The following is a 57,671-nucleotide window of genomic DNA, read 5'->3' as shown; positions in this document are numbered from 1 at the left end:
GGTTGCGGCTGTGGCGTAGGTGCTCCGTCGTTTGTTGGGCGCGGTTTGGGGTAGGTGGACACGCTGAGTGTGAGCACCCCTGATAGCGGCGTGTAGTGCGGCACGCTGAGCACAAGCGGGTGGAAGAAGTTTTTCTCCGCCTCGGCAGGCAGTACGACATAGACGCCAATGGGCAGGTCGTTAAAGGTTGCGGTGCCGTTGCTGTCGGTTGTTTGCGTGTAGCGGGCTGCGATGTCGGAGCTTGCCAATTGTTGCGCAGCTTCGACGTAGGCGTGGGTGGTTTCGGGTTTGTGAAAGTTCCAGGCGGTGGGGTGGAGCAGGTCAACGTCTGCGATTTGTGCAAGCAGGACTGGTACGCCGGTGGTTGGGGCTGCTTGGTCGTCGAAGCGGTTGTCGTTAATCAAAGTGACTGTGACCTGGCCACGGTGGTGTCCGTCGAACTGTGCGAGGGTTTCTGCGCTTGGTGCCAGATAGGGTGCGGATGCCCACACAGGGGGTGTAATCGCGCACAAAAGGCTCAGGCTAAGCCCTGTGCTGAGAGCAAACCGACGAATTGTGTGAGTGATCATGATGCGCTTTCTTCGGTGATGCGGTGTCGACCTACTTCAGTTGTGTGGGTGCGGCGTCGTGTGCGTAGCAGGTAGTAGGCGAGGATGAGGACAAAGAGCACGATGATGCCAAGCACGACGATCATCCAGGGTTGCCAAATGCTGGCATGGTCGAACACTTCGGCAGCTTCGTGCGTATCGACGTCGACACGATGGGCCTGCACAAGCAAACGGTGAGTGTTAATCCCGTAGGGCGTGCAGGTAATTAAGGTCAGCAGATCCTGGTCGGCGACTGGCTGTAACTGCGAAATCTCATCGGGCAGCACCGTGGTGATTGCGCCAACTTCGTACTTCAATGTTTCCCCCAGAACATCGATATAGATCGCATCACCGATAGCGACGTCGATAAGCTTGTCAAACATCGTCGCCCCCACAAGCCCGGTATGCCCTGTGACGATGCTGTGCGTACCCACGCCACCAACAGGCAACGCCGAACCATACAAGTGACCCACACCCTGCTCCAATGTGTGCGGGGAAGAACCGTGCAAAACAGGCAACTTCACACCAATACTCGGCACAGCGATGACAGCCATCACAGCATCAGGAGTGCCCGAAGGATTCAGCTCACGCACATAATCCTGATACGGATCGTTATCGCGAGCCACACGGCGCAGCCACGGATCCAAAATCGGGGCACCACTAAACTGCGCGTTGTACTCACGCGCACGCTGCAGCCAAAAATTTCGATCGTGATCATCAACCTGCGCATGCGCACGGCGGTACTGATCCACCTGCGCAACCTGCTGAGAATTATGAAGCAAGGTCACGCCCAGCGGATACAGCAACAAACTCACACCAGCCAAAGCTAAAATCAGCACCGCACAAAGGGTGCGCCGACCTTGCCGCTGTGCTGAGGAAGTCGGCGAAAGGGATGTTTCAGTATGTTTTGTCATCAGCTGTGTAAACACTTCACTTATCTGCACACACGGGCCATCAAGGGAGAAACAAAAACGTGAAAAACCTCACCCCCGCCCACAACCACACTAAAAGTGGGCGGGGGGAACCTTACGCACTCGCGCGAGTAAGAGGAAACAGGTGAAAAGGGCACGCAATAATGGTGACGACGAGTACCGACGCCACCGGCTGAGTTAGAAGTTCTTCCGGGAACGAACAATCAGTGCTACGCACAGCAGAAGAAGCACAACGCCTGAACCCAGCAGTGACCACAAGCCCTTACCACCGGTGAGTGGCAGGGTGAAATCAGCATTCGCCTTGGTGTTCAGGGCAGTGAGATTAACCTTGACTACTTCCTGGGTTGCTTCATTCGCAGTCAAGCCAGGCACAGGGATTGGGGCAGGAGCTAAAGCGAAACCAGCAGGTGCTTGCACCTCAACCAAACAGAACTGGGTGCCTTGATGTGCCCATAGGTCGGTGTAGGCCACAGTGGTGTCGGCAGGACCAGTAGTTGCAGCGGTATCAATATTGCCCAAGTGAATACCGTTGATGGTAAAGGTACCTTCCTTGGACGAAGTCCACTCTGTTTTCCCATCAGCCTTAATAGGCAGGGAACCAGCAACTACCTTGTTATCGGCACCGCAACGGTGCAGCTGGAACTGAGCATCTGCCAAAGCAGCATTTGCTTCGTCGTGCTTGGTCACAGTGATCGTGCCAAAAACAGCCTTCGCAGTGGAAGATTCCGAACCATTCTTGGGACCCTCAACCACAGGATTCCACGTGTTGTTGTTTTCTGGAGAAACTTCGACCTTTTGTGGAATAGCAAAAGCCTTGTTATCCAAGGTGCGCGCAGGCAGTTTTTCCACCTTGGCCACGAACGTTGCCTTCACCGATGCATCTGCAGCACCGAGCTTCTTGGCGGCCTCTTCTTTCAAGGAAATACGCAGCGCCCAACGGTTTTCGATCTGGTATGCAGCAACATCGAATTCGGCAGAGTCGAGCTTTGCGTCATTGATGGACACCTCTGTGACAGTGGGCTCAGCGAGTTCTTCAGCCAGTAGGTCGGCGATGACAAAACCGGTGTACGGATCATGTGCTGGGTGCTTAGGTGCAGTCGCGTTGATTTCGAAGCCGATAGTTTCGCCCACAGCCGAACCGGTGAGATTAGCAGCTTGAGCGGGATCAGTGGCTACGGGATCAATGATCTTCTTCTGAGGCTTAGGCACAACCTGATTCTTGGGGTACACGTGCACCGTATCGAGCCAGGTGTGGCGCTGCGTAGGCTCAGTGGTGGGCACGGTGACTAAGAATGGTGCGGCAGGAGATGCAGCCTGGCCGTTGGGCTTCGGGAATGCTTCTTCCACCACTAGGTACAATCCAACAGGAAGCTTGTCAAAGCTTGCCACACCATCAGCGCCACTGACAGCAGTCTTCTGTTCTTCCACAGCATCAGTGCGTGCACCAGGAGTACGCAGCTTTTCTTCAAACAGAGTGTTCAGATCCAGCTTTGCTGCTTCGCGCCAGCCTGCTTGGGTTGTCAGGTCAACGGCCTTGACGCGGTAGGCGTAAAAAGTCACGCCCTCACCTGGAGTGGTGCCTTCAGGAAGTGCCTGACCAAGATCGGCGCCGGTGGCCTGAACGTTATTGGGAAGGCCCACGAGCTTGTGCACCTTCAAGGTGACCTCAGCGGGAATACCGGAGATTGCTGCGTTCGCAGGCGTGTCCACGGCGCTGGCCAGTGGTAGGCCGACCATGAATGAAGAGGATAGGACCGCAGTGGTTGCAAGTAGTGATGCAAAGCGTGTTGAACGAGACATACAACAATCTCCTTAGAAAAAGCTAAGAGTTTGGGCTGTGGGTAGAGGGGTGCCGTTTGGGCGGCAAACACAGCACAAAGTCAGGCTGGAATATTGTAGATATTCAGCGCAAGGAAACTGTGAAAGTCGCGTGAGCGGTAATGAAAATCATTGCGCTAAGCAGAAACTTTGCTGTTTTGCTCGGGTGGTGCGCGATCTTCGGGCTTTAAGAATACTCGGTTGATTGGAGATTCTTCACTCCACTACCCCAACTATGCAAGGCGGTCTAAAGTCGGGATGTCTTACTCGCTTGCGCGAATCAATTCTAAGACTAAGATGTGACCAGTTCTATACTTTTTCTCAGGTTGAATGAAAAAGATGACACTCCACTGCCCATATTCGCAATGCTGTACTTGTTCTCAGTAGGACGTGCAATCAGTGCGAAAACTGTGAAACAATCGAGCCCTTTTGGTCGGTGGTGTAGCTCTCTATTTGCGGGGGTAGGAGATAAGAAGTGGCAGCATTCACATTCGCGCTGATGCTTTGAATGAACTAACGAAAATTAGTGTGCATAAATCCCGCAGGGCAAGGGCTGCTCAAGGTGGTCAAAGCTCTGTGAGGGGGGGGCAAGGCAACTACCATTGGGTGATTGAGGCGAAACTTTTTCCAATCTTAAGAACGCCTCGTGCTAGACTCTTCCTGTTGCGTTTTTCGAGTTAAGAAAATAGTCACAAAAATTCTTCGACGGCACCGATGACCGTCGAAAAGCACGCATAACAAAGAGGAGCACGTGCTCATGAGCAACGCGAAAAAACTCGTTTCTTTCAATGAAGATCCTGAATACGGGATTACCGAAGCAAAAGCAATTATCGACAACGGGGATTTCGGTACCCGCATCATCCGTTTTGAAACCGGTCAACTAGCCCGCCAAGCGGGTGGCTCCGTGACCACGTACTTGGATGAAGAAAACATGTTGCTGTCTACAGTGACAGCATCGAATCAGCCTCGCGAGGGTTTTGACTTTTTCCCACTGACCGTTGATGTTGAAGAGCGCATGTACGCTGCAGGCCGCATCCCCGGTTCCTTCTTCCGTCGTGAGGGTCGCCCTTCTACTGAAGCAATCTTGGCGTGTCGCTTGATCGACCGCCCGCTGCGCCCAACCTTCGTGAAGGGTTTGCGCAACGAAGTGCAGGTTGTTGTGACCGTACTGTCGGTTAACCCTGAAGATATGTATGACGTTGTTGCTATCAACGGTGCGTCTGCGGCAACTCAGCTTTCTGGTCTGCCAGTGTCTGGCCCTGTCGGTGGCGTGCGTATGGCGCTGCTTGCTGATGAGGATCACCCAGAAGGCCAGTGGGTTGCGTTCCCCACTTACGCCCAGCATGAGCAGGCTCTGTTCGAGCTCGTTGTCGCTGGCCGCATTGTGAGCAAGAAGGTCGGCAAGAAGACTGTTGATGATGTTGCCATCATGATGGTTGAAGCTGGCGCTACCGATTCTGTTGTGGCGCAGATTCGTGAGGGTAAGCCTGCCCCTACCGAAGAGGTTGTGGCCCAGGGCTTGGAAGCTGCGAAGCCTTTCATTGAGGTTTTATGCCGCGCCCAGGCTGGTTTGGCTGAGCTTGCTGCGAAGGAAACTCAAGAGTTCCCACTGTTCCCACCGTATTCTGATGAGGTGTTCGCAGCGGTGGAGAAGAAGGCTGCAAAGAAGCTTGCACAGCTGCTGACGGTGAAGTCGAAGCAGGAGCGTGACGACGCCACCAACGAGTACATGGAAGAAGTTGAGGCTGCGCTGCTGCCGAAGTTTGCCCAAGATTCCAGCGACGAGGCAAGCGTTTCCAAGGAGATCCGTGCTGCTTACAACTCTGTCATGAAGAAGGTTGTGCGCCACATGATCTTGACGGAAGAATTCCGTATCGATGGCCGTGGCGTGACCGATATCCGTGACCTTGGCGTTGAAGTTGATCTCATCCCTCGTGCACACGGTTCTTCGCTGTTCGAGCGTGGCGAAACCCAGATCATGGGTGTGACTACTCTCGACATGCTGAAGATGGAGCAGCAGATTGATTCGCTGACCCCGACCACCTCGAAGCGTTATATCCACCACTACAACTTCCCACCATATTCCACTGGTGAGACTGGTCGTGTGGGTTCGCCGAAGCGTCGCGAGATTGGCCACGGTGCGTTGGCTGAGCGCGCATTGGTTCCTGTGATTCCTCCTCGTGAGGAGTTCCCTTACGCTATCCGCCAGGTGTCGGAGGCGTTGGGCTCGAATGGTTCGACCTCCATGGGTTCGGTGTGTGCATCCACCTTGTCGCTGTACAACGCTGGTGTTCCACTGTTGGCTCCAGTCGCAGGTATTGCAATGGGCTTAGTTTCCGATGAGGTTGATGGTGAGACTCGCTATGTTGCGTTGACTGACATTTTGGGCGCTGAGGATGCCTTCGGCGACATGGACTTCAAGGTTGCTGGTACTTCCGAGTTCATTACTGCCTTGCAGCTGGACACTAAGTTGGATGGTATTCCTTCCGAGGTTTTGGCTTCTGCTTTGTCGCAGGCTCGCGATGCTCGTTTGACCATTCTCGATACCATGGCTCAGGTGATTGATTCTCCTGATGAGATGAGCCAGTTCGCTCCTCGTATCACCTCGATCAAGGTTCCTGTGTCGAAGATCGGTGAGGTTATTGGGCCGAAGGGCAAAACCATTAACGAGATCACTGAGGCGACCGGTGCCGATATTTCCATTGAGGAAGATGGCACTGTGTACATTTCGGCTACTGGTGGTAAAGCTGCGGAAGCTGCGATTGAGCGTATTAATGCGATTGCGAATCCTCAGTTGCCAAAGGTTGGCGAGCGCTTCTTGGGCACGGTTGTCAAGACCACTGCCTTCGGCGCGTTCGTATCTTTGGTTCCTGGTCGTGACGGCTTGGTGCACATTTCTAAGCTGGGTAATGGCAAGCGCATTGATAAGGTCGAAGATGTTGTCAATGTTGGTGACAAGATTGAGGTTGAGATTCTCGATATTGATAACCGCGGCAAGATCTCCCTGGGCTTGGTTGCTGAAAACTCCTAGTCGTTAATAAACGGTAGTTTTCCATTCACTCCCGTCCACTTCCTTTTGTGTATTGAAGGAAAGTGGGCGGGAGTTTGTGGGTTGCGGGTGAAAAATTTTTGCTGTTTATGCATTGGTGAAGATGCGTGGAAACTACACTGGGGGAATGATTACGGTGTGTGGCGAAGGCCTTGTCGATTTAGTCCCAATGGTGGATGTTGCTGATGGTGTGGATGCGCGTGTAGCGCCACTTCAACCAGCTTTGGGTGGGGGTCCCTTTAATGTCGCGATTGCAAGTGCGCGCCAAGGGGTGCCGGTGCAGTTTGTTTCACGGCTGTCTTCGGATGGGTTCGGCTCGGCGTTGGTGGATAAACTTAAGCAGGAGGGGGTGGATGTTTCCTTGGTGCAGCGTGGCGATGAGCCGACCACACTAGCGCTTGCGTCACGGGAAACGGATGGGAGTGCGCACTATACCTTTTACGTTGAGGGCACTGCGGATCGTTTCGTGTCACCGCCGGAGGAGCTGGTTACTGATATTGCCTGTTTTGGCACGTTGTCGTTGGCGTTAGAACCGGGTGCTTCGCGCTTGGCGGGGTTGTTGCGCAGGTTGTCTGCGGCGGGTGTGTTTGTGGCACTCGATCCTAATATTCGCCCATTGTGCGCTACTGATTCTCATCGCGCGTTTGTGCGTTCATTGCTTGTCGACGTCGATCTGCTGAAGCTATCAGAAGAAGAGGATGCGTTTCTCGATGACCCGCAGGTGCCGGTGAAGTTGATTACCCGTGGTAGTGAGGGCATTGAGATTGTGCTGGGCAAACAGCGCCTGAGCGTACCAGCCCCGACTGTGCATGTGGCGGATACGATTGGGGCGGGCGATACCGTGATGGGGTGCGTGCTCGCCGAGATTCATCGTTTGTGCGGTGGAAAGAATGTTCGCCAGCAGGTCGCAGGCTTTGATCTTGATCAATGGCGTCGCATTGCGGAGTTTGCGGCTACCGCCGCAGCGATAAATTGCACGCACTTTGGTGCGAATCCACCAACTCGCGAGCAGGTCAACGAGTTTATTGCTTGTTAAAGGTCAATGACTTGTGTGAGGCATTGTTGCAGGTGAGGCACTGCTGCGGTGGCTATCCCTTGAGTCTGCGTTGTAGCAATTTTGTTTGATTGAGGCAATAATTATATTTTCAACGGTGTGTTATGTCCTTGATCTCGAAGGGACACGATTACTTCTCGCACTTTGGTGATCTCTCTTTGAGAGACTACGCGACCGTGCATAGTGTCAACGCCTCACAGAAAGGATAACTCCGCTATGGCCCTATCGACGCGCGTTCGAGTCGAAAATCTGGCTCAGTCAAAATTGCTTATTGCATCGGCGCTGATGAACTCGGCTGGCAGTGGACTGATGATGGCGTTTCTTCTTATTTACTTCGATCGAACGACATCTGTGGGTCTTGCCACTATCGGAGTGGCGATCACCGCAGGCCGAACTATTGCGGCGCTCGTACCAGCAGTAATTGGTAGCGCGCTGAATCGCATCGGGCCTCGCAAGGTCGCTATGCTTGGAGACGTCATCACAGGGTTTGGATACCTCATGTGCCTCTGGGTGTCCGAGAGTGTTTTATTGATTGTCGCCAGCCAACTGTTGGCACAAGCTGGGTCGCACATGTTTTGGACAAGCAGTCGTGGCTTAGTCAGCCTTGCCTCGCAGAATAAAAACATGCAGACTTGGTTCGGGCTGATCGGGGCTATTAGAAATGCGGGCATAGGATTTGGAACGCTGATTAGCTCGTTGGCTTTCTCAACCAAGTCTCCCGAGGTTCTCCATGGCGTGATCGTAGCGTGTGCAGCGCTCTACTTTGGATCTACTGTTGCCCTCCAAAGATGGAAACCTGTTGGTGAATGCAATACTCATGCCAACGATCCAGAAGTGCATCAGAAAACTACTTTGTGGAAAGTCCTCGCGGATGGTCCGTACCTGCGACTGTTGGTTCTTAATCTTGGGTTAGTGCTGGCAGCGATGGTGATTTCGTTAGTCCTTGCAATATATGTTTCTGAACAGCTCGGGCTACCAGCGGTTCTCGCAGGATTTCTTGTGGTTGGTAACACTGTAGTTGTTGCGTTGCTCAGCACGCATGTTGCTGATTGGACGCAAAAATTCTCCCCTCACCTGAACATTACGATTGGCTACATCCTTAATCTCACATCCTTCGCAGTATTTTGGTCTGCTATAGCAGTAGTCAAGGTTCCAATTGCGACAGTGTGCGTAATCACATTAGTCATGATTATTTACACCGCCGCTGAAATGATTTCAACGCCGGCATCGAATGTTTTAAGCGTGACCCTAGCTCCCCAAACCAACAATGGCCAGTACATGGCTGCATTTCAAATGACTTGGTCCGTCGGAATGACACTAGCACCTGCTCTGTTTGGCTGGCTACTGACAACAGGGCCACATGCCACATGGTTAGCGTTGATAATCCTGACCCTAGTTTGCTTTCTGGCATCCACAGTCAAGAAAAAGGAGATGAACAACAGCGAGTAAAAGCTAATGGTCGAAAACTACTCCTATTCAATTCGTGGTCGAGCCTATGGGGCCGGTGGTGAGCTTCTTTGGCAAGCAGTCAAGTGGCGATAATTCCGCTCGATCGTTGCTACCGCTCCGGAAGTTTATGATGTTGTCGACAGAGGTTGATTCTTCACTTGGGGCGCAACGTTGAGGTTTACAACTCAAGGTAAAGCCCGAGCGGGAACGGGCATATTTTTCAGTACCGATTCCAACCAATTTAAGGGACAGCTTTCGTGAGCTGGCTCGCCGTGGCGTGGTCTTTCCGATTTTTACCCGAAGAGCGCATGTATGGCTGCTGTAACTACTTTCTTTTCAATACTGACATCGGGAACGCTTGAAGTGTTGATTTTCCAATGGGATGGTTAGTGAAACACGGATTACCTCAGAACTTGGAGCGGTTGTTAATCACGGATCAACCAATATGGATCGTGTCGGATGGGTGATCTGTGAAGCAACGACTGCTGAAGACGCAATTGTCGCGATGATGGAAAGTACGGTGAAAACTCGGCTATGGAAGGCGTGTCTGGATCATTCTGTTAGTACCTATTGGCGTGAGTGTGATTGATTTTTGTGCTGCTTTCGTGTCCATGGAATTGTGGATGTGGAGTGAGGGGACTTTTAGGTGCCAGAATCTTCGTCTTAGGAATATATCAGTTAGAGATAGAGCGAGTGCTACTTGTAAAACCGCAGGTCAATTTTCACCCGCTTTCCTGAAACTCTAACTATTAATTTTCAATCAATTTCCATCTATTGATAGGTGGGTAATTTTTGTGCTGTTTAAGTCTGCGGGGTGAATCTAGGGGGGTGCGCAAGAGCTGAAACTGTGGTGATCGATCTTTGGACACGCCCGAAGGTGTTCCCGGGGGAGGGGCGTGAAGAATTCCTTGGTGAAAGTGGGGGTGGTCTCCTTGATTGTGTAGTTCTGCTCTACACTGTTCAGATAGCTCGAACTCAATTTTTGTGATGGAGGAAAACATGGGAATTAAAGTAGGCGTCCTCGGTGCGAAAGGCCGCGTGGGGCAGGCAATCGTTGACGGTGTAAACAAAGCAGACGACCTTGAACTATCCGCAGAAGTCGACCGTGGCGATAACCTTGACATCCTCATTAGCAGTGGCACCGAAGTAGTCGTCGACTTCACCACCCCAAGCTCTGTGATGGATAACCTCAAATTCTGCCTCACCAACGGCATCCACTGCGTCGTGGGCACCACCGGCTTTACCCCAGAGCGCCTAGAACACGTGCGTGCGTGGGCGCACGAAGGCAACGCGCACTGCCTGATCGCCCCTAACTTCGCCATCTCCGCGGTGCTGACCATGCAATTCGCACAACAGGCAGCACGTTTCTTCGACACCGCAGAAGTTGTCGAATACCACCACCCCAATAAACTCGACGCCCCCTCAGGCACCGCAATTCACACCGCTGAAGGCATCGCAGCCGCGCGTCGTGAAGCACAAATGCCACCCATGCCAGATGCAACTGAGCAAACACTCGACGGTGCCCGCGGCGCAAACATCGACGGCGTACGCGTTCACGCCGTGCGCATGACAGGCATGGTCGCTCACGAAGAAGTCATCTTCGGCTCCCAAGGGCAATCGCTGACTATCCGCCAAGACTCCTACGATCGCACCTCCTTCGTCCCCGGAGTGCTCGTTGGTGTGCGTGAAATCGCCAAGCACCCAGGTCTGACAGTAGGGCTCGAACACTACTTAGGGCTTTAACACACATGGCAGTCGAATCTTCACTCACAGTCGAACTCGTAGCCTGCAGCCAGTTCACCCCGCCGGCGAGCATACCGTGGGAAACCGATGCGAACAGTATTGAAGCACTCGTTGAATTTGCAGGTCGTGCCTGCTACGAAACGTTCGACAAGCCCAACCCGCGCACAGCTAGTAACGGTGCCTACATCCGCCACATCATGGAAGTAGGGCATCTTGCGCTGCTTGAGCACCCCTGCGCCACCCTCTATATTCGGGGCATTTCGCGGTCGGCAACCCACGAACTTGTGCGGCACCGGCACTTTAGCTTCTCCCAACTTTCGCAAAGATTCGTCCATTCTGGGCAATCCGAGGTCGTTGTGCCCGCGCTTATCAGGGAAGATGAGGAGCTTTACCGGTTGTTCATGAACGCTGTCGATGAAACTCGCTTCGCCTACAACGAACTCGTCGATGCTTTAGAGCAAAAATTTGATGGCGAGCCCAACGCGCTGCTGCGCAAAAAGCAAGCACGCCAAGCCGCACGCGCTATTTTGCCTAACGCAACTGAATCGCGCATTGTGGTCACTGGCAATTTCCGCAGCTGGCGGCACTTTATTGGGATGCGTGCAACCGAACACGCCGATGTTGAAATCCGGCAGCTTGCTGTCGAGTGTTTAAAACTGTTGCGCAGCCAAGCCCCTGTCGTATTCGGGGACTTTGACATCGCAACACTCGCTGATGGCTCGCAAATGGCAACAAGCCCTTACGTCACTGATTTTTAAGAGCAACGCTTATCGACGCCGTCCCCACGCCCGCACATAATCGGCGCTGAGGGGCGGCGTCGATACGCTTAACACGGGGGAAGGGGGAGTGCTGAATCACACACTGGGGGTGCAATAAAGATGGTCAAGAATCAATATTTTAGACAAGACACGTCACAAGATTCGAAGGAACTGGCACAAAGACGGTAACCTTATGAGTCATGAGCACAGGTTTGGCAGCGAAGACAGGGATTGATACCTTCGGTACAATCTCCGTCGCAATGGTCACCCCCTTTAATCAGGCAGGCGAAGTAGACATCGACGCAGGTGTTGCACTCGCCCGCCATCTCGTGAGCAATGGTGTAGATTCACTCGTGCTCGCCGGAACCACTGGCGAAGCACCCACCACCACGCTGTCGGAAAAGATTAACCTGCTCAAAGCCGTTCGCGAAGAATTCGGCTCCGACATCAAGCTCATCGCAGGTGCCGGAACCAACAACACTCGCTCATCGGTAGAACTGGCCGAAGCATCCGCGAACGCGGGTGCCGATGGCCTTCTGGTTGTTACTCCTTACTACTCCAAGCCGAGTCAAGAGGGTATTTACCACCATTTCAAAGCAATTGCTGAAGCAACCGACCTCCCCATTTGTGTCTACGACATTCCAGCCCGCTCCGTCATCGCGATCGAAGCGCCAACGCTGGAAAAAATTGCCCAACTAGACACAGTCAAAGCGGTCAAAGACGCAAAAGGTGACATCGCCCTAGCAACCACGCAAATCCGCGATCTCGGACTCGCATGGTACTCCGGCGACGACCCCCTTAACCTCCCGTGGTTAAGCGTGGGGGCCACCGGATTCATCTCGGTAATCGGACACCTTGCACCCAGCCACTTGCGTGAAATGTATGAAAGTTTTAATAACGGCGATCTCGTGAAAGCACGCGAGATTAACGCTTCACTCGCGCCACTGGTGCGCGCACAAGCCCGACTGGGCGGAGTAACCCTGGCAAAAGCGGGGCTGAGACTCCAAGGAATCGAAGTTGGCGACCCACGTCTACCTATCCTCGCCGCCAGTAAGCATGAACTCGAAGCACTACGCCACGACATGAAAAATGCTGGAGTATTAAATAATGACTGAATCTCGTAGTCGTAACCGTCGAGTTACCCGCAAGGCTGGCTCGCCGGAGACTGCAGAAACCCCTGTATTCCGTGCACCGGAAACCCCGAATGCACCAACACAGGACACCACGCAGATCAGCACCAACGCTGAGAATGCACCAACTGACGCAACAGAGAAAACCTCAAGCCGTGGCCGTGGCCGCAGCTCAAACCGCTCAAGTAGCACAAGTCGAAGCACCTCTACACGCAGCAATGGGAGCCGAAACGGCTCTACGCGTTCGCGTCGCAAGACGGAGGAAACCAGCGCTGATTCCGCTAACCAGGGCGCATCTAACACCTCTCACCGCACTGCGCAAGGTAACGGTGGCAATAACCGTGGCCGTCGTAACGTGGTCAAGTCGATGCAGGGTGCGGATCTGACCGAACGCCTCCCACTGCCGCCCAAGGCACCAAAGAACGGGCTGCGTATCTACGCACTGGGTGGTATTTCTGAAATCGGTCGCAACATGACCGTTTTTGAATACAACGGAAAACTGCTGATCGTTGACTGTGGCGTCTTGTTCCCCTCGTCCGGTGAACCAGGCGTTGACCTCATCCTTCCTGACTTCGGCCCGATCGAAGACAAGCTGGACAAGGTGGAAGCACTCGTCGTGACCCACGGGCACGAAGACCACATTGGCGCCATCCCATGGTTGCTTAAGCTTCGCCCGGACCTGCCCATCTTGGCATCGAAATTCACTTTGGCATTGATCGCCGCGAAGTGCCGCGAGCACCGCCAGCGTCCCAAGTTGATTGAGGTCAATGAATCCTCCAACATCAACCGCGGCCCATTTAATGTGCGCTTCTGGACAGTCAACCACTCCATTCCTGACTGCCTAGGCGTAGCAATCAAGACCGGTGCAGGTCTTGTTGTGATGACCGGTGACGTCAAGCTCGACCAGACCCCACCGTCCGGCAGGCCCACCGATCTGCCAGCATTGTCTCGCTTTGGCGACGAAGGCATCGACCTGTTCTTGTGCGACTCCACCAACGCCACCACCCCTGGTGTGTCTGGTTCGGAATCGGAAATCGCCCCAACTCTGCGCCGCATCGTAGCCGATGCGAAACAGCGCGTGATTTTGGCCTGCTTCGCCTCCAATGTGGACCGCGTCCAAGCCGCTGTTGATGCAGCCGTGGCCGCTGGCCGAAAGGTTGCGTTCAACGGCCGGTCGATGATCCGCAACATGGAAATTGCCGAAAAGCTCGGCTATCTGAAGGCACCTCGCGGCACCATTGTCACCATGGACGATGCTGCAAAGATGGCGCCTCATAAGGTTATGCTGATCACCACCGGTACTCAGGGTGAGCCAATGGCTGCGCTGTCGCGCATGGCGCGTCGCGAACACCGCCAGATCACTGTGCGTGATGGTGACGTCATCATCCTTTCCTCCTCGCTGGTTCCTGGCAATGAGGAAGCTGTGTTTGGTGTGATCAACATGCTTGCTCAGATCGGCGCAACTGTGATCACCGGCCGCGACGCCAAGGTGCACACCTCTGGCCACGGTTACTCCGGCGAACTGCTCTTCCTTTACAATGCTGCCCGCCCAAAGAACGCAATGCCGGTGCACGGCGAATGGCGCCACCTTCGTGCTAACAAGGAACTAGCAATTGCCACCGGTGTTGCCCGCGAAAACTGTGTGCTGGCACAAAACGGTGTTGTTGTGGATCTCATTGATGGTCGTGCCCGCGTCGTCGGCCAGATCCCGATCGGTAACTTGTATGTTGATGGTGTCACCATGGGTGATATCGATCAGGAAGTTCTCGATGATCGCACCGCTTTGGGTGAAGGAGGCCTGATTTCCATCACCGCTGTAATCGATAACCGCACTGGTCGCCTGCTTGAGCGCCCAACGGTTCAGGCGAAGGGCTTCTCTGAGGACGCCGTGGCAATGATGCCTGAGGTAACCGACCTTGTGTCCACCACCATGGATGATCTCGCTGCGGAAGGCGAGAATGATCCATACCGCATGGTTCAGCAGCTGCGCCGCAAGGTGTCTCGTTATGTGGAGCAAACTTGGCGTCGTAAGCCAATGATCATGCCGACCGTTGTTCCAATGACTTCTGATGTTCATTCCCCAGTGGATGAAGAGGAAGTGCGCCGCGCACGTCCAAGTCTGTAACAGCTAGACCTTTTCACACTTTGCCTTGGTGTTGATTCCCGCACAGTAGTGCTGGTGAACACCAAGGCAATTTTATTTCTCAGGTTTCTCTGCTCTCTCAACGTTTAACTCCCACACTGCCGATGGTGCTTAACTATTGGGCGAGCTTACTGTGAAAAATGATGCACATTTCGAAACTTCTTCCTATGCAACGAATGTAGAATGGCGACTTCGCCTTTAATCCTTTGTTGGCCTAGCCCGGATTTTTCATGGGTGTGAAAAGGTGAGCAAAAAGTAAAGAAAGTGCTTCTTGACCTGCTAGAATAGGGATGTTTTGAAGTCAATAATCTAGGTAGAAAGAAACACTTTTTTGGGTGTTGATTACCACATACATTCCACGGGTTGCTAGATTGAGGTTTTCTCACCAGAGTATTTTGCGGGCTAGGTGTAGGACGACTAAAGCAGTTTTTGCGATGGCTGTAATGGTTTTAGGGCATAGTGTTACACGCCGTAGTGCTTTGAGTTGTTTGAGCATGGCGTTTGCTCGTTCTGATGGTGCTCGCAAACCGTTAAGACGACGGTTGTACTCGTATTCGTCATCTGCCAGATTCCTTCCTCTGATCGGTGTGTGTACGTTGTGACCTGCACCAATGTAGCCTTTGTCGGCAAGAACGCAAATATCAACAGTGCTTATTGCATCAAGAACATGCTCACGCGCTGCTGTGATGTCGTGGGTTGATCCAGGAGATACTGAGGATACCCATAGTGGGTACCCACTCTCGTCAGTGAGCACCTGTACATTGCCACCAAATGCCTTATGTTTTCCGGAATACCACAGATCGTGACGGTTTTTCGGGTTCTTTCTCGCTACGCGGTCTGTTCGGATGAGTGTTCCGTCAAGGCAGACGAAAAGATTATTGGCGTCCTTGGCATGGCGTAGTGCGTCGATGAGGGTGGGAGATTTGGCGGAAACAACCCTGAGTGCTTCATGGATGTAGCGGTAGCCTGTGGCTTGTGAAACACGAGCATCACGAGCAATAGTAGCGATACTTGTTGCTTCATAAAGCCAGCGTAGAAGCATAATTGCTTGCTCCCAACACGTTGTGGCACGTTGATGGGGGCGAAGGTCATGTCGACGGCGATGAGCTTGAAGCCAAGCGCTGATGGTACGTGCAGTGGAAATTGGGACGTCAAGTGTGGCAGAATAGCGAAGCACGCGGGAGTTCCTTTCAGTTTGATTTTCCTGTATCAAAAACCATTCTGAGTAAGAACCCCGCGTGCTTTCGTTACGACACACCCACAAAACCCCCAAAACCACAGGTCAGCGTTTCAAACGCATTTCCCCGGTGAGAAAACCTCATTTTCTCATCTTGTGTCTGGTGTGGGGTGTTACCGTTTGCTCACGTAGCCGAATTGGTGGGAATAAGTAACTGCCTTGATTCCGCTTTGCTGCGTTCTGGGCTCACGCACACGTTAGGGGATGTGTGGGTGAATCTGGCTTTAAAGTTGATTGCTGGTGGGGATGATGTCCACGACATTACTTTGCTTTCCTGTAGTTTCAACGGCGTTAGCATCAAAGCGGTTACCGTCTGTTACAGCCACATGGCGGCGGATCACAGAATATGCAGATACCAGCGAGCATGTGCGCGAAGGGTGACAGATCAAATCGAATAATAATTTGTGCATAAATCGATTACGGAAGGAACCCATGATGAGAAAATCTGTAACAGCGATTGCTATCGCTGCCATTGTAATCACATATACTGCTGCCCATGCTGCTCACATCGTGGGCAACACAGAACCAACTGCCGTGTCCGCCGAAGGTGGAGAATAGCGATACGGTGCAAACGCTGGGCGGGCATGGTCAAGTTACTCCCAACCAACACGCTGGGATGCCGCAGTTCTCAACAATCACACCTCGCCATGCGTGGCAACTGGTGAAATCGCAAGAATCACCGGAACACAAAAACGCCTCACGCACGAAACTCTTAGTTACGTGTTCTGCGCCGAACCAGAAAAACAACAATGAGCTACGCATAAAACTCTCATTGGTTCAGGGGAGTGGCTTTGTCGACGTCGATGAGCATGCAGGAATTTTCACAGGTGGTCAAAATTCCTGCACAGCTTTAAGGGTTTTCACCCACCACATGCACAAAGGCAGCATTAAGCTAAGAAACTATGAAACTCGCACAAAAAGAACGTCAACGCCTCGTTGCCCTTATGCACGCCAAAGGGCCGCACGCGCCAACACTGTGCGAAGGATGGACAGTCCACGATCTATTAGTGCACATGGTGATCCGCGAAAACCAATTCACCGATGCCCTCGGCATGTTCATCCCACGGTTCGCACGCCGCCTCGAACGCGCCAGCGAAGACCTCAAAAGCAAAGACTTTTTCGAACTCATCGACCGCTTCGCAGCAGGACCCCACAAATACAGCCCCTTTCGGTACCTCGACAAATACATCAATGTCGCCGAGTACTTTATTCACCACGAAGACGTCCGCCGCGCACACAACGGTGTCGCTGCACAAGAACACTTCACAGCCGACACTAGTGGGGAAGGAGCCAATAATTTTCACGAATCAGCCCCAGTGGCAGATACCCTCCCGCGCAAATTCACGCCGGAAGAAGAAAAAGAACTCCACACCGTACTCAAAGTGCTGGCACCACTACTGGTGGCCAAATCAGAAATCCCCGTCATCCTAGAGCCTTATGGATATCCCCGCATGGTGGCAAAAGACCGACGAGGAGTCGCACCTTCCGGTGATCACGTGATCACCATCCGCGGAAGTGTTGGGGAAATTCTGCTTTTCCTCTACGGAAGAGAATGCGCATTAGTAGAAACTACTGGCGACCGCTCGAAATTGCGACGTTCAAAGATCTAGTATGGAGTCTTGATTTTAAAAAAGAACCTGTTTTAGGTGTTGCAAATGTGAAACCTGTGGTTTGAGCTATTACAGTTGAACCCATGACTGTCACAAGCTCCTCCCCAGGCAAAGGAAGGAATAGTCGTGGTTCCACACGTCCAGCCCCACAAGGTAACAAAGGCCGGAGCAAAAACACAGGAACTCGCACTCACGCACGCAGCACCTCCACCACACCACGTGGAGGTGCTGCTATGAGTGCCTACGGCAATTCCGCCCGCCGCGCATCCGAAACCTCAGAAGAGCGCACCGGATCAGCCTTCGGAGCAGTCGTTGGTGGCGTGTCCTCCATCTTCGGAGCTACCGCCAAAGGGCTCGGCGGACTTACCCGAAAGCTCGCACGCCGCAACGAAAGTGACGTCGAATCCGACTTCGACGCATTCAACGAACCTGAGCACACTAGCCCTCGTCAAGAACAGCGGGAAACAACGCGCGGGCGTCGATACGCAACCAGCGATGAAGAGACCATCACCGAAGCAACCAGGGCACCGCGCGCCCCACGCACACCCAATGGATACAACCGCCAAACCTCCGACAGCATAGGGCTGATGCTCATCGCTCTCGCAGTCGTCCTCGGCGCAAGCGTGTGGCTCGATATCGCAGGACCCATCGGCGACGCGATCTCACACACCACCCACCTGCTCATCGGCGCAGGTGCACTCGTGCTGCCTTTCGCACTCATAGCCATCGCCGTAGCGCTCATGCTCGGCCACCAACTGCCCTCCCGCGGGCGCGGGCGTGTCATCGGCGGAACCGCACTGATCGTGCTCTCCATGCTCGGACTCGTCCACGTTTTTGCCGGAACCCCAGTGACCACCGCCGGGCGCGTAGTTGCCGGCGGCTACCTCGGCGCATACGTGGGCGGTCCCCTCGCACTCGGATTCACCCCCTTCATTGCAGTACCCCTACTTGTGCTGCTGATCGTCTACGGCGCACTACGGGTCACAGGAATCAGCATTCGCGAACTCGTCGATTACATCAAAGATTACCTCGACTCGCGCCGCTACTACGACGAAGAAGAGGGGCACTACCTCGACGAACACGACGACTATGCGCATGTCGACGCCGACATCGACGCACTCGCTGAAGGTCGACCACGACCTCACCGCGCAGTCAGAAACTACGACCCCGCCCCACGCCCACGCCCACGAGCCGAAGCACCGCGGGCAGTGCGTCCGCACGCGCCAGTAGCACCGGTGGGGTCTGCGTCTGAACCAGAAGCAGCGGAACAACCATCGTTGTTCGGCAACCCGCTTAACAACTACCCAGCAGATACACACTCACCAAGCCGGCCACGAGTAACACAACAGGACTACGACACCGACGAATTCCCCGCCATCCAGGGTGAAACCACAGTATCGGTGACCAAGCCACAGCCCGCACCAGCACGCCCAAGCGCAGCAGGAACCAACACCGCTGCCGCAATCGGCGCTGCAGGGGCAGCCGCAGCTGGTGTAGCAGGAGCTGTCGGCGCAAGCAAAGCAGCCGGAATTGCCTCCGCGGCCACAGCGGCAGCAAGCGCGGCACAAGCAGCGCAAGAGCTCGGCACTCATGCTATCGACGCCGTCGCCTCCACCCAACGCACACTCGCCCAAGCACGAGCCAGCCAGCCAGCAGCACCAGCAGCTAACCCAGCTGCTTCAGCACCCACGCCAGCTGTACCCGCAGCGCCGCAAGCAGCACGTGTTGTGCCCACCGCAGCGGAAACAACCTACCAAGTTCCTTCCACCGACCTGCTCACCCCAGGAATGCCACCGAAGGGACACTCCGCAGCAAACGACCGCATGATCGAAGCAATCACCGACGTGTTCGCCGAATTCAAAGTCGATGCCCACGTCGTAGGCTTCAGCCGTGGTCCAACAGTGACCCGCTACGAAGTAGAGCTCGGCCCAGGCGTGAAAGTTTCTAAAATCACCAACCTGCAATCCAACCTCGCCTACGCCGCAGCCACCGACAACGTACGCCTACTCACCCCAATCCCCGGAAAGTCACTCGTGGGAATTGAGGTGCCCAACGCGGACCGCGAAATGGTGCGTCTAGCTGACGTACTCAACGCCCCAAGCATCCACGATGATCACGACCCCATGCTTGTGGGTCTAGGCAAAGACATTGAAGGTGAATTCGTCGCGCACTCAGTGCAAAAAATGCCACACCTTCTTGTCGCAGGCTCCACCGGTTCCGGTAAGTCCGCCTTCGTCAACTCCTTGCTCGTCTCACTTCTCACCCGAGCAACCCCAGAAGAGGTTCGACTCATTCTCGTCGACCCTAAGATGGTGGAACTGACCCCCTACGAGGGTATTCCGCATTTGATCACGCCGATCATCACCCAACCGAAAAAAGCAGCAGCCGCGCTGCAATGGCTGGTTGAAGAAATGGAACAGCGCTACATGGACATGAAACAAGCCCGTGTGCGCCACATCAAAGACTTCAACCGCAAAATCAAAACGGGTGAAATCCACACCCCTGCAGGCTCGCAGCGCGAATACAAGGCATACCCCTACATCGTGTGTATCGTCGACGAGCTCGCCGACCTGATGATGACCGCACCAAAGGAAATCGAAGATTCCATCGTGCGCATCACCCAGAAAGCGCGCGCCGCTGGCATTCACTTGGTGCTTGCAACTCAGCGCCCATCAGTCGACGTTGTCACCGGCCTGATTAAGACCAACGTTCCCTCGCGTCTTGCCTTCGCAACCAGCTCGCTGACGGACTCCCGCGTGATCCTTGACCAAGCCGGTGCTGAAAAACTCATCGGCATGGGCGATGGACTGTTCATCCCACAAGGCGGACGACCCAAGCGCATCCAAGGCGCATTCGTCACCGACGAAGAAGTCCAAGCAGTAGTCGAAGCAGCCAAGGCCCAAGGCGAACCAGACTACACCGACGGAGTGACCGAAGATAAAGCCCAAGATTCCAAAAAGGACATCGACGACGATATCGGCGGCGACCTCGAAGACCTGCTCCAGGCCGTTGAACTGGTGGTTACCTCCCAACTGGGCTCCACCTCCATGCTGCAACGCAAAATGCGCATCGGGTTTGCCAAAGCAGGACGCCTCATGGACCTGATGGAATCCCGCGAAATCGTCGGGCCATCCGAAGGATCCAAAGCCCGCGAGGTGCTTGTTAAACCCGAAGAGCTCGATACCATCACATGGATGCTCAAAGGCGCAGACCCCCGCGATGCTCCGAAAGAAGAGCACGGCGTCGACACGCTCGATGCTGAAGGGTCAACAAACGGCGACACCACCACGGTGCAAGCCACCTACAACCCCAGCGGTAACGCCTTCTAAGATCACAGTACTTTCTCCCCACGTGACAATGCCCCCTCAAAAATGGGCGCTTCCACGTGGGGAGTAGTTTTTCTCGTGACATCTTCTTCCTGTGTGGAGTAGATAACCACGAGTATTTGCCTGTGATTTTCATTTCTAACCTGCGCTTCTGCTGCCATCGCGTGGGAGCGTGATATGGGGGTGTGGTAGCATGTTGAACCGTTGGAGGGGAGTACCCCACAAGCAGCGTGGATCGTCAACACGTGACTTACAGACCGCTGTGTTTTTCCTTCTTCACCGCCACATGTATGTACTTGTATTCGACGTGGCGTAGGGCAAAAGCGCAGCGGATATTCTGTGGTGATCCGGTCCCGCTGGGTGAGCGTTTCGCACAAAACCTCACTGGGGGAGACCTCCGGCTCAATTCGCACACCCAATTTTTTTTTAACGAATGAGACCGGAGGTCTTTTTTGCTATGGAAGTAAATGCGCTGACATGGGGCATCACCATTGCTGTGGTGATCGGCTTCTTCATTTTTGACTTCTTCTCCCACGTGCGCACACCACACGAGCCCACCTTGAAAGAATCTGCATGGTGGTCGCTGTTCTATGTAGCTCTCGCCTCCATCTTTGGTGCCTTCTTGTGGTTTACGTGGGGCGAGCCGGGCAATCCGCACCAGCACGGTGTGGAGTTCTTCACCGGTTACATCACCGAAAAAGCGCTGAGCGTTGATAATCTCTTCGTGTTTGCCCTGATTATGGGGTCGTTTAAGATTCCGCGCAAGTACCAGCAAAAGGTGCTGCTGATCGGTATTGCGTTAGCTTTGGTCTTCCGTTTGGCCTTCATTATGGCCGGTGCGGCGGTCATTAACCTGTGGAGTGACGTATTCTATCTCTTCGGCATCTTCCTGCTCTACACCGCGGTGAAGCTGATCATTGATGAAATTCGTGAGCAGCCCGAAACTGACCCGAACGATATGTGGGTGATTAAGACGCTGCGTCGCGTGATTCCTGTGACTGCTGGTTACGAAAAGGATCACCTGTATGTGCACAAGAAGGGGCAGTTCGCGCTGACTCCCTTGTTCGTGGCGCTTGTTGCTATCGGCATGATTGATATCATGTTTGCCCTCGATTCCATCCCCGCGATCTACGGTATTACTACCGAGCCTTATATCGTGTTTACTACTAATGCTTTTGCGCTGTTGGGCTTGCGTCAGATGTACTTCCTACTTGACGGCCTGCTCGATCGCCTGGTGTACTTGCCGTACGGTTTGGGCGCGGTTTTGGGCTTTATCGGTGTGAAGCTGCTGCTGCACGCCCTGCACGAAAACAAGCTGGCGTTCGTTAACGGTGGTCAGCCGGTGCACGTGTTTGAGATTCCGACGATCTGGTCGCTTATCGTGATCGTGAGCATTTTGGCTGTTGCGGTGATTGCGTCCGTGATTAAGACGAAGCGGGATCAGGCTCAAGGTGCTATCCCGCCGAAGTGGAACCGTGAATATGACGAGCACGATATTGCTCGCGATGAGAAGCGTACTGCGTCGATTCGCACCATTGTCGACAACAAGGATGAGTAGCGTGTCGACGTCGCCATCATGGTGTTGTCTATAAAGAAAAGGCCTCCGCTTAAGGAGGCCTTTTTTATACTGGGGTTAGTCGCCGAAGATGTTGAGCACAGGGTTCCAAGTGTGAAATACGCGCCCATCCAGAGCGCCAGCCGTGTGGAAGGGATCTTGATCCATCAAGGCGATTGCATCGTCAACAGTGGCGGAGTCTGCCAGGCGGATTACAATCAGTGCGCCACCGTCACCGTCGAGGTAGGGGCCGGAGCCTATGAGTGTGCCTTCTTCTTTGAGCGCACCGAGAAACTCACGGTGTTGTGGCCGGATTTCAGTGATAAGTTCACTATCGGGGGCATAGCGGTATTCGATTGCAAAGGTTGTCATAGTTTCAAAATTTTAGCTCACGGTGTATTCATGGGGGGTGAGTTCAATTCGGCTTAAATTTTGCATTCGGCAGGCTGGTAGTGTGGATAGCTATGAACAAACCCAACGTGGATGCGCACCAAACCAAACCATCAAATTTCAATGTGCCTAATGTGCTTACCAGCGCCCGTATCCTCGTCATTCCTTTGTTTGCGTGGTTGATTTTGCGTAGCGAAAGCCATCACGCCGGTTGGATGTGGGCTTCCTTTGGTTGCTTTGTTGCATTGATGATTACCGACAAGCTTGATGGGGATATTGCTAGGGCGCGTAATCTTATTACTGATTTTGGTAAGATTGCTGACCCTATTGCGGATAAAGCGCTGATGGCTACCGGCTTTATCTGCCTGAATATCACTGGTGTTTTACCGGTCTGGGTCACGGTTGTTATTTTGGTGCGCGAGTTGGGCATTACTTTCTGGCGTATGGTTGAGCTGCGAAAAGGGAATGTTGTTCCGGCGTCGAAGGGCGGAAAGCTGAAGACGGTGCTGCAGACCATTGCGGTTGCGTTGTATCTTGTTCCGTTCCCAGAGTTTATGGATATCCCTATTTTCCTCGTGATGCTGGTTGCTGTTGTTGTTACCGTGGTTACTGGTGCGCAATATTTGATTGATAGTGCCAAGCTGAAAGCACAGGCAAGCTCATCTCACTAGGGGTAGGGGTACACGCATCATGGACGCACGAAGTAGGTATTTCGCACAGCGGATCATTAGTGAACTGAGTGCTAGGCAGCAAACGCTGTGTGTTTGTGAGTCGCTGACTGCAGGGATGCTTGGGGCAACGATTGCTGAAGTCCCAGGAAGTAGTGCAGTGTTTCGGGGCGGGTTCATTACCTACTCTACCGATCTTAAGCACACTCTTGCGCATGTTCCGCGTGACTATCTTGCCGCGCATGGTCCTGTTGATCCGGGTACTGCTGTGCATATGGCTGTGGGTACGGCACGGGAGTGTAGTGCTGATTGGGCCCTTGCTCTCACCGGTGTGGCGGGTCCTGATTCGCAAGATGGTCACCCTGTGGGTGAGGTGTGGGTTGGGCTTAGACGCCCTGACCTTTCTGTTGAAGTGCGTGCTGCTGCTGAGCTTGTCGACGATCAGTTCAGTGCCAATGGATTGGTGCTAGGGGATCGACCTTGTATCCGCCAGCTGTCGGTTCTTGCAGCGCTTCGGCTGCTCGAATGCGAATTGGGTATTTGTGATAAATGTGGCGCTGCTGAATAGTATTACGGCGTCATGTTGGTACTTGGTAGTGGTGCATTGCTAGTATTGCACTACCGGCAAAATTGAGTGTGATTCACTCAATGTGTTCGCCTCGAATACAAGTTTTTGTCCTCGGGAACAAATCTTTCGCCTCCTTCGTTAGGTTAAGTGATGATGAAATACACAGCAGTTTTAGACAAGCCGGTCGTTGCAGTTTCAAAAAAGGCGCCGGAACCCTTGTTGCGGGAAGCTCTCGGTTCTGCATTGCGATCATTCCGCGCTGATAAAGGCATTACGCTTCGTGAGCTTGCTGAAGCTTCACGGGTGTCACCTGGGTACCTGTCCGAACTAGAGCGTGGCAGGAAGGAAGTATCGTCTGAACTTCTTGCCAGTGTGTGTCATGCATTAGAAACCACGGTTTCGGATGTCCTCATTGAAGCAGCCGGTTCAATGGCAATGCGTAATGCTGAAAGCGAATTGGCACGAGTATCTTAAAACCTACCTGTAGTGTGCATGTTCGGTGCTGGTGTTTGTGCCGGACAGGGAGTGTATGAAGGTGGTTGAGGGATTGTCGAATTTCGCTGCCGTTGAATGCGGTTTTCCGCTAAAGTAGGCAGGTGGATCATTCCACCGTTTTTCTTTTTATATTTTTCTACTTGATGTTGTGTGAAAGGGGCTCTTTTCAATGGCGAACCCATTTGTGAAGGCTTGGAAATACCTGATGACTCTCTTCGATAGCAAGATTGAAGAGCATGCTGATCCAAAGATTCAAATTCAGCAGGCTATCGAGGAGGCTCAGCGTCAGCATCAGGAACTGTCTCAGCAGGCTGCCGCTGTGATTGGTAACCAACGTCAGCTGGAGATGCAGCTGAACCGTCGCCTCACTGAGATTGAAAAGCTCCAAGCAAACACTCGCCAGGCTTTGCAGTTGGCTGATAAGTCTCGCGCCGAAGGCAACGTTCAGAAGGCAACTGAGTATGAGAATGCTGCCGAGGCATTTGCGGCTCAGCTCGTTACTGCTGAGCAGGCGGTGGAGGATACGAAGCAGCTGCACGATCAGGCTTTACAGCAGGCTGCTGCCGCTAAGAAGGCAGTGGAGCGTAATTCGATGGCTCTTCAGCAGAAGGTTGCTGAGCGCACCAAGTTGCTGAGCCAGCTGGAGCAGGCGAAGATGCAGGAGAAGGTTGCTGAGTCGATTCAGTCGATGAATGCGATTACGAACCGCGATACCCCTAACTTGGATCAGGTTCGTGAGAAGATTGAGCGTCGTTATGCCAATGCCCTCGGTTCTGCTGAGTTGGCTGAAAATTCTGTTCAGGGTCGCATGGCTGAGATTGAGCAGGCGAGCGTGCAGCTGGCTGGCCATTCCCGCCTTGAGCAGATCCGTGCAGAGATGTCCGGTCAGCTAAGTGCTGGTGCTTCGGCTACCCAGCCTGCATTGGAAGCAGATGCTGCTCCAGCATCCGCGTCGGATGATGCTGTGTTGAAGAAGATGCGTGAGCTGCGCGGCGAAAGCTAAAAGCTGCTTTCCAAAAAACCTTTCACACCCCTTGGTGGCCGTTGAATTTTAACGAGTGCCAGGGGGTGTGTTTTTTAATCGCCGACGCCGCGAGCCCACAGGGCATCGGCGATTGCGCGGGCGCGTCTTATTGAGCGGATGAGTACGGGGGTGCCGAAGGCGACGAGGGAAAAACCAGCGCCTCGGGCTTTACGTGCGTCGAGAACTTCATGCACGGTGTTGAGCATAAGGGGAAGAAGCCTCATGGTCAGTGAGATTGCAAGAACGATCGACTCAACGGGAAGACCAAAGCGGGCCATAGGTCTCAGCGCTTTTTCTAAGGCTTCCATCATGGCTTCGACAGTCGTGGTTAAAGTCAGCAGCGCTGCCATCAATAGCGCTGAGAAAATGACCAAGGTGATACGAAGCGCAGGCTCCCACCCGAGTTGCCACCACTGAAAGAGTCCGAGGGTGATCAGGAGGGGAAGTGGGGGAAAGAGTTGACTGAATGTAATGCGCGGTGGGATGGCGGCGATGATGTAGCCTGCTGTAGATAAAGCGACGCACGCGACAGCTTGCTGCCAGGTGGTGACGAAAATGCCGGTGAAGATCACGTAGGTGATGAGGAATCCGAATTTGACAATCGGGGGCAGCCGGTGAATGACTGTGTTTTTCTTGACATAGACACCTAAAGGAACGTTTTTCATCAGTGTGGGTACTTTCCCATCAACGAGGTGTAGCAGGCGATGACTTCATCGGGTTTACCATCGGCGATGATGCGCTTGTCGTCGATGCACAGCACTCGATCGAAACCTTGAAGGAAATCCAAGTCGTGGGTAACAACAATGAGCTGTTGTGAAAGTTCGTCGAAGATGCGACGGATCTTGATGCGATTGCGCATATCCAGCAGGGTGGTTGGCTCATCAGCAATGATAATGCTTGGTTCGAGGACGAGCACTGCGGCAAGTGCAAGCAGCTGTTTTTGGCCGCCAGAGAGTAAGTGAGGGGAGTGATCGGCGTGTGCACCCAGCCCGAAGCGATCGAGTGCGTGCTGCACCCGTTGGTTGCGTTCTACTTTGGGCAGTTTCATGCGACGCAAGGAAAAAGCGATGTCTTCTGCGACTGTAGGCATGACGATTTGGTTTTCTGCATCGGCGAAAACAAAGCCTACTTGTTTACGTACTTCCTTGCCGTTTGTGGTCACATCGAGGCCATTGACTTCAACCGTTCCTGAGGTGGGGTCGCCAAGGCCGTTGATGAGACGAATCAGGGTGGATTTACCACCGCCGTTCGCGCCAATAATTCCAATACGACGCTCATGTAGCTCAAGGTTGATGTTCTCAAGCACTGTGCGTTCGTCGTAAGTGACGGTGACGTCGGTGAAGCGGATTGAACTCAAAAGAAATCACTCCAGTGTGGTGATGGAAAGATGGGCAAACACTTTCCCTAACGGGGGCTGCACACAAGAATGGTAGCTATTAGTTGTGTGCACGTATGGGCAAATGGAGAAACCCTGCCCGATTTACTTTGCCTTCTTGACATAAAAGAAGGCAAAACAATCAAGCAGGGACAGAATACTGACAGGCTTGGTACAAGCGCAGTAGTTTAGCGTGTGCGGTTGCGGAGATCAGGGAAAGCTGCGTGGACTGCCATAGCAATAATGACGACGATTGCAAGTTTGCCAAGGTCGAGCAGAATGAATGGTCCCTGCGCAGTAATAGCGGCCATCAATTCCATCTTTGCGCGGATAATGAGGCCAATGACGCCGAAGAAGTACTGCAAGAATAGACCAGCAATACCGCCGACGATTAAGAAGGCCAGCAGTCTGGATTTTTTGTTCTTAGGTGCTGCATAGGCGATAGCACCGGCGATGAATGCTGCAAAGATATAGCCAACTAGGTAGCCGACGGTAGGGCCAGAGATTGCTGCCAGAGCAGACTTGCCACCGGAAAGAACGGGAAGCCCCAGAAGGCCGATGCCGAGGAACAGGAGTGCAACGTATAAACCGCGCTTAGGGCCAAGCACGAGGCCTGCGAGGATGATGGCGGCGTTTTGCAGAACAATCGGGACACCAGCGGTGCCGACGGGGATTGCTACGAAGGCAAGCGCGATGATCAGTGCGGTGAAGACCGCAACGTAGGCAAGATCCTGGACGCGATTGCGTGATTGAACAGTACTCATAATGAGAACAATACAACTTAACGTTGTTCAAATTAAAACTTTGGAAGTAGTCGGCCAGCACAGTGCCTTGTTGGCGTCAGCTTGCGCTTGTGCGCGGGGGTAGCGTGTGTGCAACCAACAGAACGCTGTGGGGGTTGGTATTCACAGGTTACAATGGCACCCATGCGACTGACAGAGTTTCACCGACTGATTAACGATGAATTTGGCGATTCTCAAGGAGGATGGGTACTCCATTCACACGTGATCGCCGAATTGGGCGGGACGGCTGAAGAGTTGATTGAGCGGGGGATTAGTCCACGAGTGGTGTGGCAGGCGCTGTGTGATGATTTTCGAATACCGGTGGAACGTCGGCTCGGAAAAGACATCTAGTACACGCCAGAATATTGTTTGTGCGCTGGGGTTTTCTGAAATCTGTTCGAAAAACTCGTGAATCGAACAATTGTGCGTGTATAGTATGTGCTGTGTTAGGCTCACCCTTTATTCTCAAGGGTGTCAATCAAGACACCACTTCGCACACTGCGGTGGGAAGTGGGTGAAGAAAGCAGCGGTCGTTTTTAACGTCGTGGTTTTCTTGCGATTTAAAGATATAATCTGCTGGGACATTCAAAGAAGAAGGACATTAATACCATGGCAGCTAAGAAGAGTACGAAAACTTCGGCCGCAGCGGCAGGAAACGATCGCCAAAAGGCGTTGGATGCGGCGCTGGCACTGATTGAAAAAGACTTTGGTAAGGGCGCTGTGATGCGCTTGGGCGATGAGAATCGTCCCCCAATCCAGGTTATTTCTTCTGGTAATACTGCTATCGATGTTGCTTTGGGTATTGGTGGTTTCCCGCGGGGTCGTATCGTTGAGATTTATGGCCCTGAGTCTTCGGGCAAAACTACTGTTGCTTTGCACGCGATTGCGCAGGCACAGCGCAATGGTGGCATCGCGGCGTTTATCGATGCTGAGCACGCATTGGACCCAGAATATGCCCGTAAGTTGGGTGTTGATACTGATGCACTGCTGGTCTCACAGCCGGATCATGGTGAGCAGGCGCTGGAAATCGCCGATATGTTGGTGCGCTCCGGTGCGATCGACATCATTGTGATTGACTCGGTTGCTGCCTTGACTCCTAAGGCTGAAATTGAAGGCGAAATGGGCGATTCGCATGTGGGTTTGCAGGCGCGTTTGATGTCGCAGGCGCTGCGTAAGATGACAGGTGCGCTGTACAACTCTGGTACCACCGCGATCTTTATTAACCAGTTGCGTGAAAAGATCGGTGTGATGTTCGGTTCCCCAGAAACCACCACCGGTGGTAAGGCGTTGAAGTTCTACGCTTCGGTGCGTTGCGATGTTCGCCGTATTCAAACGCTCAAGGACGGCCAGGATGCCATTGGTAACCGCACCAAGCTGAAGGTTGTGAAGAATAAGGTTTCGCCACCGTTCAAAATTGCTGAATTCGACATTATCTATGGTGAGGGAATTTCGCGTGAATCTTCCCTGATTGATATGGGTGTTGATAATGGGATTATCAAGAAGTCTGGTTCCTGGTTTACCTATGAAGGTGATCAGCTGGGTCAGGGTAAAGAAAAGGTTCGCTTGCACTTGAAGAACACTCCTGAGCTGGCTGATGAGATTGAGCAGAAGATCCTTCAGAAGCTGGGCATTGGTGAGTATGCTGGTCAGGCTGATGAGCTTAGCGATGAACCAGTCGATATGGTGCCAAACGTGGACTTCGATGACGACGAGGTGTAGTCCTGTCGAATTCACCACGTAATTCCCAGGCTGAGAAGCTCGCGCGTCTGGAACAGGCGCTTGAGCACTATCAGCAGCACGGCAGTGATCTTTTTAATCACGCCGAAGATGAAGCAAAGCAACACGTTCGACGTCGTGCCCTGCTGCTTTTGGATCAGCGTGCACGATCGCGACATGAATTGCGCCAACGTTTGCTGAGCCTCGATTTTGAGTCCGACATTGTCGAAGCAGTGCTTGATGATTTCGAAGCGGCGAAATTACTCGACGATAGGGCCTTCGCGCAAGAATGGGTGCGGCAACGCCATGAGCGTCGTGGAAAGTCACGTAAGGCTTTAGATATTGAACTGAAAGACAAAGGCATTTCCGCGCATATTCGCGCGGAAGCTTTAGATCAGATTGATAGCAATGACGAGCATAACGTTGCAACCCAGTTGGCCATGAAGAAAGCGCGTGAAATCAAGAAACCTCCCGTCGATTTTCACGAACAACAAAAGTACCTACGGCGAATAGTTGGGGTACTAGCACGGCGTGGTTTTAACGAAGGCCTGAGCTTTTCTATTGCTAAAGAAGCATTAGAAACGCGTGTCAGCGAGTTAGAAACCTAACCGTCAGGCTATTATTCGGCAGGATTTCTGATTTCCTTGTGCCCAGGGGCGTGCCAGTCAACCATCACATTGTCCTTAGTCTCAATGCCTTGTTCAGGCATATGAGGAACCCGGGCAAAGATATTTCGGCGGGCACGCCCTGCGCGTAGTTGGCGTTCGACACGTTCAGCCAACAGTGTCAACGCATAATTGATGGCGATCATGATGATAGCGACCACGATCAGCGACGGGAGATAATTCCTATTCATCGACGACGACTGAATACCTTGGCGCACAACCTCGACAAAACCAATCTGGTAGCCAAGCGCTGAATCCTTCAACGCAATAACAGCCTGTGCAATCAAAGCTGGCAGCATTGCGGCAACAGCCTGCGGAAGCAACACCCGCCACATTGTTTGCCGGTGGCTCAAACCTAAAGCTGCGGCAGCCTCAAACTGTCCGCGAGGAAGATTCTTAATACCCGAGCGCAGAATCTCCGCGATCACCGAACCGTTATACATGGTGAGAGAAAAAACAACGGCAGCGAAAGAAAGCTTGGACGGTGGCACAAGATTATTGACAGCAAACACTTGGTAGCTGAAAACAATCAACAAAAGCACAGGAATCGCGCGGAAAAACTCAACAATAATTCCGCACAGCCACCGAATGAGTGCCGATTGGGCTAGACGGCCAAGCCCCAAAAATACGCCCAGCACAATAGCAAGTAAAACTGAAGCAAATGCCGACTGCAACGTACCCATCAAACCAGGCAACAAATAGGTCGTCCACGTATTGCTGTTGAGAAACGGCAGCCACTTCTCACCAGTGAGCTGGCCTTTCGTGTGCAAAATGTAGCCAATCCAGCCACAGACCACGACCGTGGCGATAACAGTCAACGCCGTGAACACAGCATTGCGCATCCGGCCACGCGGACCCGGCGCGTCATACAAAACCGTTGCACGAGTACTCATTACTTCTTCACCGCCAATCGCTGCGAAAGCTTATCCAAAGCCAATCCCATCGGGAGAGTCAACAACATGAAGCCAACAGCGAAGAAACCGAAAATGATCCACAACTGGCTGGCATGATTCTCAATTACTTCCTTCATCAGCAACGACGCTTCAGCCACACCAATAACCGACGCCACTGTGGTGTTTTTCGTCAATGCGATCAACGTATTGCCCAGTGGCACAATTGCCGCACGCAAGGCCTGCGGGAAAACAATGGTGCGAAAAGTCTGACCAAACGTTAAACCAAGAGAACGTGCAGCCTCGGCCTGGCCAAAGCCCACAGTGTTAATGCCTGAGCGCAAACATTCAGCCACAAACGCTGAGGTATACAAGATGAAACCGAGGGTGGCGAGGCGGAAGTTGTTGTCCACCAAAAACGTATCGGATGCTCTGTTAGCCAACTGCAATCCCAAGGTTTGATACAAACCAAAGGAACAAAACAGGACCACCAAGGTTAAAGGGGTGTTTCGTACCGTATTGATGTAAAAAGTAGCGAGTGTACGCATGATTTTTACCGGCGATACCCGCATCGCCACCAAAACAGTGCCCAGTACGAGCGAACCGCACGCAGAAAAGAACGTAAGTTTAATGGTCAGCCAGAAAGCAGGAAGAATTGCCGGACCGAGTTGCGACCACATTGCATCCATGAAATAGCTCCTGATGAACGAGAAAGACTAAGCGCACCAAGGTGGGGTATATTAACCCCACCTGCGGCTACTAATTCAAGAAGGACAGATCACCAGGGGTAGTAGGAGTTACGCCCGCTGCATTCTTGCCAAGATTTTTCTCAATAATCTTCTCGAACTCCCCTGAAGAGAACATCTCCTTGAGTGCGGCGTTCACAGCTTCAGTGCCCTGAGCATCATCTTTCGCAACACCAATGCCGTAATACTCATTGGTAAAAGGCTTTCCGTCCTTTTCCATCTCCACCACCTTGAATTTGCCCTCATCCTGAGCGGAATAGCCATGAAGGATGGTGGCGTCCGTGGTCAATGCGTCCACATTGCCCTGACGCAGCGCTTCCACGCAGGAAGAGTAGGTGTCATATTCCTGCAGCTGTACACTTGGCAGCGCCTCCTTCACCTTCTGCGCAGGAGTGGAACCAGTAACAGAGCACAAAATTCGGCCCTTGCCAAGATCTTCCAAAGTACTAATGGAACTATCGTCAGCGCGCACCAACAATGCTTGGTGAGTCAGTAGGTAGGGGCCACCGAAGTTCACAGACTCGGCACGAGACTTATTGATCGAGTAGGTGGCAACGATCAAGTCCACCTCGCGATTCTGAATAAGAGTTTCGCGTTGCGCCGACGGAGTTTCGCGCCAAGAAACCTCAGGGTGCGTCCATCCATTGGCATCGGCGATGTGATTAACCACGTAGGTTGCAACATCAACATCCACACCCGCCATGGTGCCATCAGCCTGCTTTAATCCAAGGCCTGGCTGGTCAAATTTCGTGCCCAGCACCACTTTGCCCGATTCAATGGCACCGAGAAGATTAGTGCTGGAGGTGCCAGAATCCCCACCACAGGCTACGAGGGTTGAAGCGCCAACAATAGTGAGTACTGGAACAGTAACGATGCGGGAGATTTTCTTAGTCATGAACTGACTCCTAACTTGAGAGAAATAAGGAAGAAAAAACTGTGCTGATACAGGACTTAGTGCGACAAGATTTTGCTGAGAAAGTCTTTCGCACGGTCTGTGCGAGGCGCGGAGAAGAACGTATCGGGATCTGTATCCTCGACGATGGCTCCGTCAGCCATGAACAACACGCGGTCAGCGGCCTTACGGGCGAAACCCATCTCGTGAGAGACACACACCATGGTCATACCTTCACGGGCAAGATCCGCCATGACGTCGAGCACCTCGTTAACCATTTCGGGGTCGAGAGCGGAGGTAGGCTCGTCGAAAAGCATCACTTTCGGTTTCATCGCTAATGCCCGCGCAATGGCGACACGCTGCTGCTGACCGCCTGAAAGCTGAGCAGGATATTTTTGCGCCTGATCCGCGATGCCGACCCGCTTGAGTAACGACAAAGCGAGCTGTTGTGCGTCAGATTTCGCCATCTTGCGAACCTTTGTGGGGCCAAGCATCACGTTGTCTTGGATCGTCATATGGGGGAACAGATTAAATGACTGGAAAACCATGCCCACATCGCTGCGCAACTGCGCTAATGCCTTGCCTTCTTCGGGCAGGCGCACACCATCAATAAAAATCTCCCCTTCTTCGATGGTTTCTAAGCGATTAATCGTGCGGCATAATGTCGACTTTCCGGACCCTGAGGGCCCCAGAACAATGACCACTTCGCCCTTGGGTATTTCCAAGTTGATCTCTTTTAATGCGTGGAAGTCGCCGAAAAACTTGTTCACATTGCGCATTGAAATCATTGAGGGTTTCGTGGGTGCATGTGTGGCGTCGCGATCGGAGTCGAACGCACGCAGATCCTTGCCTGTGTTCTGTGTCATAGTGCCACACTAGTGAAATCTGTATCACTTGTGCCGATATGGGTGTAAAACTTTGAACAACCTGCCTAATTTCTCAAAAATTGGGGGTAAATTTGGGGGTAAAGGGTGTCGAATATGAACTGATTCAGCACCCAAAAATCCACATGCGCACGATTCACTATGTCGCAATTGAGCAGTGGGGTGTGTTTCTTGTATACATCGTTCGAGGCAACGCTGGGTGAGAATTGTCCCTCAGCCACATTGCTAAGGTAGGAAAGCAACGCGGATCGCAGATTCATGAAGCGCATCAACAATGGCAACTAGTTGGGAAAACCAAGTCAGGGATACTAGAATCACACCTCGTGTCAGCACCCACTTTTGAATTCACAGAGAAACCCCGTCACGCATCGAACACGGAAGCACACGGACGCACGTACGAAGTCCGTACTTTCGGCTGCCAGATGAACGTGCACGACTCGGAACGGCTCTCCGGTCTGCTCGAAGATGCGGGCTACCGTCCCGTATCTGAGGGCGGGGAGCCTGATCTTATTGTGTTCAATACCTGTGCGGTGCGCGAAAATGCCGACATGCGTCTCTACGGCACGCTCGGCAACTTGCGTCATGTGAAGGAAAGTCGCCCAGGTATGCAGATTGCTGTGGGCGGTTGCTTGGCACAAAAAGATAAAGACGCAGTGGTGAAAAAGGCGCCGTGGGTTGATGTAGTTTTTGGTACCCACAATATTGGTTCGCTGCCAGCACTTTTGGATCGAGCGCAGCATAACCGCAAAGCTCAGGTGGAAATTGTAGATTCGCTCGAACAGTTCCCCTCTGTACTGCCTGCCAAACGTGAATCCGCCTATGCTGGCTGGGTGTCGGTATCGGTGGGCTGTAACAATACCTGTACTTTCTGTATTGTTCCTTCCTTGCGAGGTAAGGAAGTAGACCGCCGCCCGGGTGATATTTTGGCCGAGGTGCAGGCGTTAGTGGATCAAGGCGTGAGCGAAGTAACCCTGCTAGGGCAGAACGTGAATGCCTATGGCGTGAATTTTGCTGACCCCACCATCGAGCGCGACCGTTCAGCTTTCTCCAAGCTGCTGCGCGCCTGTGGTGAGATTGAAGGATTGGAGCGCGTGCGCTTTACCTCTCCGCATCCTGCTGAGTTCACTTCAGATGTGATTGATGCGATGGCAGAGACCCCGAACATTTGTCCACAGCTGCACATGCCCTTGCAGTCTGGTTCGGATAAGGTGCTCAAGGAGATGCGTCGTAGCTACCGTTCCCGGAAATTCCTCGCCATCTTGGAAGAAGTTCGGGCAAAGATTCCGCACGCGTCGATCACCACTGACATTATTGTGGGATTCCCTGGGGAAACTGAAGAGGATTTCCAGGCGACACTCGATGTTGTAGAAAAGGCGCGTTTTACTTCCGCATACACTTTTCAATATTCGCCGCGTCCTGGGACTCCTGCCGCCGAGTATGAGAATCAGGTCCCAAAGGAAGTGGTGCAGGAACGCTACGAGCGTCTCATTGAACTTCAGGGCCGGGTGTGCTTGGAAGAAAACCAGAAAATAGTGGGTCAAGAAGTCGAGTTGCTGGTTCAGGCTGAAGGCGGACGCAAGAATGACCAGACTCAGCGCATGACTGGTCGCGCCCGTGATGGTCGTCTGGTGCACTTCAAGGTGGAAGAAGCTACGTCAGGTGCTATTGATGGCGAAATTCGCGCGGGCGATATTGTTCATGTTCGGGTTACAGATGCCAAGCCGTTCTTCTTGATTGCAGATTCGGGTGTGTTGTCGCACCGTCGCACGAAGGCTGGCGATATGAGTGCGGCTGGCAAGGTGCCGACTACTCAGCCTGTGGGTGTTGGTTTAGGTTTACCGCCCATTGGTAAGCCACAGGCTACCCCGAGTGCATCTGCTGGGCCTTCGTGTTCTGATGGAGGCTGCGGCTGCTAAGCCAGCGCGATAAACGCTGAAAGTCTCTTGAAGGGAATAGTTTTCCCTTTAGAGGTCTTTTGTGTGGAGCAAAGTAAAACACACGAGCGCAGCACCATGCTGATCAAGGAGCAGGTTGTTGAGTTTTTCTGGTGCGTGCGTGTTTTTCGTGGTGGCGTGCTTTGTTGAGGACATGGCTGCGGGTTTGCGGGGTGCTAGGCTTGGGGTGCCTAGGCGCGTGCACTTGTAAAGCCTAGACGATGAGAAGAGTTATTGAATGAAACGTCCTTTGAGCTTTGTTGTCTGTTGTGGTTCAGGGGAGAAAGAGAAAGAAGCGAATGTCTCAACCTACTAGCAATCAAGCATCGGCGATGAGCGCGTCCGAGTTGGCGCGTGCAGAACGTGAGGCATCGCGGCATATTACTTTGCATACGTTCGGCTGGTTGTTTGCTGTGGCGTGGCTGATGTTTGTTGTCGGGTTGTTTTTGCCGCACGGGGGTGGGGTTGCAGGCTGGCAGGTCGTGACTTTGCAGTCGAATGATTTGGGTCTACGCACGGGTATTGCGGAAACAGCATTTGTTATGTTGGGCACTGTTGGTTTGGCGCTTTTCGGTGGTTTGACGTTAGCGACCAAGCGTACTGCTTTTGCCAATGCTGCGTGGTTGTTTATGGGGATGGCGTTGATGGCATCCTTGCTGGGTATGTGGATGCGTTTGCAGGATCACGAGGTTTTGGGCGGCCCAGGTTTAGGTTTGGGTTTTGTGTTAGAAGTTGCTGCTATTGTGCTGGCGGTTTTTTCGTTGAGCTTTATGATTTTGCGTCGGAGTGATCGTCAAAAGGAGTTGGCGCAGCTGCGTGCAGCGCATGACAATCTTGATGAGGTGGGGTACGCGCAGCGTGCCGCCTTGGTGAGTCAGCAGCGCAATACTGCTGAGACGAATCCGTTGTTGGTTGATGATCGTCGCAAGCAGGCGCAGGCACGGCACAAGAAAAATCAGGTGTAGTTTTTCCCCTGCGCTCTAGGGCGCGGGACCTCGCAGGGTTTCGTGCTGATTTGATTCGTATCTCCCCAAGACTTCGTAGGTCGTGGCATCGGCCGCGTTTGCGTGTCGTGGGGAGTTGTTTTCGTTTTTACAGGCGTTTTTCCCACGCGCAGATTGTGGAGGTGGGGACAAATCCGAGTTGCTGGTTGATCCGTAGCATCCCGGCATTGGTGTCGGCAATGTCAGTGTAGACGCGGTCGAGTTCGTTCCAGCGTTGCTGTGCGGCGATGAGAGCTGCTTTTTTCAGTGGTGCGCCGAGTCCTTTTCCGCGGTAGTCGCGGCGAATCAGGGTGGTTCCTTGGTCAGCGATATTGGGCTGGCTCCCGAAAATGCGGGTGACTTCGGAATATCCGACGGCTTCGTTGTTGTGCATGAGCAGGCAGGTGATGTGTTGATTTTTTCTGCGTATCGACGTCTTCACGGCGTCGCAAAGCCGTTGCTCTGTCCACGCTGCAGGTTCGCTTATGAGATCACCGGTGGGGATGTCTGTTTCTGCTTGGTTGATCAGTGCGAGGTAGCCCTGGAGTAGATCGTGTGGGGGTTGGCGATCGTTGAAGGTGATGATCTGGTAATCGTCGCACAGTGTGCTGGTGGTCTCGGCGGGGATGGGAAGGTAGCCGTGGTGTTCGGTGAGGTGGAGTTGGTAGCCTGCGTGGTGGAAGATGTCGTCGAGTGGTTGGGGATGTGTGTTGGACACCAGGGGGCTCAACCGCCAGACTCTGATGATGCTGCGCTTTAGCGCGGTGCATAGGGTTGCGGTTTCGTTGATCAGGGTGGTGATTGCTGAGTGTGCTTGAGCATCTAAAGGTTCGCCGGGTAATGGTTGAAGTTCTGCATCGAGGGTCACATCGACGTCGATGCCGCTGGTTTGCGATTGTTGGAGGGCGGTGCAGTCGATGTAGCCGAGTATGGTGGCGTCGTCGGGCAGTTGTGGGTGTTGTGATTCGCAGTGGGCTGCGATGATGGGGTAGCCGAGTTCGGAGGTGTGGTAGTTGTCGAGGATGAGCTCTGGGGTGGCTTCGACGGCGACGAGTATGTAGGTGTGTGCGTTGGGGGAGTGTTTGAGTCCTTCGAATACTGCTTTATCGGTGGTGGAGTGGGCGGTGTCGCCGGTGATGTCTTGGGCGGCGATGTTGCCGGAGAAGACGAAGCTGATAAGTGCGTTGGTGGGTGTGAAGTGGGTGGTTTCGATGGCGGGGGTTTCGAATTGGAAAAAGACGGTCATGATGGATCATCATAACCGTCTTATTTTCAAGGAAGAAACGGGGGTTTAGCGGGATTCTACTGCGTTAATGGCAGCGTCTGCCCATTCTTGCCACTGTGCGGCTTGTGCGCGTAGCTTTTCCGCATCCTTGGTCTTCCCCTTGGCTTCGGCAGCCTGTGCTGCTTCGGTGAATTCTTTCACCTTGGCAATGAACTGTGCTGCTCGTGCTTGGGCTTCAGGGTCGGTGCGGCGCCATTGTGCTTCGGCGGCGCTTGAGACAGTAGCTTCGATCTTGCTGAGTTTGTCTTCGAATTCGCGTACGCGGTTGCGAGGAACGAAGCCGATTTCTTCCCACTTTTCTTGTAGTTCACGCAGTTTTGCGCGTGCGCCGTCAAGATCTGTGGCGGGGTCGATTTGTGGTGCGTATTCGGCGATGAGTGCATCTTTAGCTTCGGCGTTGGCTTCGAATTCGCGGTCGCGTTCGGTGGCTTCGGCGTTGCGGGATGCGAAGAAGTAGTCTTGGGCGGCTTTGAATGCCTCCCATAGTTTGTCGTCGATCTCGCGTGGGGCGCGGCCTGCGGCTTTCCACTTGTCCATGAGGTCGCGGAAGGCGCGTGCGGTGTCATTCCACTCGGTGGAAACCTTCAGCTCTTCAGCTTTGGCTACCAGTTCTTCCTTGATCTTGCGGGCAGCGGCGCGGCCCCGGTCGAGTTCGGCGAAGTGGGCACCGCGACGACGGTTGAAGGCATCACGTGCACGTGAGTAGCGCTTCCACAATGCGTCGTCGGTTTTGCGGTCGATGCCACGGATGGTTTTCCACTCGTCGAGGATTTCGCGGATGCGATCCCCGGCGCGCTTCCAGTCGGTGGACTTTTCGGCGATCTCTTCGGCCTCGGTGGCAAGTGCTTCTTTGCGTGCGATCGCTTCTTGGCGACGCGCTTGTTTTTCTTCCTTGGCCTTTTGTCCAGCTTCGTCAGCACTGTCGACGACTGCTTTGAGGCGAGTGTCGAGGGAGGCGATATCGCCAATGACGGCGACGGTGTCGAGGGAGGCGAGGATTTCTTGTGCCTTCTCTTTCACGTGTGCTGCTTCGTTGGGGTGGGTGCTCAGGCGGGTTTCGAGGTATCCCACTTCGGTGGCGAGATCATCGTAGCGTGCCCCGTAGTGTGCGAGGCCCTCTTCTGGGGTGCCTGCTTGCCAAGATCCGATGAGGCGTTCGCCTTCGGGGGTGGTCACGTATGCGCTTCCGTCAGGTTCGACACGGCCCCATTGGGAGGGGTCGGAGGCGGGCTTCCGTGCTGCAGGTACAGCTGTGGCGCCGGGGCGTGGGCCGGGAAGTGGGCCTGGGCGAGGGCCTGGCTTGGGGGTATGTGGAGTGGTCATAGTAGTTACCATCCTTTGCGATGTTCTCGTGCCGCGCGACGCGGCGCCTAGAGGGACCTTGAGAAGGAAGTGCGCAACTGTTGATGAGGGCACAATTGATGCTCACCGTGGTCGGTGAGAAAAACACTTCCCCACAAACATACCCCGACTACCCCTGAAAAGTCACCGTTAAGCACTCAGTGGGTTGTAGTAGTTGTTCTTGTGCGGTCACTGCAAAGAGTTGATTGTGCTCAATGGGTCTGAAGTAACAGGGGTGGTGGTGTGGGTTGTGAACTGGTGGTTGTTTTCACCGCGGTAGGACGCTGTGGTGGCCTACGATGGGGTGTTATGAGTGCGAACACAACTGGTTCTTGTCAGCCTACGAGCCTTAGCGATGGTGTCCACGATCCGGCTGGAGGTGATCATCGCGTGAAGCACTGGGGTGGGGATGCAGACTTTGGCTGCGCCCAGGTTGTTGTGGTGCCGGGAAGTCCTGTGCTGATTCCTTCCCTAGGGGTGGGCGATGATGAAAGCGCACGGGTGCTCCAGCTCGTTCACAGCGTGGTTTCTCAGTGCGTGGCACAGGCTAGGCGCGTGGTGATTGTCGGCAGTGCTGATCCGCGGTGGTTTACGAAACATACAGGTTCTTTCCGGGCGTGGGGTGCTCGTGACGAGTCCGATCGGGGGCAGGGGGCTCAAGTGATGTCGGCGGGTAATTATTTGCCGGAGTTGATGGCTAGGTTTTTCCTCGGTGAGGCCGAGTCGCAGGTGGATATGGTCTGTGAGCATATTCCGCAGCTTAAGGCGGGTGATTGCGTACTTGTGGTGGTTGATGGCAGTGCGGGGTTGACTCAGAAGGCGCCGTTGTCGTTACTGCCACATGCCAGCGCCTGCCACGAATGGTGCTGTGATTTGCTGGCGCATGGGGCGGCGTCGATACGCATGAGCGAGACTGAGCTTGCCGACGCCGGTGTCGTCGAACCAACATTGTGGCGCGAACTGTGTCAGCTTAGTGTTAAGGTGCGCTCAGCACGGTTGATACATGCAGACAGTACATTGGGTGTGGGGCGGTATCTGAGTGTGTGGGAGGTCGAAACGACCGCTGAGTGATGCAGTATGAGTGCGGAAAGCCAACATATCAACACACGGCCGCGATGGTAAGTGCGGTGCAGAAAACGCGCACACAGCTGATACGTACCAGCTCAAGCGCCATGTGTGCAGCGCGTGAACTTGTTGGACACACAAAGCCGACTATTGTAATGGGAGTGAGAAAAACCCACGATGACAGCCCGAGCGACTACCACGGTGACAGTGCGCGTGGTCACACTACGCACCACAGCGCTGCACCAATGTTCCCACACAAACCCGCATTGAAAGCAGCACCTCAGCTGCACGGTGTGCCGGTGCCGATTGCCATCGTGGGCCCCACCGCGTCGGGGAAATCAGCGCTAGGAATAGAACTTGCCCGCCAATTAGGCGGTGAAATCGTCAACTGCGATTCCATGCAGCTGTATCGGGGCATGGATATTGGAACCGCCAAATTATCTGTCGAAGAACGCGGCGGCATCCCGCACCACCTGCTCGATATTTGGGACGTCACCGACACCGCATCCGTTGCCCGCTACCAACAAACCTCAGTAGACACTGTCGAAAAGCTGCTGTCGAAAGGAATCACCCCGATTATTGTTGGTGGGTCCATGCTCTATGTTCAAGCCTTGCTCGATAATTGGCAATTTCCCCCCACCGACCCACAGGTACGTGCACGGTGGGAAGAAAAATTGGAGGAAATAGGCATTGATCAACTCCATGCGCACCTGGCAACGATCGACCCCGACGCAGCCGCCATCATCGAAGACAAAGACCCACGCCGTACCGTGCGTGCCCTTGAAGTCATTGAACTGACCGGTCAACCCTTCCAAGCATCACAACCGCCAAAAGACGCAGCTCCCCGCTGGAACACCATCATTCTGGGGCTGAAAACCACCCCAGAGTGGCTCAACCCCCGCATTGAAGAACGAACCCGGCTCATGTTTGAGCAAGGATTCATCGACGAAGTCAGCACCCTCGTGACCACGGGTGGCCTCGTCGCCGACTCCACCGCCGGACGTGCAATCGGATACGCTCAAGTACTCCAAGCTCAAGCAGGTGAACTTGACTGGGCCGAAGTAGAAGAACGCACCGTCATCGGCACCAGACGCTACGTGCGCAGACAACGCTCCTGGTTTAACCGCGACCCACGCATCCACTGGATCGACGCCGCGAATAACCCACTAGCCCAAGCCGTAGACATCATCAACAACTACTGCATCACAGACACGAAAGACTCAGCCACCACCATGACACACACGACGCTCCCCGAAACCCTGAACTTTGCTAAAGGACACGGCACCGAAAACGACTTCGTCATCATCGAAGACCCTCACGCCGAACTAACCATCACCGATACTCTCGTCGCCGCAATCTGTGACCGCCGCGCAGGCATCGGCGGCGACGGGCTACTGCGCGTCGTCCGCGCCCACGCACTCGTAGACTCAGGCGTAATCGCCGAACTTCCCGAAGGCGTTGCCGGAACAGACTGGTTCATGGACTACTACAACGCTGACGGCTCCATTGCCGAAATGTGTGGCAACGGCACCCGAGTCTTCGCCCACTACGTGCGCAGCCGCGCACTAGTTGCAACTGATATCTTCACGGTTGGCACTCGCGCCGGGGCTAAGCCTGTTACTGTCAGCGACTGTGATCAATGGCATGCCCAGGTGGGGGTTGAGATGGGCCCAGCAACTGTTCTTGGGGTGTCCACCTGCGCTATCGGCACAGATAAATTTGCCGGTGTGGCGGTTGATATGGGCAACCCCCATCTGGCCTGTGTGGTCCCAGGTATGAGCGCTCAGACACTAGCTGCCATGGACTTGATTCAACCTGTTTTCGACCAAGAGTTTTTCCCCGAAGGGGTTAACGTCGAAATTGTCACTGAATTCAACCCTTCCAGTAAGGACGTCCACATGCGCGTGTTTGAACGCGGTGTGGGCGAGACTCGCTCCTGCGGCACAGGCACGGTTGCGGCAGCGCGGGCAGCGCTTGCCGACGCCGGACTCGTAGACGGAACTGTCACTGTCCACATCCCTGGAGGTTCAGTCACAGTCACCATTGCTGGCGAAACCTCCACCTTGGAAGGCCCTTCAGCGATTGTGGCGACCGGAACCATGGCTACCGCCACACTGAAGATATAGTCGCCTGCACGCGTAGCTGTGTGCAGGAAAAGGAGAAAAAGCATGCGTGTTTTAATCACCGGATTTGAGCCTTTTGGGCACGATACAGAAAACGCCAGCGAGAGTGTTGCACAGGCATTAGCACACCGTTTTCCACCGCGCGAACACGCACATACTGGTCAAAACAATGCAGGCTCAACACTGGAATGCATCAGCGAAATTCTGCCTGTCACTTTCGCCGAGGCACATCTCGTGCTTCAAGCAGCGGTGGAAAAACACCAACCCGACTTTATCCTGTGCCTTGGGGAAGCCGGTGGCCGTGACTACCTGAGCCTAGAGCACATCGGGGTCAACGAACACAATGCCCGAATCCCCGATAATGCAGGTGAGCAACCTGTAGGTTCTGCGATTATTCCCAGCGGTGAGCGGTATCTTAACCCACAGCTTCCGCTGAGCGTGGATCAACTCTGTGCGGTGATTAATCAGCATGGAATCACAGCAAAGCCGAGCAATGATGCTGGGCGCTTTGTATGCAACCATGTCAGTTATTGGCTGTATTACTGGCTCGATCGAAAACCGGAGTGGATGACAGCTACAGGCGGGATCTTTGTGCATATTCCGGCTCTTCGCAGCAATAGCATTGCTACGGTGGGCGCAGAAACCGATCCTGAAACACCAAGTGTGGCCAGTGTGGATCCGAATGCGCCACGCACGATCGAACAGTGTGTCACAGGACTAACTCTGATGCTGGAAGAGCTTCATCGCGTAACAATGCGCACAACAGCGCTCAGCTACGTGCGTGCTTGTGCAGCCAACGTGCAAGGTTAAACAACCATAAAGTACGCGAAACCGCCACGTTTCTGTGCCACCTGTGAATTGTGAAGGTAGCTGCAAAATATGTGGCGGTCGTTGCGTGAACTCAGGAGGAAGGATCACTGCCTAATTCGGGGTGCTTTCCTGCTGTGCGGTCAACTAATATGCCCAGTTGGCTAGATGTTGGGGTTCTCGGTGTTGTCACTCGGCACTGGTGTGGAGGCGTGTGTAGTGTCTAAAGCCAGGCTTTCAGGGCGTTCATGAATGCCTAATGCTTGACGGATCGAGCGCCGCTCTGCGGCAAGCACGGACCGATCGAGGAGTTGCTGTTGATCCAGTGGCGGTAGTTCAGCTGTGGCCTTATTCAAAAGTGCGTGGGTCATGCCCTCCAATGGGCCGCGGCGGAACTTGAGACGCCACAAGGAAGATAAGGCTAAGGCGCTGCCGATGGTGATCAGTAATAGCGGTACTTCTTCCATGGAATCATCGGGCGAGGATTTCGGTAGCGGTTCGTAGGTATCGTCATACTTCTCCATGGAGTAGTCGGATTTCGCTGGATACGCAAAATCATCTGGTCGTGAAAAGGGGATACCGCCCAAATACCAGCCTGCCGAAATGGCGTGGAGTACATAGACTGTGAGTGCCATTGATCCCATGGAACGGAAAGGGAATAAGAGGGTGCGTAGGAACCTGGGGTGGCACAGCAGCAGGCACACGCTGATAATACCGAAAGCGCCGGCGATGGACAGCCAGATATCGCCAAGCCCTCCCGAATGCGGGCTGATGTCTATTGCGTTGCGGAAAAAACCATAGGGGTTGTCGTTAAACTGTCCAGGCAATGAGCTCACACTGGAGTAGTCCGGCTCTGCCAGTGAGCTGGGGATTTGAGGTGCTGGCTTTTCGTTAAGTGAGGGGCCATTTTCCAGCTCATCCAGCTGATAGCGGGCACGGTAGGAAACGCTCATGACGAGCGCTGCCAGTGCGATGGATCCAAGTTGCCACCACTTGTTGTGAGTGAGCAAACGGTAGGCGACCATGCCGGCGGTGCCATAGGCGAGCCACGCAAACAAAGGGTAGGGGATGGTCAACAGTGGGTGCACTGTGTGCCAGTAACCAAAAGAACCGGCAATGGCAGCACTGCACAACGACATTCCCACCAAAAACAGCAGTTGCTTGAACAAGCTCCACCTTGTGACAGGGCCAAGCAGCATAAGGATCAGAGCGATGGCGGAAAGTACGATCGCAATCACGGATTGAAGTGAGCTGAGCGCAATTCCGATGAGGAAGATAATCACTCCGCGCATCACCAACCTCGAACGGGCTTGGGCAAGCTCAGCGCCACCAGCGATTGTGGCTTTTTCAAGCATCAGTGAGGTGGATATGCCTGCCAGCACTGCAAATAGTGCCGATGCGTAGCCGTCGGCAATGTGCGCGCCAGGCCATGAAGTGGTGCCAGCATGCGCCATCACCATGCCGATGATGGCAAGCGCACGGGCGACGTCGAAACCGTCGATGCGAACTCGTGGCTTACGAGTGATTTTTTCCATGCGTACTAGGGTACAGCTGCAGGTGGCTTCAACCTAGCCAGAAGTATGGACGAGCACCGCTGATGTCCGCAGATCACACAGCACTTTTACTGTGGCTTAGGCCATTGCTGAACATTGAGTGGGAGTGGTTTAGCTGTAGTCGGCGCCGAGGCGGTGTGCGGTACGGCGGGCTTGAATCCACGCTTCTTGAAGTTCAAGGGCGCGGGCGTCAGTGACTTGCAGCAATGCTTCAAGTTGGGGGACTGACAGGCTACGGCGAAGTCGGGCATCGACGCGCGAGACGAACCGGCGGGAGGTTGATACGAGAAACAGGAAGCGGGAAATATCGGGGTCTGAGCAGTCAGGGTCGGCCAGTGCTGGGCGGTGGAGGGTGCGGTCGGCGACGTGATCCACATCGGGGCTGCTGAGGAACTGATCGTATTTCGCGAGCGTGTCTTCGATATCTTCGCGTGAAAGCGTGATGGAAGACTTCAGTGCTGTTGCTTCTTGGTTATGGGGCTGGGAGCGGGCAACGAATATGGCCACTGCCATAATGATGGCTGCGAGGATGAATCCTTCGTAGCGCAGGAAGTAGACAAGGAGGATGCAGCCGAGGATGACAACCGCCCATGGCCACCAAGGCTCGCGGTTGTCATGATCGAGTGCGTCTAAGTCCTTCATAGGGGAACCAGATTACAAGAAATAAATAATAGGGTCTAATTGGAATTTAAGGATCATTGTATTCATTAGTGTTGACAAATACAGTGACTTTGATGAAATTGTATATCAATTAGTGGCCACCGCAACCGCATCCGCCAGATCCGCATCCACCGCCGTCGCTGCCACACCCGCTGGGGGCGATAATGGTGGCAACCATGACGGCGTCGCCGGTGATGACGGAGTTCTTTTCGGGCAGGTCGATGCAGTCGGGGATGCACACATCGTAGGCGAAGGAACCGTCGACGGTTGCGTGGATGAAGCGCTGCCCGGTGAGGTCATTGGTGCGGTATTCGGCTTCTAAAACGCGTGCGGTAAATTGTGCGGAGGCATCAGGGTGTTCTGCGCCGTTTCCGCTGGCAACGATGGCTGCGCCGTGGGAGATGAGGGAGCCTGGGTGGGTGCCAGATTCGTTGGTGTAGGCATCGACGCTGGGGTAGGTGCGCAGCCCCGCTTCGTTGGCTAGAGCGGTGACGGAGAGTTGCTGCCAGCGTTGCTCGGGTTCGTCGGCTAGCAGTGGGCCTTGGGCGAGGTTGCAGGCAACGGTGGTGACGGGCTGGCCGTTGTAGTCGACGATTTCGCAGAGTGCGAGAACATCGTTGATCATGCTGACGTGCGCGAAGCTCATGGCGACGGAATCGAATCCGGTGTAGGTGGCGAAGGGTTCGACGGCGAGAATATTAATCTGTGCGCCGGAGCTGTCGGAGTATTGGATCAGTTGCCCCCCGCGTACTTCGCCGGTGACTGAGAGTTTGTCGGTGGCGATTGCGGCTTCCACAGCGTCTTGCCATTTGTCGAATTTCATTCCGAGGGCCAAAAGATCATTGCTCATGCAGGATATTCTACGACGCAGGGTGATGTTTCACAGAGTTGTGGTTTCTTCCACACCCTTCAGTGTGGACACTTCATCCTGTGTGCTGGCGAAGTGACTGCGACCTTATTCCACTGAGAGCAGGAATAATTGGCGGGCAAGATAGGAGGTAGTGAAGCATGTTGTGCTGTTGCTTATCGACGCCACCACCGGCGTTGAGTGCGCAGCTGAACCCAACAGAGTGGTTTCTCATGATTGAGGTTTTCTCACCAGAAAAACACGCATCAAACGATAACCCGCGGTGTTGGGGGTTTGGTGGGTGCAACGGTGTTACCAAGTATGCAGAGGCATGTAGTGGTGTGTGATCCTGAAAATCAGGCTGATCTTCAACGCATGCATGCTTGAGTGTGCTGTCATCATGGGCATCCCTTAATTTTCAACCTCGATATATTTACAAGGTCATCAGGGGAGGTAGTGAAGACTTCATTGTTCCAAGGATTCTTTGAAAGTCCATGTGATCATCGCCGCGTGGTGAAAAACCATGACTGCTTTCGTGTCTGGCATCGTGGCGAGCGTAACCATTGCTCCAACACGTTACTGCCCCGTATCCGAAGGGAAACGAAACTCGGATCGACACGCACGCGCGTGAAATTCACCGCATCCACTCTGTGATCGTGCATGCATCGGCAACACTGTTCTTGGTAGAGCCATGGGGCTTTGCGATATATAAGAAAAATATTGATTCGACATAGAGCACGTGCTACCCATAAAACCGCAGGTCAATTTTCCACTTATTTGCTGAAAGTCGAATCAGTAATTTTGAATCAATTCCCACATATTTATAGGTATGTTTTTTGTCTGGGGTGTGCAGGGCTTTTCCTGAACACATCACGTCGCTCATGCCTCAGTGCACCGTCGGGTTTCGAGCATTCTTTACCCACTGCATTGTCCTGATAAGAAAACCTCAATGTGTGCATGTGCACAGGGCATAGTTGCAAGCCAAGAAGTTGTGAGAGCTATAGAGCACGTTGCTTGGACTCATGAGCTGGCTGGGCGAGGGATTAACAGTGTGGGGAATGCGCAAAGGTGTGGGATGTAGGTGGACGGGCTGGGATGTAGGTGGGCTAGATAATAGGGGATGTCGCAGGAAGGGGATGGAAAGTGGGTATGGGAAGGGAAAAAGGGGATAGGTGCAGGTCGAAAGGTGTGTTGGTTGGGCTCAAGGGGGTGGTGTGCGCCTACCTGATGTGCTGGTTCTTTTGGCTATCATTGGCAAAGTTGTTGCGCAAAGTGCAACAATAGGAAGCAACGATGACTAAAGATAAATCTTCACAGCACCTCACAGTTGATGAGCTGCTCACACAAGCATTCAAGAATCACACTCCAACAATTCCCGCCGAACCCGAAGGCGAAGATCTCTCCGGTTTGCTCGAAGTAAGCACACCAACATCTGCCCGCGAGAACACAGCACGCGAAGGCGCAAGCGCACCAACCACAAGTGCAGACGTTCCCACTGTGGGCGAACTTGACCTTGAGGCGCGTGCATCATTGCGAAGCCTCACCCGCGGATCTGGTATTCATGCCACCGATCAGGACGACGGCTACGACGTTGAATACCGTAAACTGCGCCTCGAACGCGTTATCCTCGTGGGCGTGTGGACCGAAGGTACCACCGCAGAAATTGAAGCGAACATGCAAGAGCTCGCAGCACTTGCCGAAACCGCAGGTTCTGAAGTCGTAGACATGCTCTATCAAAAGCGTGATCGGCCAGACCCCGGTACCTATATTGGTTCCGGCAAAGTCAAAGAGCTCAAAGACATTGTTGTCGCCACCGGTGTCGACACCGTTGTGTGCGACGGTGAGCTTTCGCCTGGCCAAATGATCGCGTTGGAAAAAGCGCTTGACGTGAAGGTCATTGACCGAACCATGCTCATCCTTGATATTTTTGCCCAGCACGCGAAAAGCAAGGAAGGTAAAGCGCAGGTTTCACTGGCGCAAATGGAGTATCTGATTACTCGCGTGCGTGGTTGGGGCGGGGCGCTTTCGCGCCAGGCTGGTGGCCGAGCCGGTTCCAACGGTGGTGTGGGTCTGCGTGGACCTGGTGAAACCAAGATTGAAGCGGACCGTCGCCGTCTACGCACCGATATGGCGAAACTTCGGAAAGAAATTTCCGGAATGAAAACCGCCCGCGACATTAAACGCCAGCAACGTCGCGCCTCCACCATTCCGCAAATTGCGATCGCAGGCTACACCAATGCTGGTAAATCCTCCCTCATCAACGCACTGACCGGTGCCGGAGTGTTGGTCGAAGATGCACTGTTTGCAACCCTAGACCCAACAACCCGGCGCGCAGAGCTTGCTGATGGACGCCAGGTGGTGTTTACCGACACTGTGGGTTTTGTTCGCCATTTGCCTACTCAGTTGGTTGAAGCGTTCCGTTCGACCTTGGAAGAGGTTGTGGAGGCTGATTTAGTGTTGCATGTGGTGGATGCTTCTGATCCGTTCCCACTGAAGCAGATTGAGGCTGTTAATGGTGTGATTTCCGATATTGTTCGGGAGTTGGGTTGCCAGGCACCGCCGGAGATTATTGTGGCGAACAAGATTGATGCGGCTGATCCTTTGGTGTTGGCGGAGTTGCGTCATGCGATTGATGACATTGTGTTTGTCTCTGCGCATACTGGTGAGGGGATTGCGGAGCTGGAAGCTCGCGTGGAGTTGTTCCTCAACTCCTTGGATGCGCATGTGCAGTTGCTGATTCCGTTTACTCGTGGAGATGTGGTTTCGCGTGTGCATAAGTTGGGCACCGTGTTGAATGAGGAGTACACGGAGGAAGGCACGTTAGTTGAGGTGCGTCTTCCTGTGTCGTTGGCAGAGGAGCTGCGTGAGTTTAGGCGCGAAACTGTATAAAGTCGCAGTGCCTGTGTGTTTGTAGGGCGCTGTGGTGAGTGTTCCCACTGGTGTGGGCCTGGACGTTGCTTGGCAACGGAGGGCTTGATACCAGTGGGTTTTTGTGTGGGGGTGTTCTTTTTTCGTTGGTGTGGTTGTGATTATGTGTGGGCGTGTGGGTGTGGGGAGTTGGTGAAAGGGTATGTGGGGATTCATAATGGAGTTTCGTGAGTACTTCTTCCTGGGGTTGGACCCTTCATGGCGATGGCAAGACCATCAAGCCAGGCGCTGTTGTTGCGCCTGAGGAGCGACTGAGTTGGGGTCGTACTGTCGGCATTGGTATGCAGCATGTGATTGCAATGTTTGGTGCAACTTTGCTGGTTCCTACGTTGACCGGTTTCCCCGTGAACACCACGCTGCTGTTTTCTGGTGTGGGCACGATGGTGTTCTTGTTGGTGACGCGTAACCGCCTGCCTTCGTACTTGGGTTCGTCTTTTGGTTTTATTGCACCTTTGATGGCAAGTCAGGGTGAGGGTATTTCTGCGCAGCTCGGCGGTATTGTGGCTGCTGGTTTGGTGCTGATCGCGGTTGGCTTTGTGGTCAAGGTATTGGGCAAGAAAGTCATCGATATTGTGATGCCCCCTGCTGTTACCGGTGCGATTGTGGCGTTGATTGGTTTGAATCTTTCGCCGGCGGCTGTGGGGAATTTCCAAGCGCAACCTTGGGTGGCAGCGGTAACGCTGTTTTCTATTTTGCTGTTTATTGTTGCAGGCCGCGGCATGGTGGCGCGCCTGGGCATTCTTTTGGGTGTCATTATTGGGTGGATTTTCGCTGCTGTGAGCGGCAACCTTGCTGAGGATGCGTCGGAGAAGATTGCCGCAGCCCCATGGATTGGTTTGCCACAGTTCCATGCCCCAGAGTTCACGCTGTCGGTCGTGCTGGTGACCTTGCCTGTGGTGATCGTGCTGATTGCGGAAAACGTGGGCCATGTGAAGGCTGTGTCGGAGATGACGGGTAAGGATCTGGATGATTTGGCTGGTGATGCACTGATCGCTGATGGTATCGGTACGACGCTTGCTGGTGGTTTCGGTGGTTCCGGTACCACCACCTATGCGGAAAACATTGGTGTGATGGCAGCTACGCGTGTCTATTCGACCGCTGCGTATTGGATCGCTGCAATGACTGCGGTGGCGTTGGCTTTCGTGCCGAAGTTTGGTGTGCTGATTTTCACCATCCCTGAAGGTGTGCTGGGTGGCGCAGCACTGGTGCTGTATGGCTTGATTGGTATGCTTGGTGTGCGCATTTGGCAGGATAATAAGGTTAATTTCAACAATCCTGTCAACCTCACCATGGCCGCAGTGGCACTTGTAGCTGGCATTGGTAACCTCACGCTGACCGTGTTTGGTATCAGCCTCGAAGGCATCGCCTGGGGCTCGGTGGGTATTATTGTGCTCTACCCACTAATGAAGTGGCTCTACATCAACGTCGGTGACGGCAAGAACGCCAAGTTCTAAACACTCCCGAGGCGAAGAAAAACCCACGCGAAGCTGAAGAGAACTATCCTTCACAACGCGTGGGTTTTTCCCATAGCGACAGCACCGTTGCTGCCGCAGCCTGTGGATTAATCGACAGTGGCGGCAGGGATGTGGGTGATGATGTCATCGATGAGTCGCGCGGCAACCTTTGCAGTGCGCTGATCTGCATCGAATTCGGGATTGAGCTCAACGACGTCGACAAGCTTCACCTTGCCGGTACGCGCCGCAGCCACACACAGTGCACGAATAACACGCAGATCCACACCCAAACCCGCAGGCGCAGACACGCCAGGAGCTGTGGCTGCAGGAAGCACATCTAAATCGATAGACAAATGAATCACATCGTAACCCGCAGTAATCCGATCAATCAGCTCCTGGGCTTGCTGCACGCTGTACTCAGCCAGCTGAAAATCCTCAATCACTTCAACACCGAGCTGCTTGGCCACAGTAAACAGCGCTGCAGTGTTATTCGGCCGTGAAATACCAAGCACATGATAATGAAAAGCCTCAGGCCAAGCCTGAGCAATCTGACGAAACGGCGTACCCGAAGTTGGATACGGCGCAGTACGCAAATCAAAATGGGCATCGAGATTAATAATCCCAATCCTGCTCGACGGGAAAGCGCCGCGCACACCTTGATGCGAACCCCACGACGTTTCATGCCCGCCACCAAGCGTGACCACACACTGCGCGCCGTCGGAAAGCACCGACTGCACTGTGTGCGCAAGCAACTGCTGCCCCGACTCCAAATCCTCACCCGAGACGATAGTGCCAGCATCAACCCGCACACGATCATCGTGAATCGCTACAGACGCTAACGCATCGCGCAACGCACAAGGCGCATTGCGCGCCCCCGGTCGCCCATGATTGCGCCGCACCCCCTCATCGGAGGCAAAACCCACCAGCACAACAGCACCTTCACACACAGCGCCGATACCTTCACCATCCCCACGCTGGGCGGAAACAACAGTGGAATGCCAACGCGCATGCTCAAAACCAGGCCCATCACTACGACCCTGCCAAATGTAATCCTTCATGTTCACCTAGGATAGAGCACAATCAAACCGCAACGTGAAAGAGAAACCCAACCCCAGTGCCCCAAGTCCCCGCCGCCGCACACACACTCGCCATCCTCAACCTGCTCATCCACTCCGAGCAACCAGTGTCTGCGACCCGAATCAGCGCCGAATTAGCCATCCCCCGATCCACCACCTACCACCTGCTCAAAGAAATGGTGCGCGCCGGGTTTGTCATGCACCTCGAAAACGAATCCCGCTACGGACTAGGAGTAGCCGCTTATGCCATGGCGCAAGCCTATTCCACCCAACAACCCCTCGTACGCGCCAGCGCCGTGCATGCACAACGCCTTGCCGAACGAGTAGCGGGAAGCGCACACGTGAGCAAACTATCCGGAATGGACGTTAGCTACGTACTCGAAGAACGCGCCGCACACGCACCAAGCCTGATCACCGACGTAGGAGTACGCCTCGATGCGCTACGCACAGCATCGGGGCGAGCAATGCTCGCCTACCTCCCCCAAGCGGAACTGCACGGGCGACTGCACGCCCACGGTTACAGCACGCACGAACACCACGGTCACCGTGCTCAGGAAGAGCACGGCGATTATCACGCCCTCGACACACTTTTGGCAACGATTCGCAAGCGCGGCTATGCCGAAGAATACGAAGAAATCACACCCGGGCAGCAAAGCATCGCCGCAGCAATCCTTGATCACACCGGCCGCCCAGCAGGTGCACTTACAGTTACTTTCCCCACCCACACCTTAGACGACGCACACACAACAGTGATCTGCGCAGACCTTATGCGCCGCGCCAAGCAGATCAGCACTCGCATGTTCGGCACCGCCAACGCGCCTAAATCATCGCGACCTTAAACGTTCACTAGGGCAGCCTTAGAACATGGGTGCGACACAGCCGACGCCATTGCGCGAGAGTTGCTACCGTGGGAGCTATGAGGGACCCAAGCCGACACCTAGAGCAGCTGATTAACCGCGCACAGATGCTCGAACATCGCGCCGGTGACCCTGGTGAAAACATCAGCATCACCGACGTCGTCGATGCGTGGCTCAGCGTTGCCAACCATGCCACCGTCATGCTTGACGACGCCGGATTTAACACCGCCGAACCCCCACCTGTGGAAGATATCCACGAACCTCTCCACGCCCGCACCCACGCCTACATCAGCATCATCGACACCTTGTGGAACAGTGACGAAAAATATCTCACCTTGCCCAAAGCCATCCACACCAACATCCTCACATCCTGCACCGAAGTCTTTTCTGCCCTGCACAACACCACCAACGCCAAGCACCGAAGCCTCGTGATGGAATCTGAACTTCTCGCGTGGAAAATCACCGACACCGCACAGGGCTACCACAACCTCCAAAGCCGCACCCATACCCTTAATACCCTCTGGGAAGGTGAACCTGGCAATTTCTTCGCCCACACCGAATTCTTCGATCTCCTCCACAAAACCGCACGCACAACCATCCCCAACCACGGGAAAAATCAGGCTGCGGAAGAATTCATCCGCTTTGGCACCAAACACCAACACTCCCACGACATCAATATCGCCACTGTGGTTCTCGCGGCTTGGGAAACCGCCACCAACCTCCTTTTCGCCACTCCGAGTGCCACCAACACCAACAAAGCACTGCTGCTTGCAAACTATGCCATCACCTATTACGACAACCTGCCTGAACACCTCCACGAGGATGAAAAACTACGCACTCAGCTCCTGAACATCATCGCGAACAAAATCACCCATTTCCGCAGTCAACTTCAACCCCCGCATGTGCCCATTAACTTTGACACGATCGTCACCGAATACAACAACCCCAACCTGCCGCTTGAAATCCACGCCTACACCGACGCCATCACTGAATACAACACAGTTGCTGCCAACACACTCACTCACACCGACACTAGGCTTAACCTGAATGCTGAACTAGCCACCATTTATCACAGTCGCGGGCATTTCCAGCAGGCCCGACACTTCTATGCTCAAGCTCTGGAACTCATCCGCCACCACGCCACCGAACAGCACTACCCGCTGTGGGCACAGGTGCTCTATAACGCTGCCTTGCTTGAAGCGCTCGCACTCGCCAACCCGCTTAAAGCCCTCTACTTCGCCGACGAAGCACTCATACACTTCAGTAGTGACCAGCCCCAACCTGATCTCGACTCCACGCTTGGGAGATTCCATTCGCTCAAACACAACATCCTGCGTGCCTTACACCGCGCCGGTGATAACGCCACACTGTCACGCTACGGAGTGAGTGAGACAACCATTCGCGCAATCGAATTGACCGAAACTATTCTCGCGCATATTGCCGATGCTGAAACTCTACGCACAACAGACAGTGCTGAAAAGGCTTATCAGCATGTAGAGAAAACCACCGCGCAGTACCACAATCACCCCGAACCCATGGTGCGTGCCGCAGCCATGCACGCAGGTTTAGCAGCGGGATCTCTGTTGCTGTTTAGCAACAACTTCACAACAGCAATCAGCTACCACAATAGGTTGCTGGAAACCTATAGCAACGACATCGACCACTACATTGTGCGTGACCGCCATCGTTGCGTGCTCAACATCGCCATTGCCTACGGTGCACTGCACAATTACCAAGCCTGTATTAACTATTGTGACCGAGTGATTGAGCACAGCAACGAACATGAAGACGAGGAAATGCGCTACCACTGCGCTGTAGCGCATACCACCAAAGCGTATGCGCTGAAAGCAATCGGTAACCTTGACGCAGCCATAAATACGCTCGTGGAATGCTATTTAGAGCTGACCTGCATGAACGAAAAGATTCAAGCCCAAGCGGCAGAAGCTGGTTTTGAGCTCTATGATATTGCTACCAGCAAAAATGACCATGACGAAGCCGCCAAAATCGCCGGCACTATCATCATGTTCTTCCAAGAAAACCTCAGCCCCACCACCCAAATAATTCTCACCCAAGCCAGGCTCATGCGTACCCTTGCGCTGGCGAAGACGAGCCATGCTCACGATCATGCCACACGGGAGGAGCTTGAGTGGTTTTTTCATCAACCCGCGCATATCCGCCAGGCCTGCGACCCCCGCTATGTCAACGCTGCCGAAACTTTGCGTCACCAACTTACACTTAAGGATCACGCTCCGGCACACACGACAACCGGCACAATTGAACCAACCGATGCCAACGAACATGAAGGATGCGTCCATGTGGATTCAGCATTCTGCCCACACACAGAAAATGCGCAGGACAAGGGTAAGGGCTTGAGGTTGGGCGGACTGCTGGTGCGTGTGGGGCAGTGGGGAATGAGAACATTAGGGGCATTTTTAGTTCAGCGCATTGCCAAGGCACAGCAATCGGCTCAGGGGCATGGTGTGCGGAATGAGAAGCGGTTAGGTTTCAAGCGATCTGGTCGGAACTAGCGGAAGTGGGATGCCTAAGCGCATGGGCGGTAGGGAAATAGCAGCAGTCAGGTTTTTATTGTGCGTGGGTGCTTGCGTGAATTATGCCTGTTCGTGTAATAGTTGTGGGGTAGGCCACTGTGCAGATTGGCTGTCGCGCAGAAACGGTTGAGCACCACCGTGGTGCTTCTACACAGTATTCAAGACAACCACATCACAACCATTTTCCTTTTTTCTTTCACATTTTTACTACCCGCTGCGCATATGCAGTGCGTATGTCCTTGTCGTTGATCGTGGCTTTGTGTGCGCCCACGAAACGAACCATTCTCACGTGGTCGGTTTTTTGATACGTCGGTGGCAGAAGGATACACAACCTAAGGTAGTAACTGTGATTTTTCCCGGAAATGCTGAGCTATGTTTGCGTAGGTGAGCTTTCGTTGGGGGAAGTGTCACGTGTCCATCAAGGACGCAACAGTGATCACGACTGCTGAAAAAATGGGGGAATGGGGCACAGAAAGGATTTTCCAATGACCGTAACTGTTGGCCTTGGGGCTTTGAGCATTGACGAAGTAGTAGCGGTTGCCCGGCATGGAGAACAGGTCGTTTTATGCCCTGACGCGCTCGCCCAGGTGGCGTCGACGCGTGGGCGTATTGAAGAGCTGGCAAACGATCCGACTCCTGTTTACGGAATTTCGACGGGCTTCGGTGCGTTGGCAAGGCGACATATCCCTACCGAATTGCGGACGCAGCTGCAGCGTAGTTTGGTGCGATCCCATGCGGCTGGATCTGGGCCTGAAGTAGAACGCGAAGTTGTGCGGGCATTGATGCTTTTGCGCCTGTCAACGCTGATGACGGCACGCACGGGTGTGCGTCCGGTGGTAGCTGAAACTTATGCTGCAGTGTTGAATGCGCATATCACCCCTGTGGTTCATGAGTATGGTTCTTTGGGGTGCTCCGGTGATCTAGCCCCCCTTGCACACTGTGCGATGGCATTGATGGGTGAGGGGCCTGTGCGCCTGGCTTCGGGGGAGCGTGTCGACGCCGCCACGGCACTAGCTGACGCTGCTATCACCCCACTGGTGCTGGAAGAAAAAGAAGGTTTGGCCCTCATCAACGGCACCGATGGCATGCTGGGTATGCTGTGTCTTGCACTGCATGACCTTGAGGTGTTGGTGAAAACTTCCGATGTGGCTACCGCACTCACACTGGAGGGGCTGCGCGGTACTGCTGCTGTGTTTGATGAGGATTTGCAGATGCTGCGCCCACATCCAGGCCAGGCTGCAAGCGCAAAAAATGTGCGTAGGTTGGTCTCCGGCTCTGAGATTTTGGCTGCCGCACAGGAGGAATTTGCCCAAAGCCATGTTCAAGACGCCTATTCGGTGCGTTGTGCACCACAGGTTGCAGGTGGCGTGCGCGATACGATTGCGCACGCTCGGCTCGTGGCGCAGCGCGAACTTGCCGCAGCGATTGACAATCCAGTGGTTGCTGTCGATGGCAGGGTTGCAAGCAACGGTAATTTCCATGGCGCTCCAGTGGCTTATGTGTTGGACTTCCTCGCAATCGTGGTGGCGGATTTAGCGTCAATTTCGGAACGTCGCACAGATCGTTTCCTTGATGTATCCCGAAACCGTGGCTTAAATGCGTTCCTTGCTGATGATCCAGGCGTGGATTCTGGTCACATGATCGCCCAGTACACCCAGGCGGGAATTGTTTCAGAGCTCAAGCGTAATGCTAACCCCGCGTCGGTGGATTCCATCCCAAGTTCCGCCATGCAAGAAGATCACGTATCTATGGGTTGGGCTGCAGGTCGAAAGTTACGCCGCAGCGTTGATGGTTTGGCTCGAGTGCTGGCGGTGGAAGTGCTTACCGCTGCGCGCGCGATTGATTTCCGTGCACCGTTCAGCCCGGCTGCCGGCACGCAAGCTGCGGTCAATTGTGTGCGAACCGCTGTGGCAGGTCCTGGCACAGACCGGTTCCTTGCCCCTGAAATTGAAGCGGTCGTGAACATGGTGACCACGGCAAGCCTGCTGCGTGAAGTCGAAGACGCCGTCGGTGAACTAGCTTAAAGCAGTGATCACAGCCGAGTGTGGGCGTCGATAAGCGTACGCCATGATGCGCGCATGACAGCGCTGTGATGCATTTTTAACGCGTACGTATACAACCACCTGTTGCATGGATGCCATGAAGCAGGTGGTTTTGTTTCTTCCCCTCTTGCGTATCACCTAGAAAGGTGTGCGGGGACTAGCGAAAAGCGGGAGGTGTCATGGAAGTGAGCCGAGCTTAAAAAGAAAGCCCACCACACACGTATGTGTCTGGTATTTCAGACACAAGAATACTTATATGCCTATAATCCCAGAAAATTTCATCCTATAGTGATACCAAGCACACAACAGTGCTGCGGCGCACGTGCACACGTTGGAGTGTGGGTTTCTTTCACGACAGCCAACGTACACCGGTGCACCCGCACACGGTGACGAACCCACACAACACAGATGCACCACACCGCAGACTCCACACCATCGCAGCACGGCAGAAAGGCACAGACATGACAACACACGCACCCCGCGAAATCCGCGCACCCCGCGGCAGCACGCTCAACACCAAAAACTGGCAAACCGAAGCTGCACTGCGCATGCTCATGAACAACCTCGACCCCGAAGTAGCCGAACGCCCCGATGATCTCGTCGTCTACGGCGGCAGTGGCAAGGCAGCCCGCAACTGGGAAAGCTTCGACGCCATCGTCGAGACCCTCAAAACCCTCGAAG

At 53.9% G+C, this 57,671-nt stretch carries 47 protein-coding genes and 1 pseudogene (2 of these 48 running past the window's edge); 29 read left to right on the top strand and 19 right to left on the bottom strand.

Translation table 11 applies throughout. The features are described from left to right. The 3 genes from CFELI_RS07885 to CFELI_RS07875 all read right to left on the bottom strand — a co-directional run. Positions 1-569 carry the 5' portion of a prealbumin-like fold domain-containing protein gene (locus CFELI_RS07885; RefSeq protein WP_277103605.1) on the bottom strand. The gene continues 208 nt to the left of window position 1, outside the view, so the window shows 569 of its 777 coding nt (coding positions 1-569); its start codon is at positions 567-569; its stop codon lies beyond the left edge, outside the window. Beyond that, on the bottom strand, positions 566-1,501 hold the full coding sequence (locus tag CFELI_RS07880) for a class C sortase (protein WP_277103606.1): 936 nt from the start codon (positions 1,499-1,501) through the stop codon (positions 566-568). Before CFELI_RS07880 ends, CFELI_RS07885 begins: the two co-directional genes overlap by 4 nt. Before the next feature lie 195 nt (positions 1,502-1,696). After that, positions 1,697-3,319, bottom strand: coding sequence for a SpaH/EbpB family LPXTG-anchored major pilin (locus CFELI_RS07875; protein WP_277103607.1), 1,623 nt, complete (start codon positions 3,317-3,319; stop codon positions 1,697-1,699). Positions 3,320-4,094: 775 nt separating this feature from the next. On the opposite strand from CFELI_RS07875, the gene CFELI_RS07870 reads away from it, so the two are divergent. The 7 genes from CFELI_RS07870 (at position 4,095) to CFELI_RS07840 (ending at position 14,645) form a co-directional block, all read left to right on the top strand. Next, complete coding sequence (locus tag CFELI_RS07870) at positions 4,095-6,368, top strand: polyribonucleotide nucleotidyltransferase (RefSeq protein ID WP_277103608.1); 2,274 nt, start codon at positions 4,095-4,097, stop codon at positions 6,366-6,368. Positions 6,369-6,489: 121 nt separating this feature from the next. Continuing rightward, the gene (locus CFELI_RS07865) at positions 6,490-7,422 is read left to right on the top strand and encodes a carbohydrate kinase family protein (protein WP_277103609.1); all 933 of its coding nucleotides are present in this window, start codon (positions 6,490-6,492) and stop codon (positions 7,420-7,422) included. A gap of 234 nt (positions 7,423-7,656) precedes the next feature. Continuing rightward, positions 7,657-8,889, top strand: coding sequence for an MFS transporter (locus CFELI_RS07860; protein ID WP_277103610.1), 1,233 nt, complete (start codon positions 7,657-7,659; stop codon positions 8,887-8,889). A 999-nt stretch (positions 8,890-9,888) separates the two neighbouring features. Then, positions 9,889-10,632, top strand: a complete 744-nt coding sequence (dapB, locus tag CFELI_RS07855) for a 4-hydroxy-tetrahydrodipicolinate reductase (protein ID WP_277103611.1) — start codon at positions 9,889-9,891, stop codon at positions 10,630-10,632. 5 nt (positions 10,633-10,637) lie between these two features. After that, entirely contained in the window at positions 10,638-11,390 is a 753-nt protein-coding gene (gene thyX / locus CFELI_RS07850) for an FAD-dependent thymidylate synthase (RefSeq protein ID WP_277103612.1), read from the top strand. Between the two features lie 200 nt (positions 11,391-11,590). Further along, a complete protein-coding gene (gene dapA, locus CFELI_RS07845) occupies positions 11,591-12,505 on the top strand; it encodes a 4-hydroxy-tetrahydrodipicolinate synthase (protein ID WP_277103613.1) in 915 nt (304 codons plus the stop codon). Between the two features lie 115 nt (positions 12,506-12,620). Further along, on the top strand, positions 12,621-14,645 hold the full coding sequence (locus tag CFELI_RS07840) for a ribonuclease J (protein ID WP_374724777.1): 2,025 nt from the start codon (positions 12,621-12,623) through the stop codon (positions 14,643-14,645). Between the two features lie 400 nt (positions 14,646-15,045). Here CFELI_RS07840 and CFELI_RS07835 read toward each other — a convergent pair whose 3' ends face one another. Beyond that, positions 15,046-15,840, bottom strand: a complete 795-nt coding sequence (locus CFELI_RS07835; RefSeq protein WP_290258955.1) for a transposase family protein — start codon at positions 15,838-15,840, stop codon at positions 15,046-15,048. Positions 15,841-16,124: 284 nt separating this feature from the next. Continuing rightward, entirely contained in the window at positions 16,125-16,373 is a 249-nt protein-coding gene (locus CFELI_RS07830) for a hypothetical protein (RefSeq protein ID WP_277103739.1), read from the bottom strand. A gap of 429 nt (positions 16,374-16,802) precedes the next feature. On the opposite strand from CFELI_RS07830, the gene CFELI_RS07825 reads away from it, so the two are divergent. The 3 genes from CFELI_RS07825 to CFELI_RS07815 all read left to right on the top strand — a co-directional run bounded on the left by CFELI_RS07825 (position 16,803) and on the right by CFELI_RS07815 (position 22,394). Next, positions 16,803-17,510, top strand: a complete 708-nt coding sequence (locus CFELI_RS07825) for a TIGR03085 family metal-binding protein (protein ID WP_277103740.1) — start codon at positions 16,803-16,805, stop codon at positions 17,508-17,510. 233 nt (positions 17,511-17,743) lie between these two features. Further along, positions 17,744-20,839, top strand: a complete 3,096-nt coding sequence (locus CFELI_RS07820; RefSeq protein WP_374724734.1) for an FtsK/SpoIIIE family DNA translocase — start codon at positions 17,744-17,746, stop codon at positions 20,837-20,839. A gap of 454 nt (positions 20,840-21,293) precedes the next feature. Beyond that, entirely contained in the window at positions 21,294-22,394 is a 1,101-nt protein-coding gene (locus tag CFELI_RS07815) for a TerC family protein (RefSeq protein WP_277103742.1), read from the top strand. Positions 22,395-22,469: 75 nt separating this feature from the next. On the opposite strand, the gene CFELI_RS07810 is transcribed toward CFELI_RS07815, so the two are convergent. Continuing rightward, on the bottom strand, positions 22,470-22,763 hold the full coding sequence (locus tag CFELI_RS07810) for a YciI family protein (RefSeq protein ID WP_277103743.1): 294 nt from the start codon (positions 22,761-22,763) through the stop codon (positions 22,470-22,472). Positions 22,764-22,855: 92 nt separating this feature from the next. Here CFELI_RS07810 and pgsA point away from each other — a divergent pair, with 92 nt between their 5' ends. The 4 genes from pgsA (at position 22,856) to CFELI_RS07790 (ending at position 25,515) form a co-directional block, all read left to right on the top strand. Next, positions 22,856-23,452 carry a CDP-diacylglycerol--glycerol-3-phosphate 3-phosphatidyltransferase gene (gene pgsA, locus CFELI_RS07805; RefSeq protein ID WP_277103744.1) on the top strand — a complete coding sequence of 199 codons (597 nt, stop codon included), beginning with the start codon at positions 22,856-22,858 and terminating at the stop codon, positions 23,450-23,452. Between the two features lie 19 nt (positions 23,453-23,471). Then, positions 23,472-24,017, top strand: coding sequence for a CinA family protein (locus CFELI_RS07800; RefSeq protein WP_277103745.1), 546 nt, complete (start codon positions 23,472-23,474; stop codon positions 24,015-24,017). 150 nt (positions 24,018-24,167) lie between these two features. Beyond that, on the top strand, positions 24,168-24,491 hold the full coding sequence (locus CFELI_RS07795) for a helix-turn-helix domain-containing protein (protein WP_277103746.1): 324 nt from the start codon (positions 24,168-24,170) through the stop codon (positions 24,489-24,491). 190 nt (positions 24,492-24,681) lie between these two features. Further along, complete coding sequence (locus CFELI_RS07790; protein WP_277103747.1) at positions 24,682-25,515, top strand: PspA/IM30 family protein; 834 nt, start codon at positions 24,682-24,684, stop codon at positions 25,513-25,515. A 74-nt stretch (positions 25,516-25,589) separates the two neighbouring features. Here the strand turns inward: CFELI_RS07790 and CFELI_RS07785 are convergent, their stop codons facing one another. From CFELI_RS07785 to CFELI_RS07775, 3 genes are all read right to left on the bottom strand, one after another. Then, positions 25,590-26,204, bottom strand: coding sequence for an energy-coupling factor transporter transmembrane component T family protein (locus CFELI_RS07785; RefSeq protein ID WP_277103772.1), 615 nt, complete (start codon positions 26,202-26,204; stop codon positions 25,590-25,592). Further along, on the bottom strand, positions 26,201-26,893 hold the full coding sequence (locus CFELI_RS07780) for an energy-coupling factor ABC transporter ATP-binding protein (RefSeq protein WP_277103748.1): 693 nt from the start codon (positions 26,891-26,893) through the stop codon (positions 26,201-26,203). The genes CFELI_RS07785 and CFELI_RS07780 overlap by 4 nt, the downstream gene beginning before the upstream one ends. 206 nt (positions 26,894-27,099) lie before the next feature. After that, entirely contained in the window at positions 27,100-27,675 is a 576-nt protein-coding gene (locus CFELI_RS07775; protein ID WP_277103749.1) for a biotin transporter BioY, read from the bottom strand. Positions 27,676-27,837: 162 nt separating this feature from the next. Between CFELI_RS07775 and CFELI_RS07770 the strand changes: the two genes are divergently transcribed. The 3 genes from CFELI_RS07770 (at position 27,838) to recX (ending at position 30,017) form a co-directional block, all read left to right on the top strand. Next, positions 27,838-28,044, top strand: coding sequence for a DUF3046 domain-containing protein (locus CFELI_RS07770; RefSeq protein ID WP_277103750.1), 207 nt, complete (start codon positions 27,838-27,840; stop codon positions 28,042-28,044). Positions 28,045-28,302: 258 nt separating this feature from the next. Further along, a complete protein-coding gene (gene recA / locus CFELI_RS07765; RefSeq protein WP_277103751.1) occupies positions 28,303-29,412 on the top strand; it encodes a recombinase RecA in 1,110 nt (369 codons plus the stop codon). A gap of 2 nt (positions 29,413-29,414) precedes the next feature. Then, entirely contained in the window at positions 29,415-30,017 is a 603-nt protein-coding gene (recX, locus tag CFELI_RS07760) for a recombination regulator RecX (protein ID WP_277103773.1), read from the top strand. A gap of 11 nt (positions 30,018-30,028) precedes the next feature. Here recX and CFELI_RS07755 read toward each other — a convergent pair whose 3' ends face one another. From CFELI_RS07755 to gluA, 4 genes are all read right to left on the bottom strand, one after another. Further along, positions 30,029-30,967 (bottom strand): amino acid ABC transporter permease, encoded by a 939-nt coding sequence (locus tag CFELI_RS07755; RefSeq protein WP_277103752.1) that lies wholly within the window; start codon positions 30,965-30,967, stop codon positions 30,029-30,031. After that, positions 30,967-31,653, bottom strand: coding sequence for an amino acid ABC transporter permease (locus CFELI_RS07750; RefSeq protein ID WP_277103753.1), 687 nt, complete (start codon positions 31,651-31,653; stop codon positions 30,967-30,969). Before CFELI_RS07750 ends, CFELI_RS07755 begins: the two co-directional genes overlap by 1 nt. A 70-nt stretch (positions 31,654-31,723) precedes the next feature. Next, positions 31,724-32,605, bottom strand: a complete 882-nt coding sequence (locus CFELI_RS07745) for a glutamate ABC transporter substrate-binding protein (RefSeq protein ID WP_277103754.1) — start codon at positions 32,603-32,605, stop codon at positions 31,724-31,726. A 56-nt stretch (positions 32,606-32,661) separates the two neighbouring features. Further along, positions 32,662-33,390 carry a glutamate ABC transporter ATP-binding protein GluA gene (gene gluA / locus CFELI_RS07740; RefSeq protein ID WP_277103774.1) on the bottom strand — a complete coding sequence of 243 codons (729 nt, stop codon included), beginning with the start codon at positions 33,388-33,390 and terminating at the stop codon, positions 32,662-32,664. Between the two features lie 419 nt (positions 33,391-33,809). Between gluA and miaB the strand changes: the two genes are divergently transcribed. Both miaB and CFELI_RS07730 read left to right on the top strand, forming a co-directional pair. After that, the gene (gene miaB / locus CFELI_RS07735) at positions 33,810-35,402 is read left to right on the top strand and encodes a tRNA (N6-isopentenyl adenosine(37)-C2)-methylthiotransferase MiaB (protein WP_277103755.1); all 1,593 of its coding nucleotides are present in this window, start codon (positions 33,810-33,812) and stop codon (positions 35,400-35,402) included. A 317-nt stretch (positions 35,403-35,719) separates the two neighbouring features. Then, on the top strand, positions 35,720-36,385 hold the full coding sequence (locus tag CFELI_RS07730) for an Rv2732c family membrane protein (protein WP_277103756.1): 666 nt from the start codon (positions 35,720-35,722) through the stop codon (positions 36,383-36,385). Between the two features lie 127 nt (positions 36,386-36,512). Here CFELI_RS07730 and CFELI_RS07725 read toward each other — a convergent pair whose 3' ends face one another. Further along, positions 36,513-37,649 carry a GNAT family N-acetyltransferase gene (locus tag CFELI_RS07725; protein ID WP_277103757.1) on the bottom strand — a complete coding sequence of 379 codons (1,137 nt, stop codon included), beginning with the start codon at positions 37,647-37,649 and terminating at the stop codon, positions 36,513-36,515. Between the two features lie 45 nt (positions 37,650-37,694). Then, positions 37,695-39,011 carry a DUF349 domain-containing protein gene (locus CFELI_RS07720; protein WP_277103758.1) on the bottom strand — a complete coding sequence of 439 codons (1,317 nt, stop codon included), beginning with the start codon at positions 39,009-39,011 and terminating at the stop codon, positions 37,695-37,697. Positions 39,012-39,338: 327 nt separating this feature from the next. Here CFELI_RS07720 and CFELI_RS07715 point away from each other — a divergent pair, with 327 nt between their 5' ends. The 4 genes and pseudogenes from CFELI_RS07715 (at position 39,339) to CFELI_RS07700 (ending at position 43,027) form a co-directional block, all read left to right on the top strand. Further along, the gene (locus tag CFELI_RS07715) at positions 39,339-40,100 is read left to right on the top strand and encodes a hypothetical protein (protein ID WP_277103759.1); all 762 of its coding nucleotides are present in this window, start codon (positions 39,339-39,341) and stop codon (positions 40,098-40,100) included. A gap of 239 nt (positions 40,101-40,339) precedes the next feature. Beyond that, positions 40,340-41,284, top strand: a pseudogene (gene miaA, locus CFELI_RS07710) (tRNA (adenosine(37)-N6)-dimethylallyltransferase MiaA); the annotation flags it as partial. Between the two features lie 42 nt (positions 41,285-41,326). After that, complete coding sequence (gene dapF, locus CFELI_RS07705) at positions 41,327-42,220, top strand: diaminopimelate epimerase (RefSeq protein ID WP_277103775.1); 894 nt, start codon at positions 41,327-41,329, stop codon at positions 42,218-42,220. A 42-nt stretch (positions 42,221-42,262) separates the two neighbouring features. Further along, on the top strand, positions 42,263-43,027 hold the full coding sequence (locus CFELI_RS07700; RefSeq protein WP_277103760.1) for a pyroglutamyl-peptidase I: 765 nt from the start codon (positions 42,263-42,265) through the stop codon (positions 43,025-43,027). A gap of 161 nt (positions 43,028-43,188) precedes the next feature. On the opposite strand, the gene CFELI_RS07695 is transcribed toward CFELI_RS07700, so the two are convergent. The 3 genes from CFELI_RS07695 to CFELI_RS07685 all read right to left on the bottom strand — a co-directional run bounded on the left by CFELI_RS07695 (position 43,189) and on the right by CFELI_RS07685 (position 46,087). Continuing rightward, entirely contained in the window at positions 43,189-44,559 is a 1,371-nt protein-coding gene (locus CFELI_RS07695; RefSeq protein ID WP_277103761.1) for a DUF418 domain-containing protein, read from the bottom strand. 129 nt (positions 44,560-44,688) lie between these two features. Continuing rightward, positions 44,689-45,219 (bottom strand): ECF transporter S component family protein, encoded by a 531-nt coding sequence (locus CFELI_RS07690; protein WP_277103762.1) that lies wholly within the window; start codon positions 45,217-45,219, stop codon positions 44,689-44,691. 109 nt (positions 45,220-45,328) lie between these two features. After that, a complete protein-coding gene (locus tag CFELI_RS07685) occupies positions 45,329-46,087 on the bottom strand; it encodes a hypothetical protein (RefSeq protein ID WP_277103763.1) in 759 nt (252 codons plus the stop codon). A gap of 1,290 nt (positions 46,088-47,377) precedes the next feature. Here CFELI_RS07685 and hflX point away from each other — a divergent pair. Beyond that, positions 47,378-48,973 (top strand): GTPase HflX, encoded by a 1,596-nt coding sequence (gene hflX / locus CFELI_RS07680; RefSeq protein ID WP_277103764.1) that lies wholly within the window; start codon positions 47,378-47,380, stop codon positions 48,971-48,973. 206 nt (positions 48,974-49,179) lie between these two features. Continuing rightward, positions 49,180-50,466: a uracil-xanthine permease family protein gene (locus tag CFELI_RS07675; protein WP_277103765.1), complete on the top strand. Its 1,287-nt coding sequence runs from the start codon at positions 49,180-49,182 to the stop codon at positions 50,464-50,466. Positions 50,467-50,573: 107 nt separating this feature from the next. Here CFELI_RS07675 and hutG read toward each other — a convergent pair whose 3' ends face one another. Then, on the bottom strand, positions 50,574-51,524 hold the full coding sequence (hutG, locus tag CFELI_RS07670) for a formimidoylglutamase (protein ID WP_277103766.1): 951 nt from the start codon (positions 51,522-51,524) through the stop codon (positions 50,574-50,576). Positions 51,525-51,580: 56 nt separating this feature from the next. On the opposite strand from hutG, the gene CFELI_RS07665 reads away from it, so the two are divergent. The 4 genes from CFELI_RS07665 to hutU all read left to right on the top strand — a co-directional run. Beyond that, entirely contained in the window at positions 51,581-52,381 is an 801-nt protein-coding gene (locus tag CFELI_RS07665; protein WP_277103767.1) for an IclR family transcriptional regulator, read from the top strand. 77 nt (positions 52,382-52,458) lie between these two features. Next, positions 52,459-54,927 carry a tetratricopeptide repeat protein gene (locus CFELI_RS07660; RefSeq protein ID WP_277103768.1) on the top strand — a complete coding sequence of 823 codons (2,469 nt, stop codon included), beginning with the start codon at positions 52,459-52,461 and terminating at the stop codon, positions 54,925-54,927. Positions 54,928-55,433: 506 nt separating this feature from the next. Beyond that, on the top strand, positions 55,434-56,972 hold the full coding sequence (gene hutH, locus CFELI_RS07655) for a histidine ammonia-lyase (protein WP_277103769.1): 1,539 nt from the start codon (positions 55,434-55,436) through the stop codon (positions 56,970-56,972). A 479-nt stretch (positions 56,973-57,451) separates the two neighbouring features. Then, positions 57,452-57,671, top strand: partial view of a urocanate hydratase gene (hutU, locus tag CFELI_RS07650; RefSeq protein WP_277103770.1) — the 5' portion only. The gene runs 1,466 nt beyond the window's last position; 220 of the gene's 1,686 nt are visible here — the first part of the coding sequence; the start codon lies at positions 57,452-57,454; its stop codon lies beyond the right edge, outside the window.

It is taken from the genome of Corynebacterium felinum, from assembly GCF_030408755.1.
Taxonomy (GTDB): domain Bacteria; phylum Actinomycetota; class Actinomycetes; order Mycobacteriales; family Mycobacteriaceae; genus Corynebacterium; species Corynebacterium felinum.
The sequence above is the reverse complement of the archived record's forward strand: the minus strand, read 5'-3'. Positions and strand labels throughout refer to the sequence as shown.

Coding starts and splice junctions, on each gene's coding strand:
- CFELI_RS07690 (WP_277103762.1), bottom strand. CDS start 45,219: ATGAAGGACTTAGACGCACTCGATCATGACAACCGCGAGCCTTGGTGG.
- CFELI_RS07790 (WP_277103747.1), top strand. CDS start 24,682: ATGGCGAACCCATTTGTGAAGGCTTGGAAATACCTGATGACTCTCTTC.
- hflX (WP_277103764.1), top strand. CDS start 47,378: ATGACTAAAGATAAATCTTCACAGCACCTCACAGTTGATGAGCTGCTC.
- CFELI_RS07720 (WP_277103758.1), bottom strand. CDS start 39,011: ATGACCACTCCACATACCCCCAAGCCAGGCCCTCGCCCAGGCCCACTT.
- hutH (WP_277103769.1), top strand. CDS start 55,434: ATGACCGTAACTGTTGGCCTTGGGGCTTTGAGCATTGACGAAGTAGTA.
- CFELI_RS07750 (WP_277103753.1), bottom strand. CDS start 31,653: ATGGATGCAATGTGGTCGCAACTCGGTCCGGCAATTCTTCCTGCTTTC.
- CFELI_RS07730 (WP_277103756.1), top strand. CDS start 35,720: ATGTCTCAACCTACTAGCAATCAAGCATCGGCGATGAGCGCGTCCGAG.
- CFELI_RS07715 (WP_277103759.1), top strand. CDS start 39,339: ATGAGTGCGAACACAACTGGTTCTTGTCAGCCTACGAGCCTTAGCGAT.
- recA (WP_277103751.1), top strand. CDS start 28,303: ATGGCAGCTAAGAAGAGTACGAAAACTTCGGCCGCAGCGGCAGGAAAC.
- pgsA (WP_277103744.1), top strand. CDS start 22,856: ATGAACAAACCCAACGTGGATGCGCACCAAACCAAACCATCAAATTTC.
- dapA (WP_277103613.1), top strand. CDS start 11,591: ATGAGCACAGGTTTGGCAGCGAAGACAGGGATTGATACCTTCGGTACA.
- dapF (WP_277103775.1), top strand. CDS start 41,327: ATGACACACACGACGCTCCCCGAAACCCTGAACTTTGCTAAAGGACAC.
- CFELI_RS07755 (WP_277103752.1), bottom strand. CDS start 30,967: ATGAGTACTCGTGCAACGGTTTTGTATGACGCGCCGGGTCCGCGTGGC.
- CFELI_RS07875 (WP_277103607.1), bottom strand. CDS start 3,319: ATGTCTCGTTCAACACGCTTTGCATCACTACTTGCAACCACTGCGGTC.
- CFELI_RS07660 (WP_277103768.1), top strand. CDS start 52,459: ATGAGGGACCCAAGCCGACACCTAGAGCAGCTGATTAACCGCGCACAG.
- CFELI_RS07825 (WP_277103740.1), top strand. CDS start 16,803: ATGAAACTCGCACAAAAAGAACGTCAACGCCTCGTTGCCCTTATGCAC.
- dapB (WP_277103611.1), top strand. CDS start 9,889: ATGGGAATTAAAGTAGGCGTCCTCGGTGCGAAAGGCCGCGTGGGGCAG.
- CFELI_RS07695 (WP_277103761.1), bottom strand. CDS start 44,559: ATGGAAAAAATCACTCGTAAGCCACGAGTTCGCATCGACGGTTTCGAC.
- CFELI_RS07820 (WP_374724734.1), top strand. CDS start 17,744: ATGAGTGCCTACGGCAATTCCGCCCGCCGCGCATCCGAAACCTCAGAA.
- CFELI_RS07775 (WP_277103749.1), bottom strand. CDS start 27,675: ATGAGTACTGTTCAATCACGCAATCGCGTCCAGGATCTTGCCTACGTT.
- thyX (WP_277103612.1), top strand. CDS start 10,638: ATGGCAGTCGAATCTTCACTCACAGTCGAACTCGTAGCCTGCAGCCAG.
- CFELI_RS07830 (WP_277103739.1), bottom strand. CDS start 16,373: ATGGCAGCGATAGCAATCGCTGTTACAGATTTTCTCATCATGGGTTCC.
- CFELI_RS07815 (WP_277103742.1), top strand. CDS start 21,294: ATGGAAGTAAATGCGCTGACATGGGGCATCACCATTGCTGTGGTGATC.
- CFELI_RS07865 (WP_277103609.1), top strand. CDS start 6,490: ATGCGTGGAAACTACACTGGGGGAATGATTACGGTGTGTGGCGAAGGC.
- CFELI_RS07870 (WP_277103608.1), top strand. CDS start 4,095: ATGAGCAACGCGAAAAAACTCGTTTCTTTCAATGAAGATCCTGAATAC.
- CFELI_RS07725 (WP_277103757.1), bottom strand. CDS start 37,649: ATGACCGTCTTTTTCCAATTCGAAACCCCCGCCATCGAAACCACCCAC.
- CFELI_RS07770 (WP_277103750.1), top strand. CDS start 27,838: ATGCGACTGACAGAGTTTCACCGACTGATTAACGATGAATTTGGCGAT.
- CFELI_RS07810 (WP_277103743.1), bottom strand. CDS start 22,763: ATGACAACCTTTGCAATCGAATACCGCTATGCCCCCGATAGTGAACTT.
- CFELI_RS07800 (WP_277103745.1), top strand. CDS start 23,472: ATGGACGCACGAAGTAGGTATTTCGCACAGCGGATCATTAGTGAACTG.
- CFELI_RS07700 (WP_277103760.1), top strand. CDS start 42,263: ATGCGTGTTTTAATCACCGGATTTGAGCCTTTTGGGCACGATACAGAA.
- hutG (WP_277103766.1), bottom strand. CDS start 51,524: ATGAAGGATTACATTTGGCAGGGTCGTAGTGATGGGCCTGGTTTTGAG.
- CFELI_RS07860 (WP_277103610.1), top strand. CDS start 7,657: ATGGCCCTATCGACGCGCGTTCGAGTCGAAAATCTGGCTCAGTCAAAA.
- CFELI_RS07685 (WP_277103763.1), bottom strand. CDS start 46,087: ATGAGCAATGATCTTTTGGCCCTCGGAATGAAATTCGACAAATGGCAA.
- CFELI_RS07795 (WP_277103746.1), top strand. CDS start 24,168: ATGATGAAATACACAGCAGTTTTAGACAAGCCGGTCGTTGCAGTTTCA.
- CFELI_RS07880 (WP_277103606.1), bottom strand. CDS start 1,501: ATGACAAAACATACTGAAACATCCCTTTCGCCGACTTCCTCAGCACAG.
- gluA (WP_277103774.1), bottom strand. CDS start 33,390: ATGATTTCAATGCGCAATGTGAACAAGTTTTTCGGCGACTTCCACGCA.
- CFELI_RS07745 (WP_277103754.1), bottom strand. CDS start 32,605: ATGACTAAGAAAATCTCCCGCATCGTTACTGTTCCAGTACTCACTATT.